Origin of the sequence: Bacillus sp. NPDC057893 (assembly GCF_042796455.1) — a bacterium.
Lineage (GTDB): Bacteria > Bacillota > Bacilli > Bacillales > Bacillaceae_G > Bacillus_A.
Genome location: NZ_JBHVNG010000002.1, coordinates 598,784 through 656,182 on the forward strand (window position 1 = coordinate 598,784; position 57,399 = coordinate 656,182).

The 57,399-nt window shown below is 36.1% G+C and carries 64 protein-coding genes, 3 riboswitches and 3 other annotated features (1 of these 70 running past the window's edge); of the genes, 50 read left to right on the plus strand and 14 right to left on the minus strand.

The annotated features are described in order from the left end of the window. The first annotated feature begins 663 nt into the window (after positions 1–663). The gene (locus ACFVQC_RS11755; RefSeq protein WP_377898402.1) at positions 664–2,007 is read left to right on the plus strand and encodes a TrkH family potassium uptake protein; all 1,344 of its coding nucleotides are present in this window, start codon (positions 664–666) and stop codon (positions 2,005–2,007) included. Between the two features lie 34 nt (positions 2,008–2,041). Here ACFVQC_RS11755 and ACFVQC_RS11760 read toward each other — a convergent pair whose 3' ends face one another. Continuing rightward, complete coding sequence (locus ACFVQC_RS11760; protein ID WP_002149534.1) at positions 2,042–2,407, minus strand: hypothetical protein; 366 nt, start codon at positions 2,405–2,407, stop codon at positions 2,042–2,044. 190 nt (positions 2,408–2,597) lie between these two features. On the opposite strand from ACFVQC_RS11760, the gene ytfJ reads away from it, so the two are divergent. Next, entirely contained in the window at positions 2,598–2,999 is a 402-nt protein-coding gene (ytfJ, locus tag ACFVQC_RS11765; RefSeq protein ID WP_002149533.1) for a GerW family sporulation protein, read from the plus strand. 114 nt (positions 3,000–3,113) lie between these two features. Next, positions 3,114–3,203 (plus strand): hypothetical protein, encoded by a 90-nt coding sequence (locus ACFVQC_RS11770; protein WP_033717991.1) that lies wholly within the window; start codon positions 3,114–3,116, stop codon positions 3,201–3,203. 422 nt (positions 3,204–3,625) lie between these two features. On the opposite strand, the gene ACFVQC_RS11775 is transcribed toward ACFVQC_RS11770, so the two are convergent. Then, on the minus strand, positions 3,626–3,865 hold the full coding sequence (locus ACFVQC_RS11775; protein WP_002158681.1) for a YkuS family protein: 240 nt from the start codon (positions 3,863–3,865) through the stop codon (positions 3,626–3,628). 86 nt (positions 3,866–3,951) lie between these two features. After that, a complete protein-coding gene (locus tag ACFVQC_RS11780) occupies positions 3,952–4,191 on the minus strand; it encodes a DUF3911 family protein (RefSeq protein ID WP_377898403.1) in 240 nt (79 codons plus the stop codon). Between the two features lie 416 nt (positions 4,192–4,607). Here ACFVQC_RS11780 and ilvE point away from each other — a divergent pair, with 416 nt between their 5' ends. The 20 genes from ilvE (at position 4,608) to ACFVQC_RS11880 (ending at position 22,846) form a co-directional block, all read left to right on the plus strand. Beyond that, positions 4,608–5,504 carry a branched-chain-amino-acid transaminase gene (gene ilvE, locus ACFVQC_RS11785; RefSeq protein ID WP_002030649.1) on the plus strand — a complete coding sequence of 299 codons (897 nt, stop codon included), beginning with the start codon at positions 4,608–4,610 and terminating at the stop codon, positions 5,502–5,504. A gap of 16 nt (positions 5,505–5,520) precedes the next feature. Then, positions 5,521–5,747, plus strand: a binding site (T-box leader). A 73-nt stretch (positions 5,748–5,820) separates the two neighbouring features. After that, positions 5,821–7,521 carry an acetolactate synthase large subunit gene (gene ilvB, locus ACFVQC_RS11790; RefSeq protein WP_377890520.1) on the plus strand — a complete coding sequence of 567 codons (1,701 nt, stop codon included), beginning with the start codon at positions 5,821–5,823 and terminating at the stop codon, positions 7,519–7,521. Further along, positions 7,518–8,027, plus strand: a complete 510-nt coding sequence (ilvN, locus tag ACFVQC_RS11795; RefSeq protein ID WP_000822949.1) for an acetolactate synthase small subunit — start codon at positions 7,518–7,520, stop codon at positions 8,025–8,027. Before ilvB ends, ilvN begins: the two co-directional genes overlap by 4 nt. 27 nt (positions 8,028–8,054) lie before the next feature. After that, on the plus strand, positions 8,055–9,065 hold the full coding sequence (gene ilvC, locus ACFVQC_RS11800) for a ketol-acid reductoisomerase (protein ID WP_002158678.1): 1,011 nt from the start codon (positions 8,055–8,057) through the stop codon (positions 9,063–9,065). 1 nt (position 9,066) lies between these two features. Further along, the gene (gene leuA, locus ACFVQC_RS11805; protein WP_377898404.1) at positions 9,067–10,587 is read left to right on the plus strand and encodes a 2-isopropylmalate synthase; all 1,521 of its coding nucleotides are present in this window, start codon (positions 9,067–9,069) and stop codon (positions 10,585–10,587) included. 78 nt (positions 10,588–10,665) lie between these two features. Then, positions 10,666–11,730 (plus strand): 3-isopropylmalate dehydrogenase, encoded by a 1,065-nt coding sequence (gene leuB, locus ACFVQC_RS11810; RefSeq protein WP_377898405.1) that lies wholly within the window; start codon positions 10,666–10,668, stop codon positions 11,728–11,730. After that, the gene (leuC, locus tag ACFVQC_RS11815) at positions 11,730–13,124 is read left to right on the plus strand and encodes a 3-isopropylmalate dehydratase large subunit (RefSeq protein ID WP_377898406.1); all 1,395 of its coding nucleotides are present in this window, start codon (positions 11,730–11,732) and stop codon (positions 13,122–13,124) included. Before leuB ends, leuC begins: the two co-directional genes overlap by 1 nt. Then, positions 13,102–13,683, plus strand: a complete 582-nt coding sequence (leuD, locus tag ACFVQC_RS11820; protein WP_002158674.1) for a 3-isopropylmalate dehydratase small subunit — start codon at positions 13,102–13,104, stop codon at positions 13,681–13,683. Before leuC ends, leuD begins: the two co-directional genes overlap by 23 nt. Positions 13,684–13,991: 308 nt before the next feature. After that, the gene (locus ACFVQC_RS11825) at positions 13,992–15,254 is read left to right on the plus strand and encodes an ATP phosphoribosyltransferase regulatory subunit (protein WP_002149516.1); all 1,263 of its coding nucleotides are present in this window, start codon (positions 13,992–13,994) and stop codon (positions 15,252–15,254) included. Continuing rightward, the gene (hisG, locus tag ACFVQC_RS11830; RefSeq protein ID WP_033717989.1) at positions 15,230–15,865 is read left to right on the plus strand and encodes an ATP phosphoribosyltransferase; all 636 of its coding nucleotides are present in this window, start codon (positions 15,230–15,232) and stop codon (positions 15,863–15,865) included. Before ACFVQC_RS11825 ends, hisG begins: the two co-directional genes overlap by 25 nt. A gap of 11 nt (positions 15,866–15,876) precedes the next feature. Next, complete coding sequence (hisD, locus tag ACFVQC_RS11835) at positions 15,877–17,166, plus strand: histidinol dehydrogenase (RefSeq protein WP_002149513.1); 1,290 nt, start codon at positions 15,877–15,879, stop codon at positions 17,164–17,166. Continuing rightward, on the plus strand, positions 17,166–17,750 hold the full coding sequence (gene hisB, locus ACFVQC_RS11840) for an imidazoleglycerol-phosphate dehydratase HisB (RefSeq protein WP_377898407.1): 585 nt from the start codon (positions 17,166–17,168) through the stop codon (positions 17,748–17,750). Before hisD ends, hisB begins: the two co-directional genes overlap by 1 nt. Beyond that, complete coding sequence (hisH, locus tag ACFVQC_RS11845) at positions 17,751–18,380, plus strand: imidazole glycerol phosphate synthase subunit HisH (RefSeq protein ID WP_377898408.1); 630 nt, start codon at positions 17,751–17,753, stop codon at positions 18,378–18,380. Further along, the gene (gene hisA, locus ACFVQC_RS11850) at positions 18,353–19,072 is read left to right on the plus strand and encodes a 1-(5-phosphoribosyl)-5-[(5-phosphoribosylamino)methylideneamino]imidazole-4-carboxamide isomerase (protein WP_377898409.1); all 720 of its coding nucleotides are present in this window, start codon (positions 18,353–18,355) and stop codon (positions 19,070–19,072) included. Before hisH ends, hisA begins: the two co-directional genes overlap by 28 nt. After that, positions 19,066–19,824 carry an imidazoleglycerol phosphate synthase cyclase subunit gene (gene hisF, locus ACFVQC_RS11855; RefSeq protein WP_377898410.1) on the plus strand — a complete coding sequence of 253 codons (759 nt, stop codon included), beginning with the start codon at positions 19,066–19,068 and terminating at the stop codon, positions 19,822–19,824. Before hisA ends, hisF begins: the two co-directional genes overlap by 7 nt. Continuing rightward, a complete protein-coding gene (hisI, locus tag ACFVQC_RS11860) occupies positions 19,821–20,126 on the plus strand; it encodes a phosphoribosyl-AMP cyclohydrolase (protein ID WP_002149506.1) in 306 nt (101 codons plus the stop codon). Before hisF ends, hisI begins: the two co-directional genes overlap by 4 nt. Before the next feature lie 11 nt (positions 20,127–20,137). Beyond that, positions 20,138–20,461 carry a phosphoribosyl-ATP diphosphatase gene (hisE, locus tag ACFVQC_RS11865; protein WP_002149505.1) on the plus strand — a complete coding sequence of 108 codons (324 nt, stop codon included), beginning with the start codon at positions 20,138–20,140 and terminating at the stop codon, positions 20,459–20,461. A gap of 12 nt (positions 20,462–20,473) precedes the next feature. Further along, a complete protein-coding gene (locus ACFVQC_RS11870) occupies positions 20,474–21,493 on the plus strand; it encodes a histidinol phosphate phosphatase domain-containing protein (RefSeq protein WP_002149503.1) in 1,020 nt (339 codons plus the stop codon). A 68-nt stretch (positions 21,494–21,561) separates the two neighbouring features. After that, the gene (locus ACFVQC_RS11875) at positions 21,562–21,726 is read left to right on the plus strand and encodes a YozQ family protein (RefSeq protein WP_002149501.1); all 165 of its coding nucleotides are present in this window, start codon (positions 21,562–21,564) and stop codon (positions 21,724–21,726) included. A gap of 148 nt (positions 21,727–21,874) precedes the next feature. Beyond that, positions 21,875–22,846 carry a 2-hydroxyacid dehydrogenase family protein gene (locus tag ACFVQC_RS11880; protein WP_002149499.1) on the plus strand — a complete coding sequence of 324 codons (972 nt, stop codon included), beginning with the start codon at positions 21,875–21,877 and terminating at the stop codon, positions 22,844–22,846. Between the two features lie 113 nt (positions 22,847–22,959). Here the strand turns inward: ACFVQC_RS11880 and pssA are convergent, their stop codons facing one another. Next, complete coding sequence (gene pssA / locus ACFVQC_RS11885; RefSeq protein ID WP_002149497.1) at positions 22,960–23,661, minus strand: CDP-diacylglycerol--serine O-phosphatidyltransferase; 702 nt, start codon at positions 23,659–23,661, stop codon at positions 22,960–22,962. Positions 23,662–23,826: 165 nt separating this feature from the next. Next, positions 23,827–25,713, minus strand: coding sequence for an LTA synthase family protein (locus tag ACFVQC_RS11890; protein WP_002149496.1), 1,887 nt, complete (start codon positions 25,711–25,713; stop codon positions 23,827–23,829). 253 nt (positions 25,714–25,966) lie between these two features. On the opposite strand from ACFVQC_RS11890, the gene ACFVQC_RS11895 reads away from it, so the two are divergent. The 12 genes from ACFVQC_RS11895 (at position 25,967) to ACFVQC_RS11950 (ending at position 36,981) form a co-directional block, all read left to right on the plus strand. Then, positions 25,967–26,362 carry a DUF3888 domain-containing protein gene (locus ACFVQC_RS11895; protein ID WP_033717986.1) on the plus strand — a complete coding sequence of 132 codons (396 nt, stop codon included), beginning with the start codon at positions 25,967–25,969 and terminating at the stop codon, positions 26,360–26,362. 89 nt (positions 26,363–26,451) lie between these two features. After that, a riboswitch (Lysine riboswitch) is annotated at positions 26,452–26,633 on the plus strand. A 180-nt stretch (positions 26,634–26,813) separates the two neighbouring features. Then, on the plus strand, positions 26,814–28,130 hold the full coding sequence (gene lysA, locus ACFVQC_RS11900) for a diaminopimelate decarboxylase (RefSeq protein ID WP_377898411.1): 1,317 nt from the start codon (positions 26,814–26,816) through the stop codon (positions 28,128–28,130). A 121-nt stretch (positions 28,131–28,251) separates the two neighbouring features. Beyond that, positions 28,252–28,360: riboswitch (SAM riboswitch) on the plus strand. Positions 28,361–28,432: 72 nt separating this feature from the next. After that, positions 28,433–28,576 (plus strand): YezD family protein, encoded by a 144-nt coding sequence (locus tag ACFVQC_RS11905; RefSeq protein WP_002149491.1) that lies wholly within the window; start codon positions 28,433–28,435, stop codon positions 28,574–28,576. An 87-nt stretch (positions 28,577–28,663) separates the two neighbouring features. Beyond that, entirely contained in the window at positions 28,664–29,368 is a 705-nt protein-coding gene (locus tag ACFVQC_RS11910) for a phosphoadenylyl-sulfate reductase (protein WP_002149489.1), read from the plus strand. A gap of 39 nt (positions 29,369–29,407) precedes the next feature. Further along, a complete protein-coding gene (gene sat / locus ACFVQC_RS11915; RefSeq protein ID WP_377898412.1) occupies positions 29,408–30,544 on the plus strand; it encodes a sulfate adenylyltransferase in 1,137 nt (378 codons plus the stop codon). Positions 30,545–30,556: 12 nt separating this feature from the next. Further along, positions 30,557–31,150, plus strand: a complete 594-nt coding sequence (gene cysC / locus ACFVQC_RS11920; RefSeq protein WP_377898413.1) for an adenylyl-sulfate kinase — start codon at positions 30,557–30,559, stop codon at positions 31,148–31,150. Between the two features lie 12 nt (positions 31,151–31,162). Then, positions 31,163–32,785, plus strand: a complete 1,623-nt coding sequence (locus tag ACFVQC_RS11925) for a nitrite/sulfite reductase (RefSeq protein WP_377898414.1) — start codon at positions 31,163–31,165, stop codon at positions 32,783–32,785. Between the two features lie 10 nt (positions 32,786–32,795). Next, positions 32,796–32,996 (plus strand): DUF3906 family protein, encoded by a 201-nt coding sequence (locus ACFVQC_RS11930; RefSeq protein ID WP_002149479.1) that lies wholly within the window; start codon positions 32,796–32,798, stop codon positions 32,994–32,996. Positions 32,997–33,082: 86 nt separating this feature from the next. Then, positions 33,083–33,859: a uroporphyrinogen-III C-methyltransferase gene (gene cobA / locus ACFVQC_RS11935; protein ID WP_377898415.1), complete on the plus strand. Its 777-nt coding sequence runs from the start codon at positions 33,083–33,085 to the stop codon at positions 33,857–33,859. A 1-nt stretch (position 33,860) separates the two neighbouring features. Next, positions 33,861–34,613, plus strand: coding sequence for a sirohydrochlorin chelatase (locus ACFVQC_RS11940; protein ID WP_377898416.1), 753 nt, complete (start codon positions 33,861–33,863; stop codon positions 34,611–34,613). After that, entirely contained in the window at positions 34,588–35,205 is a 618-nt protein-coding gene (locus tag ACFVQC_RS11945; protein ID WP_002168810.1) for an NAD(P)-binding protein, read from the plus strand. Before ACFVQC_RS11940 ends, ACFVQC_RS11945 begins: the two co-directional genes overlap by 26 nt. A gap of 61 nt (positions 35,206–35,266) precedes the next feature. Further along, positions 35,267–35,514 (plus strand) — a binding site (T-box leader). 111 nt (positions 35,515–35,625) lie between these two features. Further along, a complete protein-coding gene (locus ACFVQC_RS11950) occupies positions 35,626–36,981 on the plus strand; it encodes a sodium-dependent transporter (protein ID WP_002168809.1) in 1,356 nt (451 codons plus the stop codon). A gap of 30 nt (positions 36,982–37,011) precedes the next feature. Here ACFVQC_RS11950 and ACFVQC_RS11955 read toward each other — a convergent pair whose 3' ends face one another. Next, positions 37,012–37,182, minus strand: a complete 171-nt coding sequence (locus ACFVQC_RS11955) for a hypothetical protein (RefSeq protein ID WP_377898672.1) — start codon at positions 37,180–37,182, stop codon at positions 37,012–37,014. A gap of 92 nt (positions 37,183–37,274) precedes the next feature. Further along, on the minus strand, positions 37,275–38,549 hold the full coding sequence (locus ACFVQC_RS11960; RefSeq protein WP_377898417.1) for a murein hydrolase activator EnvC family protein: 1,275 nt from the start codon (positions 38,547–38,549) through the stop codon (positions 37,275–37,277). A gap of 494 nt (positions 38,550–39,043) precedes the next feature. On the opposite strand from ACFVQC_RS11960, the gene gltP reads away from it, so the two are divergent. The 3 genes from gltP to ACFVQC_RS11975 all read left to right on the plus strand — a co-directional run bounded on the left by gltP (position 39,044) and on the right by ACFVQC_RS11975 (position 42,542). Then, the gene (gltP, locus tag ACFVQC_RS11965; RefSeq protein ID WP_002149471.1) at positions 39,044–40,318 is read left to right on the plus strand and encodes a glutamate/aspartate:proton symporter GltP; all 1,275 of its coding nucleotides are present in this window, start codon (positions 39,044–39,046) and stop codon (positions 40,316–40,318) included. A gap of 68 nt (positions 40,319–40,386) precedes the next feature. Continuing rightward, positions 40,387–40,905: a ribonuclease FAU-1 family protein gene (locus ACFVQC_RS11970; RefSeq protein WP_377898418.1), complete on the plus strand. Its 519-nt coding sequence runs from the start codon at positions 40,387–40,389 to the stop codon at positions 40,903–40,905. A 120-nt stretch (positions 40,906–41,025) separates the two neighbouring features. Next, positions 41,026–41,131: riboswitch (SAM riboswitch) on the plus strand. A 94-nt stretch (positions 41,132–41,225) separates the two neighbouring features. Beyond that, positions 41,226–42,542, plus strand: a complete 1,317-nt coding sequence (locus ACFVQC_RS11975) for a Na+/H+ antiporter NhaC family protein (RefSeq protein ID WP_377898419.1) — start codon at positions 41,226–41,228, stop codon at positions 42,540–42,542. Positions 42,543–42,610: 68 nt separating this feature from the next. Here the strand turns inward: ACFVQC_RS11975 and ACFVQC_RS11980 are convergent, their stop codons facing one another. Next, positions 42,611–43,033 carry a GNAT family N-acetyltransferase gene (locus ACFVQC_RS11980; protein ID WP_002149464.1) on the minus strand — a complete coding sequence of 141 codons (423 nt, stop codon included), beginning with the start codon at positions 43,031–43,033 and terminating at the stop codon, positions 42,611–42,613. Positions 43,034–43,342: 309 nt separating this feature from the next. Between ACFVQC_RS11980 and ACFVQC_RS11985 the strand changes: the two genes are divergently transcribed. The 6 genes from ACFVQC_RS11985 (at position 43,343) to ACFVQC_RS12010 (ending at position 47,325) form a co-directional block, all read left to right on the plus strand. Continuing rightward, positions 43,343–43,699 (plus strand): lmo0954 family membrane protein, encoded by a 357-nt coding sequence (locus tag ACFVQC_RS11985; RefSeq protein WP_070141475.1) that lies wholly within the window; start codon positions 43,343–43,345, stop codon positions 43,697–43,699. Positions 43,700–43,763: 64 nt separating this feature from the next. Beyond that, positions 43,764–44,426 carry a PspA/IM30 family protein gene (locus tag ACFVQC_RS11990; RefSeq protein WP_377893309.1) on the plus strand — a complete coding sequence of 221 codons (663 nt, stop codon included), beginning with the start codon at positions 43,764–43,766 and terminating at the stop codon, positions 44,424–44,426. A 107-nt stretch (positions 44,427–44,533) separates the two neighbouring features. Then, the gene (gene liaF / locus ACFVQC_RS11995; protein ID WP_377898420.1) at positions 44,534–45,274 is read left to right on the plus strand and encodes a cell wall-active antibiotics response protein LiaF; all 741 of its coding nucleotides are present in this window, start codon (positions 44,534–44,536) and stop codon (positions 45,272–45,274) included. Further along, the gene (locus ACFVQC_RS12000; protein WP_377898421.1) at positions 45,274–46,329 is read left to right on the plus strand and encodes a sensor histidine kinase; all 1,056 of its coding nucleotides are present in this window, start codon (positions 45,274–45,276) and stop codon (positions 46,327–46,329) included. Before liaF ends, ACFVQC_RS12000 begins: the two co-directional genes overlap by 1 nt. Continuing rightward, a complete protein-coding gene (locus ACFVQC_RS12005) occupies positions 46,326–46,958 on the plus strand; it encodes a response regulator (RefSeq protein ID WP_377898422.1) in 633 nt (210 codons plus the stop codon). Before ACFVQC_RS12000 ends, ACFVQC_RS12005 begins: the two co-directional genes overlap by 4 nt. Positions 46,959–46,968: 10 nt before the next feature. Next, positions 46,969–47,325 (plus strand): DUF3992 domain-containing protein, encoded by a 357-nt coding sequence (locus ACFVQC_RS12010; RefSeq protein WP_377898423.1) that lies wholly within the window; start codon positions 46,969–46,971, stop codon positions 47,323–47,325. Between the two features lie 24 nt (positions 47,326–47,349). On the opposite strand, the gene brnQ3 is transcribed toward ACFVQC_RS12010, so the two are convergent. Then, entirely contained in the window at positions 47,350–48,705 is a 1,356-nt protein-coding gene (gene brnQ3 / locus ACFVQC_RS12015; protein WP_377898424.1) for a branched-chain amino acid transport system II carrier protein BrnQ3, read from the minus strand. Positions 48,706–48,765: 60 nt separating this feature from the next. Next, positions 48,766–49,024, minus strand: a binding site (T-box leader). Positions 49,025–49,286: 262 nt separating this feature from the next. On the opposite strand from brnQ3, the gene ACFVQC_RS12020 reads away from it, so the two are divergent. Then, entirely contained in the window at positions 49,287–49,496 is a 210-nt protein-coding gene (locus tag ACFVQC_RS12020; protein ID WP_000880630.1) for a hypothetical protein, read from the plus strand. Between the two features lie 39 nt (positions 49,497–49,535). Here the strand turns inward: ACFVQC_RS12020 and ACFVQC_RS12025 are convergent, their stop codons facing one another. Then, positions 49,536–50,312, minus strand: a complete 777-nt coding sequence (locus ACFVQC_RS12025; RefSeq protein ID WP_377898425.1) for a class I SAM-dependent methyltransferase — start codon at positions 50,310–50,312, stop codon at positions 49,536–49,538. Between the two features lie 107 nt (positions 50,313–50,419). On the opposite strand from ACFVQC_RS12025, the gene ACFVQC_RS12030 reads away from it, so the two are divergent. Further along, positions 50,420–51,271, plus strand: a complete 852-nt coding sequence (locus ACFVQC_RS12030) for a YhfM domain-containing protein (protein WP_377898426.1) — start codon at positions 50,420–50,422, stop codon at positions 51,269–51,271. A 184-nt stretch (positions 51,272–51,455) separates the two neighbouring features. Here the strand turns inward: ACFVQC_RS12030 and ACFVQC_RS12035 are convergent, their stop codons facing one another. Then, entirely contained in the window at positions 51,456–51,653 is a 198-nt protein-coding gene (locus tag ACFVQC_RS12035; RefSeq protein ID WP_000776287.1) for a hypothetical protein, read from the minus strand. 151 nt (positions 51,654–51,804) lie between these two features. On the opposite strand from ACFVQC_RS12035, the gene ACFVQC_RS12040 reads away from it, so the two are divergent. The 3 genes from ACFVQC_RS12040 (at position 51,805) to hmpA (ending at position 54,960) form a co-directional block, all read left to right on the plus strand. Continuing rightward, the gene (locus tag ACFVQC_RS12040) at positions 51,805–52,902 is read left to right on the plus strand and encodes a site-2 protease family protein (protein WP_002149448.1); all 1,098 of its coding nucleotides are present in this window, start codon (positions 51,805–51,807) and stop codon (positions 52,900–52,902) included. Between the two features lie 114 nt (positions 52,903–53,016). Next, positions 53,017–53,535: a hypothetical protein gene (locus ACFVQC_RS12045; RefSeq protein WP_377898427.1), complete on the plus strand. Its 519-nt coding sequence runs from the start codon at positions 53,017–53,019 to the stop codon at positions 53,533–53,535. A 216-nt stretch (positions 53,536–53,751) separates the two neighbouring features. Further along, the gene (hmpA, locus tag ACFVQC_RS12050; protein WP_377893296.1) at positions 53,752–54,960 is read left to right on the plus strand and encodes an NO-inducible flavohemoprotein; all 1,209 of its coding nucleotides are present in this window, start codon (positions 53,752–53,754) and stop codon (positions 54,958–54,960) included. A gap of 35 nt (positions 54,961–54,995) precedes the next feature. Here hmpA and ACFVQC_RS12055 read toward each other — a convergent pair whose 3' ends face one another. Beyond that, positions 54,996–55,502 carry a Crp/Fnr family transcriptional regulator gene (locus tag ACFVQC_RS12055; protein WP_377893294.1) on the minus strand — a complete coding sequence of 169 codons (507 nt, stop codon included), beginning with the start codon at positions 55,500–55,502 and terminating at the stop codon, positions 54,996–54,998. Between the two features lie 170 nt (positions 55,503–55,672). On the opposite strand from ACFVQC_RS12055, the gene ACFVQC_RS12060 reads away from it, so the two are divergent. After that, entirely contained in the window at positions 55,673–55,900 is a 228-nt protein-coding gene (locus ACFVQC_RS12060) for a hypothetical protein (RefSeq protein WP_000883004.1), read from the plus strand. A gap of 293 nt (positions 55,901–56,193) precedes the next feature. Here the strand turns inward: ACFVQC_RS12060 and ACFVQC_RS12065 are convergent, their stop codons facing one another. Together ACFVQC_RS12065 and ACFVQC_RS12070 are read right to left on the minus strand one after the other, a co-directional pair. Beyond that, positions 56,194–56,994 (minus strand): sulfite exporter TauE/SafE family protein, encoded by an 801-nt coding sequence (locus ACFVQC_RS12065; RefSeq protein ID WP_377893292.1) that lies wholly within the window; start codon positions 56,992–56,994, stop codon positions 56,194–56,196. A gap of 117 nt (positions 56,995–57,111) precedes the next feature. Beyond that, positions 57,112–57,399: the end of an inorganic phosphate transporter gene (locus ACFVQC_RS12070; RefSeq protein ID WP_002149443.1), read on the minus strand. Its footprint extends 711 nt past the window's final position; only the last 288 of its 999 coding nucleotides appear in the window; its start codon lies off the right edge, out of view — the gene reads right to left on this strand; its stop codon occupies positions 57,112–57,114.

Consider the following 57,399-nt stretch of genomic DNA (forward strand, 5'->3'; position numbering starts at 1 on the left):
TCAAATAAAAGATAGAAAGAACAAAAAAATAAGACCATCACATATAGGATGGTCAAGGAAGGGGACAATTTATGTCAATTTAATTAGGGATGGAAGCTATTCAAAGACACTGGGGAATGTCTTATAAATTAGGGAGGAATAGCTCCGATACTTATACTATAAAAGGTGGATGTGACCTAGATGTGAACATGGAGTGAAAGAGCGAGGGAGTTTCAAATAAAAGATAGAAAGAACAAAAAAATAAGACCATCACATATAGGATGGTCAAGGAAGGGGACAATTTATGTCAATTTAATTAGGGATGGAAAGCTGTTCAAGACACTGGGGAATGTCTTATAAATTAGGGAGGAACAGCTCCGATACGTATACTATAAAAGGTAGATGTGACCCTCGTGTGAACTTGGAGTGAAAGATATAGGAATTTGAAAAGGGATAAAATAGTTGTTGTTGTAAGAGTTATAGTATAAGTGGAGATATAATAGAGAATATTCTTTTGTAAAATGATAGGAATCTGAATATAAATAAAAGTTGAAATCTATAAAAAAAAGGATTATGCTCAACTATATTATAAGAATATAAGGTTTATCCCGCTACTTGTAGGCTCTTAAAGAGTCTTTATTTATGAGGGGATAAAAGCTTCACTTGATAAAGGGAGTTAGTGATATGGAAGTAGCAAAAAAACAAGGGTTGTATAATCGCCTTGTACGATTAAATCCACCACAAATTTTAGCATTAGGCTTTTTTTGTTTAATTGTGGTCGGAGGATTGTTATTAAAGTTACCGTTTGCAACGAAAGTACATATTAGTTGGGTAGATGCTTTCTTTACAGCTACGTCGGCAGCGACTGTAACGGGTTTAGGTGTTGTAGATACTGCAAGTACGTTTACGATGTTTGGTGAAATTGTTATTATGTTTTTAATTCAAACGGGTGGTCTCGGCCTTATGACGATTGCCATTTTAATTGTTTGGGTATTAGGTAAAAAGATCGGTTTACGCCACCGATTATTAATTGGAGAAGCATTTAATCAAACAAATATTGGTGGTCTTGTGAAATTAGTGAAACGAGTTTTTATTTTTTCTATTTGTATCGAGCTAATTGGAGTTATCTTTTTATCGATTCGCTTTATTCCAGAGTTTGGTTTTGGAAAAGGTTTATACTATAGTATTTTTCACGTTATTGCGTCATATAATAATGCCGGCTTTGCGCTTTGGCCAGATAATTTAACAAGATATGTAGGAGATCCTATTATTAATATTGGGATTTGTTCTTTAATTGTAATAGGAGGGTTAGGGTTTACTGTATTAATTGATATATGGTATAGCCGTAGTTTCCGAAAATTATCACTGCACTCCAAAATCATGATTGTTGGAACGATAGCACTTAATGTTATTGCGATGATTGTGATTTTTGTATTGGAATATAATAATGTGAAGACTTTGGGACACTTATCTTTAAATGAAAAGTTATGGGCTTCATTCTTCCAAGGAATTACACCTCGTACAGCCGGTTTTAACACGGTAGATTATGGGGGGATGGAAGAGTCATCGATACTATTTACGATGGTATTAATGTTTATTGGTGCGGGAAGTGTATCGACAGGCGGTGGAATTAAGTTAACGACATTCGTTATTTTAATTACATCAGTTCTTTCTTTCTTTAGAAAGAAAGAGGATTTTGTTTTATTTCAGCGTACTATTAAAATGTCGACAGTAACGAGAGCATTAGCAATTGTCGTTGCTAGTCAAATACTTATTTTAACAGCGGTATTTGTATTAATGCTTACAGAAGACTTCAGTTTTATTCAGTTATTATTTGAGACAATTTCAGCGTTTGGCACAGTAGGGTTAACAATGGGGATTACTGCAAAGCTATCGGCGTTTGGAAAATGTATTATTATGTTTGTTATGTTTTGTGGATTAATCGGACCGTTAACACTTGTGTTCTCTTTGGCACGACCAGCGAAACAAAAAATTAAATATCCATCAGAAGATGTATTTACAGGATAAGGTATCCCGCATAAAGCGAGATACCTTTTTCTTTTTAAAAAAGAGAGAACAATAAACCAATAATCGCCGCTCGGAATAATATCGCAATGAGTGCAGCGATACCACCCACAATCGCTGCGGTACCACCAGTTACTGTAGCTCCGCGATTATAAGCGTAAATGCCTAGTAGTACAGAAACAAGACCAAATAGTGTCGGAAATGTAAAGAGTGATAATATTGCTAAAGCAAGAGCAATAAAACCAGCAGTCGATCCAGCTGCAGATGATCTTACATCATCGTTATCTTTATCATCATAATCAATGCGCTGTGGTGCAACTTCAGCTGCGTATTCTTCTTTATAGTCACTATAATCACTATCTATTCGATCTCTTTTTTTATATTCATCAAATTTCTCAGTCAAAGTAAAGACTCCTTTCATAACAAGGTTCAATAGTAGTATGTTTCTCTTTACTGTTTTTATCCGAACGTGTACAGGGAGTAATATCCAATTGGAAAGTGAAAAATATTTTTTCAAAATAGGAAAACTTAGTATGACTTCCTCTATTTTGGAAAGTATAAAAAAGAATAATGAGGAAAGGGTGTAGTACATAATGGAACATCCAATTGAAAATTTAATGAAAACAGCAATGACAAATTTAAAAGAGATGGTAGATGTAAATACGATTGTTGGAAGTCCGGTTTCAACAGCTGACGGAAATGTAGTATTAACAGTGTCTCAAGTGGCTTTTGGTTTTGGAGCTGGTGGAAGTGATTTTAAAGGGGATTTTATTTCTGAAAAACATAATGGCGGACAAGGGCAGCATAAAGAGAACAAGCAAGTGCATCCATTTGGAGGCGGGAGTGGGGCTGGGGTTTCCATTAGTCCGGTGGCTTTTTTAGTTGTAGGTTCTAATGGGGTGCAAGTATTACATTTAAATAGTAGCACCCATTTAATCGAAAAAGCTTTAAATGCTGTACCAAGCACTGTAGATAAATTTGTGAACGGTCGCTAAAGGTGAACTTGCATTTTTTAGGAATTGTGATATATTAGAAAAAGTGCGCTTAAGGACGATTGAAATAATTGAAATGTAAATATATATGATGTGCGAAATAAGGGAGAGGAATTTATGATTAATATCAAAAATTTGGTAGTCGGCTTATTTATGCTAGTAAGCGGATTTGTTGTATATATAATAAAAGAAAAAGCTCCATTTTAAACAGACAAACCGTTAATGTCTGTTTTAAATTTGTGAAAAATGTTGACAAGTTATTGTATTGATGTTAAAATTTTAATTCGTGTCTCGGTTAAAGCTAGTGTAAAGTAAATAAATCTTATGAATATAATACGAAAAGTTTGCGAAAGATCGGGTAGTCTTACCAACAACTTTTGTGAACAAACCCTATAAATTGTATATGTAAGCTTTATATGTATACTAGTGAATCAAGGAGCGGTCAGTGGAACCGTAATGATGAGAGAGAGGTAGGGCTTTCATCCAGTATATGTTACTTTCCCGTTAGGTGAATATAAAAAAGAGGGCTCCTTTTGAAAAGGAGCCCTCTTTCTATAGATAAATTGAAACTATAATCAGTGAGACCATTCCCGTTACATGTTAGCTCACAAATAATGGGATAAAAATGATTAAGTGCGGTTTTCAACTTGTTGACAAATTTCATCTGTTGTTAAACCATGTGCTTTAATTACAGATCCTTTTATCGATGCATCTGCAATACCCATCATATTAGAATCTTGCCCGGTTACAACGCAACAATCACATCCATGTGCATCATTTTCAGAGTTAAGTGAAACGACTTCATGTCCTTGTTGCTGAAGAGCTTGTTGAACATCTGTTAAAGAGTTCTCAACGCCAATTCTAGCCATAATTTTCACCTCCTACCATCTAGTTGCTAGTATGCTCAAGTCCATAGCATATATTTATGAAAAGATGGTAGGAAGAGATTATTTGTTTAGTCGTTATATACACCAGTAAGCATTTGACTAACGAATTGATCATTTAATGTATCTTGTGCTGAACTGTTATTAGATTGAATATCGATTGAAGCTGTATAGTTGTTATGTTTCCTGCCACTTGGTTCTACTTCAACGTAATTATCGAATTTACAAAACCCTTTCGTATCCATTAGATCGAATAGTTGTAGCATTTCTACTACCTCTTGTCTCGTTCCTTTAATTTGTACACACGCCATTTTAATTTCCTCCTTCAATTTGACAAATTGTTTTTTAAAAATAGGATTATGATTACTAAATGAAAAATATGAATGTTATTTTTAGACAGCGTTATTTTTGTTATTTTCCCCCTTTTTCACCAAAAGTCGTTGTATATTCCCGAATTTATAAAATCGGACGTCCGTTTATTGAATACAATAGATTCGTATCAATTGGCGAAAACCCTTCTTTTAAACAAATATTTTTTTAGTAGAATTTAGCGAAAAAAAATTTTTATTTTTTTTGTAAACGTTAACAATGTTGTTAAATCAATATAATCAAAGATGTATGTACGATTAAAAATTAGAAATTTTCTAAAAATTCACTTGATTTATTTGAAAAGGAGAGTAAACTAGGAAACAATAAAAAACTCATAGAACATAGGGGGCGCTTTCAAGTGAACGAGCAGTGGATTTTCTTAAATGGAGAATTTGTTCCAAAAGACGAAGCAAAGGTTTCAGTATATGATCATGGCTATTTATATGGCGATGGAGTGTTCGAAGGAATTAGGGTATATAGCGGTAATGTTTTCCGTTTGAGAGAGCATCTTGTCCGGTTATATGAATCAGCGAAATCCATCATGTTAGAAATTCCATATACGTTAGAAGAAGCAATGAAAATTGTTGTTGAAACGATTCGACAAAACAAACTATCTAATGGATATATCCGCCTCGTTGTATCAAGGGGACCTGGGAATTTGGGATTAGATCCCGATTCTTGTACGAAACCAAATGTAGTAGTAATTGCAGAGCAATTATCTTTATTCCCACAAGAATATTATGAAAAAGGGATTCCGATTATAACAGTTGCAACGCGTCGTAATCGCCCGGATGTTTTATCGCCTCAAGTAAAATCTTTAAATTACTTAAATAATATTTTAGTTCGCATTGAGGCGAAACTAGCTGGAGTACAAGAAGCACTTATGTTAAATGACCAAGGATACGTAGCTGAAGGCTCTGGAGATAACGTATTTATTGTGAAGGGAAATAAATTGATTACACCACCAAGTTCTGCTGGAGCGTTAGAAGGTATTACACGAAACGCGATTTTAGAAATCGGCGAAAAACTTGGATATGACGTAAGAGAAGAATTATTTACAAGGCACGATGTATATGTAGCTGATGAAGTATTTTTAACAGGAACAGCTGCTGAAGTAATTGCTGTTACGACAGTAGATGGAAGAACGATTGGTTTAGGTAGAACAGGGCCACATACGAATCGTTTATTAGAAGAATTCCGTAAATTAGTTGTAGAAGATGGAGAGAAAATTTACGAAGAAAATAAAGTTGGATAATAGCTCTTTATGACATGATAAAGCGTTGATAGGGAGGAGTAGTTGACTGTGAAGCCTCACAGAGAGTCGGTGGTTGCTGGAAACCGATGGTTCACGTCGACGAACATCACCCTTGAGTGCTAAGCTGAAGCGTTTGTTTAGGCTTAGACGGTAGCTCCGTTATTAGCTAGACTCATCCCGAGTCACTGAGGCAAGAGTATTCTTGCGAAGAAGGGTGGTACCGCGAAATCTTTCGTCCCTTCAGCACATAGCTGGAGTGTGGACGTAGGATTTTTTTATTTTATAAATGGTTTAAAAAAGGGGGCTTATAAGAAAAATGTCTTCAAAAACGGAAGAGAAACTGGCAACTGGTGCACAGCTATTGTTAGAAGCGCTAGAAAAGGAAGAAGTAGAAGTGATTTTCGGGTATCCAGGTGGTGCGGTTTTACCTCTATATGATGCGCTTTATGATTGTGAAATTCCGCATATTTTAACGAGGCATGAGCAAGGTGCAATTCATGCTGCTGAAGGATATGCAAGAATTACAGGAAATCCAGGAGTGGTAATTGCAACAAGTGGACCGGGTGCTACAAATGTTATTACTGGTCTAGCTGACGCGATGATTGATTCATTACCGCTTGTTGTATTTACAGGGCAAGTAGCAACAACGTTAATCGGAAGTGATGCTTTCCAAGAAGCAGATATTATGGGGCTTACGATGCCGGTGACAAAACATAATTATCAAGTGCGAAAGGCATCGGATTTACCCCGAATTATTAAAGAAGCATTTCATATCGCTAGAACAGGAAGACCGGGCCCAGTCGTAATTGACCTTCCGAAAGATATGGTAGTAGAGCAAGGCGAGAGATGTAGCGACGTACAAATGGATTTACCAGGATACCAGCCTAATTATGAACCGAATCTACTACAAATAAACAAATTATTACAAGCGATTGAGGTCTCAAAAAAGCCATTAATTTTAGCTGGAGCAGGTGTATTGCATGCTAAAGCATCGAAAGAATTAACAAGCTTTGCTCGCAAATATCATATTCCAGTTGTTCATACATTACTTGGTCTTGGTGGGTTTCCGCCAGATGATGAACTATTTCTAGGGATGGGAGGAATGCACGGTTCATACACCGCAAATATGGCTTTATATGAATGTGACTTACTTATTAATATAGGCGCGAGATTTGATGATCGTCTTACTGGAAATTTAGCTTATTTTGCTAAAGAAGCGATTGTCGCACATATAGATATTGATCCAGCGGAAATTGGGAAAAATGTGCCGACTGAAATCCCTATTGTTGCGAGTGCGAAGCAAGCATTAGAAGCTATACTCACTTTTAAAGAAGGGGAAGTAGATCACAATGATTGGCTTTCGTTATTGAATAGTAGAAAAGAAAAATACCCTCTTTCTTACAAAGAACATGCAGAGCGTATTAAACCTCAATATGCAATTGATATGCTATACGAAATTACGAAAGGAGAAGCGATTGTAACAACAGATGTTGGGCAACATCAAATGTGGGCAGCTCAATATTATCCATTGAAAAACCCAGATAGATGGGTAACTTCTGGGGGATTGGGAACAATGGGCTTCGGGTTTCCAGCAGCAATAGGTGCACAAATCGCAAAGCCTGAAGAACTAGTTATTGCAATTGTCGGTGATGCTGGATTTCAAATGACCTTGCAAGAACTTAGTGTGTTGAAAGAGCATTCTTTACCGGTTAAAGTTTTTATTTTAAATAATGAAGCTTTAGGGATGGTAAGACAATGGCAAGAGGAATTTTATAATAGGCGATATTCGCACTCCTTACTTTCATGCCAACCAGATTTTGTCGCACTTGCCAATGCATATGGCATAAAAGGTGTTCGTATTGAAGACCCACTTCTTGCAAAGCAACAATTACAGTATGCAATTGAATTAAGAGAGCCAGTCGTAATTGATTGCCGCGTACTTCAATCTGAAAAGGTTATGCCGATGGTTGCACCAGGGAAAGGGGTTCACCAAATGGAGGGGGTGGAGAAAAGGTGAAGAGAATTGTAACAGCGACAGTTCGAAATCAAAGCGGTGTGTTAAATCGAATTACAGGTGTTATGACACGTAGACATTTTAATATTGAAAGTATTTCAGTAGGTCATACGGAATCATCGGATATTTCGAGAATGACGATTGTTGTACACGTTGAAAATGAACAGCAAGTTGAGCAGTTAATTAAACAACTTCATAAGCAAATCGATGTACTGAAAGTATCAGATATTACAGAAGAAGCGATGATCGCTAGAGAACTTGCACTTATTAAAGTAGCAACGTCTGTAGCAAGAGCAGAATTATATAGTTTAATTGAACCATTTCGAGCCACTGTAATAGATGTTGGGAAGGATTCCATAGTGGTGCAAGTAACAGGTACTCAGGAGAAAGTAGAAGCGTTAATTGAATTACTTCGTCCATACGGTTTGAAAGAAATTGCTAGAACAGGTGTAACAGCATTTACACGTAGTATGAAAAAACAAGATAAACAAGTTATGTTAATTCAATAATTATTTAAAAAATAGGGGGAAATGAAAATGGCGAAAGTTTATTATGAAAAAGACGTAACGGTAAATGTATTAAAGGAAAAGAAAGTAGCAATCATCGGATATGGATCGCAAGGCCATGCACATGCACAAAACTTACGTGATAACGGATTTGATGTAGTAGTTGGACTGAGGAAAGGGAAGTCATGGGATAAAGCGAAAGAAGATGGATTTTCCGTATATACAGTAGCGGAAGCAGCAGAAAAAGCGGATGTAGTAATGATTCTACTACCTGATGAACTGCAGCCGGAAGTATATGAAGCTGAAATTGCACCAAACTTACAGGCAGGTAATTCTCTTGTGTTCGCACATGGCTTTAATGTTCACTTTGATCAAGTAAAACCGCCAGCTAATGTAGATGTATTTCTAGTAGCACCGAAAGGTCCAGGACATCTAGTACGTCGTACATTTGCGGAAGGAGGAGCTGTTCCTGCATTATTTGCAGTATATCAAGATGCAACAGGAGTTGCGACTGAAAAGGCACTTTCATATGCAGATGGAATTGGGGCGACGAGAGCAGGTGTATTAGAAACAACGTTTAAAGAAGAAACAGAAACAGATTTATTCGGAGAGCAAGCTGTACTTTGCGGCGGAGTGACTGCACTTGTAAAAGCGGGATTTGAAACGCTAGTTGATGCTGGCTATCAACCTGAACTTGCATATTTTGAATGTTTACATGAACTGAAACTAATTGTTGACCTTATGTATGAAGGTGGACTTGAAAATATGAGATACTCAGTTTCAGATACAGCGCAGTGGGGTGACTTCGTATCAGGACCACGCGTTGTTACTGAAGATACAAAGAAAGCGATGGGGGAAGTATTAGCAGAAATTCAAGACGGTACATTTGCAAGAGGCTGGATTGCAGAGCATAAAGCAGGAAGACCAAATTTCCAGGCGACAAATGAGAAAGAAAATGAACATGAAATCGAAGTAGTTGGACGTAAATTACGTGAAATGATGCCTTTTGTACAGCCCCGAGTAAAGGTAGGGATTAAATAATATGAAGCAGATTTTGTTCATGGATACGACGCTTCGTGATGGCGAACAATCACCAGGAGTTAATTTAAATGAACAAGAGAAATTACAAATTGCGAGGCAACTAGAGAGACTTGGTATTAATGTAATGGAAGCTGGATTCGCAGCGGCTTCTGAAGGTGATTTTCAATCGGTAAAACGTATCGCAAATACCATTCAAAATGCAACGGTTATGAGTTTAGCTAGAGCAAAGGAAAGCGATATTCGAAGAGCATATGACGCAGTGAAAGGTGCTGTATCTCCTCGTTTACACGTATTTTTAGCTACGAGTGACATTCATATGAAATATAAGCTTTGTATGTCGAAAGAAGATGTATTAGATAGCATTCAGCGCTCGGTTACACTCGGAAAATCATTATTTCCAACAGTACAATTTTCAGCAGAAGATGCGACAAGAACATCGAGAGCATTTTTAGCTGAAGCAGTAGAAGTAGCGATTCGTGCAGGAGCGAATGTAATCAATATTCCTGATACAGTTGGATATACGAATCCAGAAGAATATTATTCTCTTTTTAAATACTTAAAAGAATCCGTTCCTTCGTATGAAAAAGCAATTTTCTCTTGTCATTGTCACGATGATCTTGGGATGGCAGTAGCGAACTCGTTAGCTGCAGTTGAAGGCGGAGCGTTACAAGTAGAAGGAACGATTAATGGAATTGGAGAAAGAGCAGGAAATGCAGCCTTAGAAGAAGTCGCAGTTGCTCTTCATATTAGAAAAGATTTCTATGAAGCAGAGTCCTCTATGACGTTAAAAGAAATTAAAGCGACAAGTACATTAGTAAGTCGTTTAACAGGTATGGTTGTACCAAAAAATAAAGCGATTGTTGGAGCAAATGCGTTCGCTCATGAATCAGGTATTCATCAAGATGGTGTTTTAAAAGAAGTGACGACATATGAAATTATTGAACCGGCGCTTATAGGTGAATCTCAAAATCTATTTGTACTTGGAAAACATTCTGGACGTCACGCATTTACGGAAAAAATGAAAGAATTAGGCTACGAATTTACAAACGAAGAACGAGATGTGATGTTTGCAGCATTTAAAAAATTAGCTGATCGAAAAAAGGAAATTACAGAAGAAGATTTACGTGCGCTTATGCTTGGTGAAGCAGCATTTTCGGCGCAACAATATAGCATTACGCAATTGCAAGTACACTTCGTATCAAATAGTACACAGTGTGCAACGGTTGTACTAAAAGATGAGGAAGGAAATATGTACGAAGATGCAGCAACTGGTTCTGGAAGTATTGAAGCGATCTATAATGCAATTCAAAGAATTTTAGGATTAGAATGTGACTTAGCGGATTATCGCATACAATCTATAACGCAAGGTCAAGATGCACTTGCACATGTTCATGTTGAATTAAAAGAAGGAACTCATCAAGTATCAGGTTTTGGTGTTGCGCAAGACGTATTAGAAGCATCGGCGAGAGCGTATGTTCATGCGGCAGGAAAATTAAAATCTTTTATTACTCTTGTGAAGTAACTGTTTGATAAGTGAGGGGATCGTCCCTTACTTATCAAAAAGCATTTCTGAAAATTCAGATAAAAAGGAGTGTTTTAATTGGAAAAACGTATCGTTTGTTTAGCGGGTGATGGTGTTGGTCCGGAAATTATGGAAAGCGCGAAGGAAGTATTGCATATGGTAGAGAGGTTATATGGACATCATTTTCATTTACAAGATGAGTACTTTGGCGGAGCTGCTATCGATTTAACTGGGCAACCATTACCACAGCGAACACTTGCCGCTTGTTTAGCGAGTGATGCGGTTTTACTTGGAGCGGTTGGTGGACCACGGTGGGATGATGCGAAAGAAAGGCCAGAGAAAGGATTATTAGCCTTAAGAAAAGGACTTGGTGTATTTGCGAATGTTCGCCCTGTAACAGTAGAAAGCGCAACTGCACATTTATCGCCATTAAAAAACGCAGATGAAATTGACTTCGTTGTCGTTCGTGAACTAACAGGCGGTATTTATTTCTCTTATCCAAAAGAAAGAACGGAAGAATCGGCAACTGATACACTTACGTACCATCGTCATGAAATTGAACGTATCGTGTCGTATGCTTTTCAATTAGCGAGTAAGAGAGAGAAAAAAGTAACGTCTATTGATAAAGCGAATGTTTTAGAATCTAGTAAATTGTGGAGAGCTGTTACGGAAGAAGTAGCTCTTCGTTATCCTGATGTTGAATTAGAGCACATTTTAGTAGATGCAGCTGCTATGGAGTTAATTCGGAATCCAGGACGTTTTGATGTAATTGTAACCGAAAATTTATTCGGGGACATTTTAAGTGACGAGGCTTCTGTATTGGCAGGGTCATTAGGAATGCTTCCATCAGCGAGTCATGCGGAAAACGGGCCGTCTTTATATGAGCCTATTCATGGATCAGCACCAGATATTGCAGGGAAAAATAAAGCGAATCCAATTGCGATGATGCGTTCAGTTGCGATGATGCTCGGACAATCATTTGGATTAACGAGAGAAGGGTATGCAATTGAATCCGCAATTTCTGCAGTTCTTAAATCTGGAAAAGGTACAGCTGATATTGGGGGAGATGCGACGACAACTTCATTTACGAAAGCGGTTATTCAAGAAATGGAAGAGCAAGCGCTAGTAGGGAGAGGACGATAATGGGCAAAAGATTACTAGATAAGCTTTGGGAAAGACATGTAGTTGCAACGAATGAAAATGGATTGGATTTATTATATATCGATCTTCATCTCGTTCATGAAGTAACGTCACCGCAAGCCTTTGAAGGCTTGCGGCTGGCAAATCGAACTGTCCGCAGACCGGAATTAACGTTTGCAACTATGGATCATAATATTCCAACGAAAGATGTTTGGAATATTACCGATCGTATTGCGAAGCAGCAATTGGATACACTTCGTGAGAACTGTAAAGAATTTCAGGTGCCGTTAGCGGATATTGGTGATGAAGAGCAAGGAATCGTTCACGTTATAGGACCAGAACTTGGACTCACGCAGCCAGGGAAAACGATTGTTTGTGGTGATAGTCATACAGCGACCCACGGTGCTTTCGGAGCGTTAGCATTTGGTATTGGTACGAGTGAAGTAGAACATGTATTAGCAACGCAAACGTTGTGGCAACGAAAGCCGAAAGCGATGGGAATTGAATTAAAAGGAAAGTTACCAAAAGGCGTTTATGCAAAGGATATTATTTTGCATCTCCTTTCAAAGTACGGTGTAGCAGTTGGAACGGGATATGTAATGGAATTTTACGGTGAGACGATTCATGCTATGGAAATGGAAGAGAGGATGACACTTTGCAATATGGCAATTGAAGGGGGAGCGAAAGCTGGCATCATTGCACCAGATGAGAAAACATTTTCTTATGTAAAAGGGCGTGAATATGCACCGAAAGACTATGAAACGTTTACAGGGAAATGGTCGGAGCTTTATACAGATTCAGATGCAATTTATGATTTACATATTTCGGTAAATGTTACGGATTTAGCACCGTATGTCACTTGGGGAACAAATCCTAGTATGGGTGTTCGAATTGATGAAAAATTACCAGAAAAACATGATAAAAATGATGAAAGAGCATATTCGTATATGGGATTGAGTCCTGGACAAAGTACTTTTGAAATTCCAGTTCAGCATGTCTTTATTGGGTCTTGTACAAATTCTCGATTATCTGATTTAGAAATTGCAGCATCTGTTGTAAAAGGGAAAAAAGTGAAAGACGGTGTGCGAGCCCTCGTTGTGCCTGGTTCTAAAAGGATAAGAGAAGCAGCGATGCAAAAAGGATTACATCACATATTTGAAGAAGCGGGATTTGAATGGAGAGAGCCTGGATGCTCAATGTGTCTTGGAATGAATCCAGATCAAGTGCCTGAAGGAGAACATTGTGCATCTACTTCAAATCGTAATTTTGAAGGAAGGCAAGGGAAAGGAGCACGAACACATTTAGTAAGCCCAGCTATGGCAGCAGCGGCTGCGTTATATGGTCATTTTGTTGATATTAGAAAGGAGAATTATGATGGAGCCATTTCGTATTCATAAAGGTACTGCCGCAGTACTTATGAATGATAATATTGATACAGATCAAATTATTCCGAAGCAATATTTAAAGAGAATTGAAAGGACGGGATTTGGAAAATATTTATTTGATGAGTGGCGTTACGATAATGAGCGCCATGAAAATCCTAATTTCCCTCTTAATGCGCAAGAACGAAAAGGAGCAAGTATATTAATTACGGGTGATAATTTTGGGTGCGGTTCTTCAAGAGAACATGCTCCGTGGGCGCTTGCTGATTATGGTTTCCGCGTTATTATCGCCGGGGGATTTGCAGATATTTTTTATATGAATTGCATGAAAAATGGTATGTTACCGATTGTAATGGATAAAGAAATGCGTGAACAACTTGCGAAAACGGATGCGAGAGAACAAATAGAAGTAGATTTAGAGAATGAGGTAATTACAACGAATACGCATAGGTTTCATTTTACAATCGAGAAAATGTGGAAAGAGAAATTATTAAATGGTCTAGATGAAATTAGCATTACGATGCAATACGAACGAGAAATTGGAGAGTATGAAAGAGAGATAGCCTTATATTAAGAAAAAACGGAATATTAAAAATCTATTTACATTCAGAATTAACTGTTATATACTATGTGAAAATCAGAGGAGAAAGGGAGTAAGTATTATGAATATCGTGCAATCTATTAAAATGCTTACACAACTACATCATCATACATGAAACCCTTGAACCTAACGTGAAAACGTGTAGGCACAAGGGTTATTCCCGTTGTACCTACACTCTACTAAAGAGCCTTGTAGGTATTTTTTCTACAAGGCTCTTTTTATTTTCGGTTTAGGTGAATGGAATGAGCATACATTAGAGAGGGAAAGGTGTGTGAAATGAGATGGCAAAGTGGAAGCGTGCAAATCCGAATGGAACGAGGGATTACTTATTCGAAGAATGTACGTTAATTGAAGAAGTGGAACAAAAATTAAGACGGACCTTTTTAGGTAGAGGTTATGAAGAAATAAGGACACCTACAATTGAATTTTACGATGTTTTTGCATTTCAAAATAGGCCGATAGATGAAGAAAAGATGTATAAATTTTTTGATGAAAAAGGGCGGATTATCGTTTTACGTCCAGATATGACAATTCCTTTAGCGAGAGTAATTGGAACGCAGAGATGGGACACTCCTCTTAAAGTGACATATAGTGGAAATGTATTTCGGGCGAACGAGTCCCTTTCTGGAAAATATAATGAAATGGTACAAAGTGGTATTGAAATTATCGGGATTGATAATGTAAGAGCGGAAATTGAGTGTGTCATAAGCGTAATTCAAGCACTTCAAAAATTGAAGGTACAATCTTTTACAATTGAGATTGGGCAAGTGCAGTTATATAAATGTATTGCAAAAAAACTCTCCATTCATGATGAAGAAGAGAAGTTACTTAGAACATATATTGAGAGTAAAAATTATGCCGGTCTCTCAAATTTTATCGAAGAAAAAAAATTAGATCGGTGTGATGAAACAGTAAGATTACTTGAGAAACTACCAAGGTTATTCGGGAGTTTAGATGTTATTGAGGAAGCAGAAAAACTCGCCTCAAGTAATGAAATGAAAATGGCCATTGCAAGAGTGAAAGAAATATATGAAACAATTGAACAGTTAGGATATGGCTCTTACATATCAATTGATTTAGGTATGGTTCAACATTTGGATTATTATACGGGTGTTATTTTCAAAGGGTATATATATGAAATTGGAGAAGAGATTGTTAGTGGCGGAAGATATGATGAGTTAATTGGAAATTTTGGAGAGATGATGCCAGCTGTTGGGCTCGCGGTGCAAGTAAATCAAATAGTTAAGGCACTTCAAGAGCAGCAAGAACCATATAAACGAAAGAGAATAGATATTATGATTCATTATGAGTTAAATAGATTAGCAGAAGCGGAAAGGTTACGAAATTTACTTCAAAAGGACGGGAAGAATGCCCAGTTATCTTTATTCTCTAATTTAAACGATACTTTTCAATTTGCAAACAAGAATAAAATAATGACAGTCGTTGAGGCGAAGAGTGAGTCACTAGTGGAATATGTATGGAGAGAGAAATGGATCATCCAGAAAGAAGGGGAGGCTTCATGCGTAACATTCAAATTGCGTTAACGAAAGGAAGATTAGAAAAGCATGTTATTCCACTGTTTGAAAAAATTGGAATTGATTGTTCAGAGCTCAAAGACAAGGGAAGAAAACTTGTGTTTAAAAGTAAAAACACAAACATTTCATTTATTTTAGTGAAAGCGGTAGATGTTGCTACTTATGTAGAACATGGCGTAGCTGATATTGGAGTCGTTGGAAAAGATATATTAATGGAATGTGAGAAAGATATATATGAGATGGTGGATTTAGGAGTAGGCGTGTGTAAATTTTGTGTAGCTTCTATTCCTACGTATAATCCGAAGAGTTACCGAAAGAAACGAATTGCTACGAAATACCCGCACATTACTTCTACGTATTTTCATGATAAAGGGGAGGATGTAGAAATTATTAAAATAGAAGGATCCGTAGAGATTGCTCCACTTCTAGGTTTGGCAGATGCAATTGTTGATATTGTTGAAACAGGAAAAACATTACAAGAAAACGGGTTAATTGTATTTGAGGAAATGTGCTCGATATCAGCTCGGATGATTGTAAATAAGGCAGCTTTAAAAACTAAAAAAGACGAAATATTCGGTGTTATAAATATGATGGAACAAGAAATTTTGTCAGGGAAATAGGGGGACTTTAAATGGAGATAGTTTGTGAAGATTTCCAAGAGGCTTTATCGAAAATAAAATTGCTACGAGAAAGCGCTAATATAATAGAAGAAACTGTTCAAAGAAGTGTAAGCGAAATTGTTCAAAACGTAAGGGAGAGTAAAGATGAAGCTGTATCGTTCTATACAAAAAAGTTTGATGGTGTAGAGATGAAAAATTTTCGTGTAAGTGCAGAAGAAATAAAACAAGCAAGTAAGTTTGTAGAGCAAGCTTTTTTAGAAGCGTTAGAAGAGGCAAAGAAAAACATTGTCTCGTATCACGAAAAGCAAAAAAGACAATCTATGTTTGATTGCGTGAGTGAAGGGGTAATTAGAGGACAGCTCATTCGGCCGTTAGAAAATGTAGGTGTATATGTGCCAGGTGGGACTGCTTCGTATCCTTCATCAGTATTAATGAATGTATTGCCAGCAAAACTCGCAGGAGTGAAAAAAATTGTAATGGTAACACCGCCGAGGCAAGGAGGAATTGATCCGCATATTTTAGCTGCTGCAAGTCTTGCAGGTGTAGATGAAATTTATATGGTCGGTGGTGCTCAATCAATTGCTGCTCTAGCATATGGAACGGAATCGATTCCTAAAGTAGATAAAATAGTTGGACCCGGAAATTTGTATGTTGCTCTAGCGAAGCGAGAAGTATATGGGATAGTCAATATCGATATGATTGCTGGACCATCAGAAATTGTAGTTATCGCAGATGAAACAGGAAATGCCGAATATATTGCTGCTGATTTATTATCACAAGCAGAGCATGACGTGAGAGCGACTGCTATTTGTATTACAACGAATGTACAGCTTGCTAAAGAAGTAGAAAGAGAAATAAAAAGACAGCTAGAGACGTTACCAAGAAGTGAAATAGCTCGTGAGTCAATAAAAAGAAATGGATCAATTTTTATTGTCTCTTCTTTAGAAGATGCGTTTCATTTATCAAATGAAATCGCTCCAGAACATTTAGAGTTACACATAAAAGAGCCAATGAATGCTCTAGCTTATGTAAAGCATGCTGGATCAATTTTTCTTGGTCCATATGCACCTGAACCGCTTGGAGATTATTTGGCGGGGCCGAATCACGTATTACCGACAAGTGGAACGGCAAGGTTTTTCTCTCCGTTATCCGTCGATGATTTCGTTAAAAAATCAAGCTTCGTTTCTTATACGGAAGAAGCGTTAAGAAGTGTACAGCATCATATTGTAGAACTTGCAAATAAAGAAGGTTTACATGCACACGCAAGAGCGATCCAAATTAGGTTTAAGGAGGAAGAATAATGCGTCAATATAGTCAAGCACGTGAGACGACGGAAACAAAAATTAAATTAAGTTTGCAACTTGATGAAAGTACGAATGTTTCTGTGCAAACAGGAGTTGGATTTTTTGATCATATGCTAACTTTATTTGCTAGGCATGGAAGATTCGGTTTGCAAGTTGAAGCTGAAGGTGATGTATTCATTGATGCTCATCATACGGTTGAAGATGTTGGAATTGTACTCGGAACTTGCTTGAAAGAATCATTGCAAAATAAAGAGGGGATTAACCGTTACGGCTCAGCGTATGTACCGATGGATGAATCTTTAGGATTTGTCGCGATTGATATAAGCGGGCGCTCATATATTGTATTTCAAGGTGAATTAACAAATCCGAAGCTAGGGGATTTTGACACAGAATTAACGGAAGAATTTTTTAGAGCGGTTGCCCATGCTGCCAATATTACGTTACATGCTCGCATTCTATACGGAAGCAATACACATCACAAAATTGAAGCTCTATTTAAAGCGTTCGGTCGAGCGCTTAGAGAGGCAGTCGATAAAAATGCCAACATTACTGGTGTAAATTCAACGAAAGGGATGTTGTAATTGATTGCAATTATAGATTATGGAATGGGAAATATTCGTAGTGTGGAACAAGCATTAAAATATATTGGAACAGAGTACATCATAACGGATGATAAAAAAGAAATATTGAGAAGTGATGGAGTTATTTTACCAGGAGTAGGCACATTTCCAAAAGCGATGGGCGTTTTAGAAGAAAAAGATTTAGTATGTGTGCTAAAAGAAGTTGGGAGCTTAGGAAAACCGCTTCTGGGTATTTGCTTAGGAATGCAACTTTTATTTGAAAAAAGTGAGGAACTACAAAATTGTAATGGATTAAATTTATTGCCAGGTGTTATTCGAAAGTTAAAAGTTCCTTATAAAATTCCACATATGGGGTGGAATGAATTAAAAAAAGAAGGAGAAATATCGCTTTGGAATGGAGTAGAGGACGGTTCTTTCGTATATTATGTCCACTCTTATTATGCAGATTGTCCGAATGAAATTGTGTATGGGGCAAGTGAATATGGAGTGAAAGTACCTGGTTTTGTAGCGCAAGGAAATATATTCGGCGCACAGTTTCATCCTGAAAAAAGTGGCGAAATTGGCATGCAAATATTAAAAAATTTTAAAGGAGTGGTAGAAGCATGGAGATCTTCCCAGCTATCGATGTAAAAGAAGGGCGATGCGTAAGGCTGTATCAAGGAGAGTTTAGTAAAGAAACGGTGATGAATGAAGATCCGGTTGCGCAAGCGATCATATTTGAAAAGCTAGGAGCGAAAATACTACACATTGTTGATTTAGACGGTGCAATTGCTGGAGAGTCATTAAATTTGCCCGTCATTGAAAGAATATGTAGGTCGGTACGTATTCCCGTGCAAGTTGGAGGAGGGATTCGATCACTTGCAGCGGTAGAGAAGTTATTATTAGTCGGTGTAGAAAAAGTGATTTTAGGAACAGCTGCCCTTTATGATAAGTCATTTTTAGAAGAAGCAGTTCGTCTATATAAAGAGAAAATCATTGTTGGAATTGACGCGAAAAATGGTTTCGTAGCAACGAGGGGCTGGTTAGATATATCTGAAATTTCTTACATTGATTTAGCAAAGCAAATGGAAAGTTTAGGTGTTCAAACGATTGTGTTTACAGATATCTCAAAAGATGGGACGCTTGCAGGTCCGAACTTTGAACAATTAGAGCTACTGCAAAAAAGCGTGGGCATTCGTGTGATTGCTTCTGGAGGAGTGGCATCTATTCAAGATGTGAAAAGATTAAATGATATGAATATATACGGAGTCATAATTGGTAAGGCTCTTTACGAGAAAACGATTGATTTAGAAGAAGTGTTACAGGTTACAAAGCTATGTTAGCGAAACGAATTATACCATGTCTAGATGTAAAAGAAGGGCGGGTAGTAAAGGGAGTAAATTTTATAGGATTACAAGACGTCGGTGATCCTGTTGAAATAGCTGCTTTATACAATGATGCGGGAGCAGATGAAATCGTATTTTTAGATATTACTGCAACACATGAAGGGCGAAAAACGATTATAGATGTTGTAGAAAAAACTGCTTCAAAAGTATTCATACCCCTCACAGTTGGCGGGGGGATTTCAAGTGTTAAAGATATGTACAATTTACTAAGAGCTGGAGCAGATAAAGTTTCAATAAACTCAGCGGCAGTGAGAAATCCGAAGTTAATCCAGGAAGGTGCGGAACATTTTGGCTCACAATGTATTGTCGTAGCAATCGATGCTAGAAAAGTAGCAGAGGATAAATGGAATGTATATGTAAATGGCGGAAGACTTAATACTGGAATGGATGCAATCGAATGGGCGAAGCACGTTGTTAAGCTCGGAGCAGGAGAAATTTTACTGACGAGTATGGATGCAGATGGAACGAAAAATGGATATGATCTTCGTTTAACAGAAACAATTTCAAACAGCGTTTCCGTCCCAGTGATCGCGTCAGGAGGATGTGGCCATGCGGATCACATTATAGAAGTATTTCAAAAAACAACAGTTGATGCAGCATTAGCAGCATCAATCTTTCATTATGGTGAAGCGACTGTACAGGATGTGAAGAGGAAATTAAGAGAAGCAAACGTTGAGGTGAGGTTATGAAACCTAACTTTTCAAAAGGATTGATACCAGCTGTTGTTGTCGAGGAAGATACGAAAGAAGTTTTAATGCTAGCTTATATGAATGAAGAAGCGTATGAAAAGACGCTGGAAACGAAAAGAACATGGTTTTATTCCCGTTCGAGACAATCGTTATGGAATAAAGGAGGAACGTCGGGAAATGTCCAATATGTTCAATCCCTATATTTAGATTGTGATCAAGATTCAATTGTTGTTGTTGTAAAGCAAGTAGGGCCTGCTTGCCATACGGGAGAAAAAACGTGTTTTCACTATAAAATTATATAGGGGGATTAAATATGGACAGCGTACTTAAGTCGTTATTTGAAACAGTCAAAGAGCGAAAGCAACACCCGCTTCCTGAATCATATACAAATTATTTATTTTCAAAAGGTGAAGATAAAATTTTAAAGAAAATTGGTGAGGAGTGCACCGAAGTAATTATCGCGTCTAAAAATAATGATAAAGAAGAACTAGTAAAAGAAATGGTTGATGTGTTTTATCACTGTTTTGTTCTATTAGCTGAAAAAAATATTTCATTAGAAGATGTCTTGCAAGAAGTGAAAGAAAGAAATGGAAAGCTTTCGAGAGTAGGGGACCGAAGAGAAATAGATACATTATGAGGGGGAATATGGATGAAAGTAGATTATCATCTTCATTTAGAGGAAGGACCATATTCAATAGGCTGGCTTGCTAAAATAAATGATGCACTACAATATTATGAACCGCTTAAAGAAGATAAACATTCAATGGGATGGCTTATGAAAACACAAGAACGCCTGCAAAAACGTGTGAAGGAAGGTCCATTTACAGCGAAGTGGATTGATTTATATTTAGAAGAGGCTTTGCGAAAAGGTATAAAAGAAGTTGGTATTGTCGATCATTTATATCGTTTTCATGAAGCGAAAGGATATTATGAAAAGTATGTAGATATTAGTGATTCTAAGCTTGGTCGTTTACAAAAAGAATGGTTAAATCAAGTAAGAGTAACGTCTCTTTATGATTTTACAAAGGCGATTGAAGAAGCAAAAGAGCGATGGAGTAAACGAGGGGTAACGCTCAAACTTGGAATTGAAGCGGATTATTTTATCGGGGGTGAACAAGAGTTAAAAGGCTTACTAGCATTAGGAGACTTTGATTATGTAATCGGTTCGGTCCATTTTATAGATGGCTGGGGATTTGATAATCCAGATACGAAAGAGTATTTTGATACGCATGAGTTACATACTTTATATCATACGTTTTTCGCTACAGTTGAAAGTGCTGTTCGTTCTGAGCTCTTTGATATAATAGCTCATCTTGATAACATAAAAGTATTTAATTACCGGTTAGATGAGAATGAACAGCTTTCTTATTATAAGGAAATTGCGCGTGCGTTAGTAGAAACGAATACCGCGACAGAGGTAAATGCGGGATTGTACTATCGCTATCCTGTGCGCGAAATGTGCCCAAGTCCGCTTTATTTACAAGTATTAGCTAAGTATGGAGTTCCGATTACTCTATCCTCAGATGCTCATTATCCGAATGATTTAGGAAAGTATGTGGAAGAGAATATAAAGACATTACGCAATCATGATATTTCTCACATAGCTACATTTACGAAACGAGTAAGAACGATGAGATTGCTTGAGGAAGAAGTGGAAATTTCAAAATGAAGCACGATTTTTTGATGAAAACGACCCTTTTTGTTCAAAATAAGAAAGAGTGAAAAGGAGGGTGGAAAATGGCGAAACAACAAAATAAACAAAAGGTACAAGCGGCAGATCAGGCTTATACTTCTGAAACGAATAATACAGCTAACTCAGTTATCGAGGAACAAATTAGCGATACAGTTGCAGAAGGAACAATCGATGCAAAGCTTGGGCAAGAATCGCAAGAGAAAGCGTAAGAAGAGGGGAGAGATGAATCTCCTCTTTTCTTATGGGTAAAAAAGTGTCGATTTTCAAAACTATAATCAAATTCCTTGGTTTTTACATGTGGATTTCTTACAATGAAATATAAGAGATATCTTATTTTGTATAGAAGAGGTGTTAGTAGTGGCGAAAATATTAGTTGCAGGGAAAATTCCAGAAATCGGATTAGAACTATTAAAGGATCATGACGTAGAAATGTACGATAAAGAAGAGTTAATTTCTTTAGATGAATTAACAGAGCGTGTAAAAGATAAAGATGCATTGTTAAGTTTACTTTCTACAAAGGTGACGAAAGAAGTTATTGATGCGGCACCTCATTTAAAGATTGTTGCAAACTATGGTGCTGGTTACGACAATATTGATTTTACGTATGCAGGAGAAAAAGGAATTGCAGTATCGAATACACCAAAAGTATCAACTGAAGCGACAGCAGAATTAACATTTGCACTTCTTTTAGCAGCGGCACGTAGAATTCCTGAAGGGGATACGTTATGTCGTACAACTGGATTTAACGGCTGGGCACCATTATTTTTCTTGGGCCGCGAAGTGCACGGTAAGACAATTGGAATTATTGGCCTTGGAGAAATCGGGAAGGCAGTTGCAAAGCGTGCGAAAGCATTTGGAATGGATATTTTATATACAGGGCCAAATCGTAAGCCTGAAGCTGAAAGTGAACTGGGAGCAACATATGTAACATTGGAAGAATTATTACAAACAGCGGACTTTATTACAATTAACTGTGCTTATAATCCGAAATTACATCATATGATTGATGAAGAACAGTTTAAAATGATGAAGAAAACAGCATATATTATAAATGCTTCACGTGGACCGATTATGCATGAATTTGCACTTGCTCATGCACTAAAAACGAATGAAATTGAAGGTGCAGCTCTTGATGTATTTGAATTTGAACCGAAAATTACAGAAGAGCTAAAAGGATTAAAGAATGTGGTACTTGCGCCTCACGTAGGGAATGCAACATTCGAAACGCGTGATGCGATGGCTGAAATGGCAGTAAGAAATATTTTAGCTGTATTAAACGGTGAAGAACCTGTAACACCTGTAAATCAAAAAGTATTGGTTACAAAATAAAGTGAAACTTTAATGAGTGGAGGGGCATCCTCTACTGATTAGTAGCCCTCGCCAACCGGGCTACGCGTAAATAGCGAGATAAAAAGAAACCTTCCAATTTCGGAAGGTTTCTTTTATTTTTCTTTATTTGCTTTTTTAGAAGGTCTTTGTCTAAGGAATTGAGATAGCATATACAAAATATATAGTGGAATGGCAATGAATAAGAAAACAGAAAAATTACCAAAACCTGTTTGGTACATTGTGATAATACTTCCAACTAAAAATAGTGTAATAATTATGCTATATCGTGGAATTGGTACATCTTTTAAACTTGGGATACGAACACGGCTCACCATTAAAAATGCGAACGTTACAAATACGGTAATGAGAACGATTTTTGGAATGGTATGTGAAAATAATGTTAAGAAAGCGACAAGCCCTCCTGCTGCTGTAATCGGAACTCCAGTGAAATATTTCATAGAAGTAGAAGATGGTGTTACATTAAATCGTGCTAAGCGATATGCTCCGAACAGAGGGAATAGTCCCGCTATGTATAGTCCAATGATTCCGTAGTTGGAAAAAGATGTGTAATACATTAAAACAGCAGGTGCTGCGCCAAATGTTACAACATCCGCGAGTGAATCAAGCTCTTTTCCCATTTGTGAATCAACGCGTAATAAACGAGCGACACGACCATCAAGACTGTCTAACATCATCCCGATCAGTACTAAAATAGCAGCTGATTTATAATATCCTAAAGATGCATAGCCGATTGATAAAAATCCGCTGTATAAATTTCCGAGCGTAAATAAGTTTGGAATAGCTGCTCTATACAAAATCTGATCCCTTGCTTTCTGTTATAAATTCTTAATTAGTGTATGAAAGTTTACTTATTTTATCATACCATAAATTTCTTTCTCATACGAAAAAAATTCCCAATTTGTGAAAGATTTGAAGTGTAAGTAAAAAAGAAGCAACTTTTCATAAAGTTGCTTCTTTCATTATTCAAATTTCGTTGTCATCGTTCCAGTTTTATATCGATTGTTAGGATCGAATCGTAATAAATCTCCATAAATCAGTTTGTCGGAGAGTTTTAAATCTGTTTTTGCTTTTTCAATATATGGCTGGCATAGTGCTACATCTGCCTCTTCACCTGAGCTTCTTTTGTAGCACATATTTTTTGTATAAACATAATCCTCTGTTACAAAACTACCATCGCGCATTACCATAAGAGGATCTTTTTCTTTTATAAATAAGTCAGTTCCAAATTCAACTGATTGATTCGTTTTAATACCAAGTAAATGAAGTAGTGTTGGTTTAATATCAATTTGTCCTGATACTTTAGAGACAACTTTTCCTTCTTGACCAGGTACATGAATAATGAGGGGGACGCGCTGTAATTGCATAGAATCAAATGGTGTAATAGCGTCTTTCCCAAGGAACTGAGCCATAGCTGCATTATGGTTTTCGGAAATGCCGTAGTGATCCCCATAAATGACAATAACGGAATTGTCGTATAGTCCTTCTTCTTTTAATTGGTTAATGAATAATTTGAGAGCTTCATCTGTGTAGCGAACCGTTGGGAAATAGCGGTTTAGAACACCGCTTTCCGAATTAAACTCATCAACATATTGATCTTCTGGATTTAGAAGAAATGGAAAATGGTTTGTTAAAGTAATAAATTTCGTATAGAACGGTTGCGGTAAAGATTTTAATTTTGGAATAGATTGTTCAAAGAACTCTTTATCTTTTAATCCCCAACCGACAGACATTTGTTCAGTGCCTACGTAATCATTTAAATTAAAATAACGATCATATCCAAGTGCAGGATACATTACATCACGATTCCAAAATGTTTTATCGTTTGAATGGAAGACAGCGGAAGAATATCCGTATTTCTTTAACTGTTCTGGTGTGGCAGTATATTCATTTGTTGCATGAGTAAAGAATACAGAACCACGGTCTAACGGATAAAGTGAGTTTTCAACGATAAATTCAGCATCGGAAGTTTTACCTTGTCCCGTTTGATGATAGAAGTTATCGAAGTAAAAACTATCTTTTATAAACTGATTTAAAAATGGAGTAATCTCTTTTCCATTTATTTTTTTATTAATAACAAAACTTTGTGTGGATTCCATTGAAATTAAAATTACATTTTTACCTTTTGCAGATCCGAATAAGTTTTTATCAACTTGCTTATCTTTTGCGTCAGTATAATTTTTAATTTCGGAGAATCCGTCGCCACTTGCAAATACACGTTCAGCCGAAGATTTAGATTGAAGTGTAATATCGAATAGATGATAGGTGTATAAACCTAAATTTTTCACGACAGTTTGACGATCAAATGAGCGTGAGAACATTTGTGGTTTATAAATAACTGAAACAGCAATTTGCAGTGCCAATAGCGCTGTTACACCACTAAAGAAAGTCCGTTTCTCAGAACGAGAAAGTGGCGTTGTATCACAAAATGATGGGAATTTACGTGAAATAAACATTAAAATAATTGCATCTGCAAATAAAAGTAATGTCTTGTACGTAAAGAGCTCTTTAATGCTCGTTCCTAAGTCAGCCATATTATTTGTTTGGAATAAAACAGGGAAAGTAACAAAATCGTTATAGAACCCGTAAAACATTGCATTTCCAAATAAAATAAATGACAGTATAAAACTAATTCCAATAATAATTCGGTTTCGGTACTTAGATGCAAATAAAGCGAAACCAAAAAATAAAAGTAACGAAGCTAGTGGGTTAATAAAAAGCATAAATTCTTCAAAGAAATTATCAATTCTAATATCAAATGCTAGCTTGTACACAATATATGTTTTTATCCATAATAAAACGACTGCAACTAGTGCAAATCGCAGTTTTGGAAACAGATTTTGTAGCATAATATACTCCTCTCCTAAAAGCAGGACAGTTCTTGTGAGCCGGTTTGATTAGCGCCTCATTTTATATATACGAACAGTCCTTCGTTATTATGTTTATTATACTATGAGTATCATTATACGAAAATAAAAGAGAGTTGTGGGCTTTTTTATAATAATTGAGTAGAAAAAGGGCAGTGGGAGACAATAAAACGGAGTTTCTATGTATGATAATTATCGTGCGCAGAAAGAATCGAGTAATAAAACGGAGGTTATAATGCGAAAATTATTATATTTTATAGTATGCAGTAGTGTTATACTTTTTTCCTCACCGAGTATGTCAGTAGCGCAATATGATGCACCCCTTATGGAAGATGCACTTTATTCTGTTTTATTTCCAAAAATAAATAAGGCAATTGAAAAACAATATGGGAATTTGAAACCTTATCAATGTCCTAAAATCATCCGTTTAAAAAAAGTGTATAGTGGCACATATTTATTTCAAGCGGTTATTGAAGTGACGAAGTATGAACAGGTTGGTGGGAAAATTGTTCCACCATTCGAAAAAGTAACAATTACTTTTAATAACGAAGAAGGCGAATGGGAAGTGACAAATATAGCAGTAAAGCGCTTACCAAATGATACGAAATTAAACTGTAAAAAAACAATATAAAAAATTGTTTGACAAATAAAATGGTCCTTTGGTATTGTTAATAGCAACAATTAGATGTTTGAAAATTAAATAGACTTACCTCATCTACTCTCAAAGGTAGAGGCCGCGATAGGAAAGAGTAAGCTATGGGAGATTTAATGGAATCTGTGATCATAGGTTGAAAGGGACTATTGCCGAAATATAAGAATAATCACCTTATTCATATATTGGGACTGCATTGAATAAATGTAGTACTGTCATAAAATTTATTTTATGGAGAGCTATTTGGAGATGTTGATGCGGTTTCTTATTTTGAGAAGATAACAACTCGTTTATTTTTTCAATATATATTTTTCCTAATAAGAAACGCGTGTGAACATTGTTCCGCGCGTTTTTTGTCTATCTAAAAGCGTGCTGCAATGAATAGAAGATTGGGGTTATGAGTTTTAGAGGAAATAAGGGAGGAATTTAAATGTATTTACACGGCACAAGCCGAATCAATGGGCAAGGACACTTAGAAATTGGAGGGTGCGATACGACGCAGCTAGCAAAACAATACGGAACACCACTTTATGTATACGATGAAGAGTCTATTCGAGGAAAGTGCCGAGCATTTCATCGTGCTTTTAAAGAAAGTGGTTTCTCTTATCAAGTAGCATATGCTAGCAAGGCGTTCTTGTGCATGGAGATGTGCCGAGTAGCTCGTGAAGAAAATATGTCTTTAGACGTTGTCTCTGGAGGAGAATTATATACTGCACTCCAAGCAGGATTTCCGGCATCGCGCATTCATTTTCACGGAAATAATAAAACAGAAGAAGAAGTGATTATGGCTCTTCAGGCGAATATCGGTTGTTTTGTAGTAGATAATTTCTTAGAATTAGAAATTTTACATGATTTAGCAGTGCAACATGGGAAATTTGTGAACATATTAATCCGTGTAACGCCTGGAGTAGAGGCACATACACACGAATATATAACAACAGGTCAAGAGGATTCGAAATTTGGATTTGGTGTTTCAAATGGTCAAGCCATGCAAGCAATTGAGCTAGCTCTGCAAAAATCAAATTATAATGTGCTAGGAATTCACTCGCACATCGGATCACAAATATTTGAAACGGCTGGTTTTGTTCGAGCAATTGAAGTTCTTCGCCAATTTTTAGAAGAAGTGAGAGAGCAAATGAATTATGTAGTAAAAGTGTTAAATGTGGGCGGAGGATTCGGAATACGCTACACAGAGTCAGATACGCCATTAACTCTTGAGACATATGTGCGAGCTGTAACAAGTGCAGTGAGAGAACAATTTACAGTATGTGAATATCCGCTGCCAGAAATATGGGTTGAACCAGGTCGTAGCATTGTAGGTGATACTGGAACGACAATTTATACAGTCGGATCTGTGAAAGACATTCCTGGTATTCGGAAATATGTATCAGTGGATGGCGGAATGACAGATAATTTAAGACCTGCCTTATATAGCGCGCGTTATGAAGCGATGCTAGCGAATCGAGGGAATGATGCGAATGAGGAACTCGTTTCGATTGCTGGGAAATGCTGTGAAAGTGGAGATATGCTTATTTGGGATATTAATCTACCGAAAGTTGCTTCTTCCGATTTACTAGCAGTTTCTTGTACGGGGGCATATGGGTACTCGATGGCCAATAATTATAATCGTATTCGAAGACCGGCCGTCGTCTTTGCGAAAGGCGGAACATCGCAAATTGTTGTAGAGCGTGAAACATATGAAAATATTATTGGGAACGATCGCATACGTATTAAAGAGCTTATTTAAATAGGGAAAAGGAGTTGTTCGGATGGGCAATTCCTTTTTTATAAAGTGAAATAAAATAATTAAAATATATCGGAAAACTAGGATTGAAAAAAATCAGAATTGTGATAAAATACAAATACAAAGCTTATCAAGAGAAGCTGAGGGAACTGGCCCTACGAAGCTCGGCAACCTGCTTATAGAAAGCAAGGTGCTAAATCCAGCAAAATGGAATCCATTTTGAAAGATAAGGTAAAATATATTACCGAACAGTCTTTTCGAAATGGAAAAGATTTTTTTTATGAATAAAAAGGGGGGCTGTTTGCGTGAGCGTACGGGAACATTTTGATGAAGTGTCCGAAAAAATTCAAACGATGCTTGCTGATATGAAATATGGTTCAATTACAATTGTTGTGCAAGATGGAAAAGTGATTCAATTAGAGAAAAGTGAAAAGGTCCGTTTAAAGTAAAAAGCGCTGACTAGAAAAACTAGAGGCGGTTTTAATCTATTTTTAATAGGTTAAAGCCGTCTTTTTGCTTTTACAGGGGGAAAAAACATGTTGACGTACGAAACGTGGAAAGAAAATAGTGTTTCATTTTCTGAAGAAGATGAAACGAAGGGTGCGTTATCGGTATTAAGTTGGGCTTATAGAGAGTATAAAGATGAAATTGTATATGCATGTAGCTTTGGGGTGGAGGGAATGGTTTTATTGCATCTTATAAACCAAGTAAATCCATCTGCTAAAGTTGTATTTTTAGATACAAATGTTCATTTTCAAGAAACGTACGAATTAATTAAGAAGGTACGCGAGAGATTTCCTTCATTAAAGATTATAGAAAAACAGCCAGAACTTACACTTGATGAACAAGCGAAGCTTCATGGAGAGAAGTTATGGGAAAGTAATCCGAATCTTTGCTGTAGTATTAGAAAAATTTTACCGTTAGAAAAATCATTAGCAGCCGAAAAAGCGTGGATATCAGGCCTTAGAAGGGAACAATCAGAAACGCGTAAGCATACACAGTTTATAAATCAAGATCGTCGTTTTCAATCTATTAAGGTTTGTCCGCTGATTCATTGGACTTGGAAAGAAGTTTGGCGATATGTATACAAACATAGTTTGCCGTATAACCCATTGCATGATGTTGGCTATCCGAGTATTGGGTGTGAGAAATGTACATTACCTGTAGGTGATGGTGGCGACTCAAGAGATGGAAGATGGGCTGGGAAAATGAAGACGGAATGTGGTCTTCACTTTCAATGAGATAGATTTTGAAATAAAGCTAAGAAGGGATATAAGAAGATGAGTACAACAAATGAATTAGTAAACCGCATTGATGAAACATATGACATATCGAACATTGTAAAGGAAATTGAGCTAGACAAAATTGCGCTTAGTGATTTAGAACTTTTGGCGACAGGAGGATATAGCCCTCTTACAGGATTTTTAGGGAAGAGAGATTATGATTCAGTAGTAGAAACGCTGCGTTTAGCAAATGGTAGCGTATGGAGTATACCGATTACATTGCCGGTAACAGAAGAAGTAGCAGAGAAACTACAGGTTGGAGAGGAAGTAAAACTTGTCAACGCCGGAAATGTATATGGTGTCATTCAAATAGAAGATATTTTTGTGCCAGATAAAGAAAAAGAAGCGTTACTTGTATATAAAACGCCGGATGAGGCTCATCCAGGAGTGAAAAAATTATATGAACGATCAAATGTTTACGTTGGAGGAGCGATTACTCTGATAAAACGCTTTGAAAATAATCTATTTCCTTCTTATCATTTAGATCCAATTGAAACGAGAGAAGGATTTAAAAAACGGGGTTGGAAAACAGTAGTCGGATTTCAAACGAGAAACCCGGTACATCGTGCCCATGAGTATATTCAAAAGTCGGCACTTGAAATTGTAGATGGTCTCTTTTTAAACCCGCTCGTTGGTGAAACAAAATCAGATGACATTCCTGCTGATGTAAGGATGGAAAGTTATGAAGTATTACTACAGAATTACTATCCAAAAGATCGTGTTTTTTTAGGGGTATTTCCTGCAGCGATGCGATATGCAGGTCCAAGGGAAGCGATATTTCATGCATTGGTAAGAAAGAATTTTGGGTGTACCCACTTTATTGTAGGGCGTGATCATGCTGGGGTAGGAGACTATTACGGAACATACGAAGCACAGGAAATCTTTACGAATTTTACAGTAGAAGAGTTAGGGATTACGCCGCTATTCTTTGAACATAGTTTTTACTGTACGAGATGTGAAGCGATGGCTTCAACGAAAACGTGTCCGCACGGAAAAGAGGACCGTGTCATTTTATCAGGTACAAAAGTAAGAGAAATGTTAAGAAATGGTGAGATTCCGCCAAGTACATTTAGTCGTAAAGAAGTAGTGGAAGTGCTAATTAAAGGTTTGAAAAAAGAAGTAGTAACAGAATAGGGAGAGAACGAGATGGATACGAATATTACTTGGCATACAGCTTCTGTTTCAAAAGATGAGAGAAGAGTGAAGAATGGGCATCATAGTTTTGTAATTTGGTTTACTGGTTTATCAGCTTCGGGTAAATCTACAGTAGCGAATGCGGTTGCTCGTAAACTATTTGAAAAGAATATCGGAAATTATGTGCTTGATGGGGATAATATTCGCCAAGGTTTAAATAAAGATTTAGGTTTTTCTGAAAGTGATCGCATGGAAAATATAAGACGTATTGGCGAAGTGGCGAAGTTATTTGTAGATCAAGGAACTGTTGTCCTTACAGCGTTTATTTCACCATTTCGAGTAGACAGAAAACAAGTTAGAGATCTATTAGCGGCAGATGAGTTTATTGAAGTCTTTGTGAATTGTCCGATTGAAGAGTGTGAGAAACGTGATCCGAAAGGACTTTATAAAAAGGCGAGAAAAGGTGATATTAAAGAGTTTACGGGAATTGATTCACCGTATGAGGAACCAGAACAAGCAGAATTAATTGTAGAAACGCACAAGTATTCTATTGAAGAATGTGCAGAACAAATAGTGAAATACTTACAAGAGCGTAGTTTTATATAGGGGGATTTAAAAATGAGCTATGAAAAAGTATGGGCTAATAATGAAAAATTAAATCAGACTGAGAAAAATAAATTAGAAAAAGATGGTTTGGAAATTTTTAATGATATTCCATACTACGCAGAAAATGGATTCGAATCTATTCCGAAAGAAGAGTGGGACGCATTTAAGTGGGCAGGATTGTATTTGCAAAGACCGAAAGAAGCTGGCTATTTTATGATGCGTGTAAATATTCCTTCAGGGATTATTACAAACGCGCAGGCAGAAGTGCTTGCTTCTATCGCTGAGGATTATGGACGCGATGTAATAGATATTACGACAAGACAGGCGATTCAGTTTCACTGGTTAGAAATTCAGCAAATTCCAGATATTTTTAAAAGATTAGCAAGAGTTGGATTATCTTCAGCAGGGGCGTGTGGTGATATAACACGTAATATTACAGGTAATCCACTTGCTGGAATTGATGCGAATGAACTGTTTGATACAACGCATATTGTGAAAGAGGTATATGACTATTTCCAACATAATGAAGAGTTTTCTAATCTACCACGTAAATTTAAAATGTCTATTAGTTCTAACATTTATAATTCAGCAAATGCAGAGATTAACTGTGTTGCATTTACACCTGCTACGAAAGAAATAGATGGTGAGAAAAAAGTTGGGTTTCATATAAAAGTAGGCGGAGGCTTATCAGCTCGTCCGTACTTAGCGGAAGAATTAGATGTATTCATTTTACCAGAAGAAGTGAAGGCAGTATCGATTGCAATTGCTACTATATTCCGTGATTTTGGATATCGTGAAAAACGCCACTTAGCACGTTTGAAATTTCTTATCGCTGACTGGGGCGCTGAGAAATTTAAAGAGAAACTAGTAGAATACACAGGCCCATTGCAAAGTAAAGGGGAAAGTGCTCTCAAAGGCTGGAATGCAGGATACTTTTATGGTGTTCAAGATCAAAAACAAGAAGGATTAAAGTATGTCGGCTTTAATGTACCGGTAGGGCGTTTACATGCAGAGGAAATGTTTGAGATTGCAAGAATTGCAAAGAAATATGGAAACGGGCAAATTCGAACTTGTAACTCTCAAAACTTCATTGTTCCGAATATTCCGCCAGGAAATGTTGCTGGATTATTAAGTGAACCGTTGTTTGAAGCGATTTCTGCAAATCCGAAATCATTTATTGGTCATGCGGTTTCATGTACTGGTATTGAGTATTGCAATCTTGCGTTAGTAGAAACGAAAGAAAGATTACGCAAAATCGCAGAGTACTTAGATACACAAATTGCACTCGATGTTCCAGTTCGAATTCATATGGTAGGATGCCCGAATTCCTGTGGTCAACGTCAAATTGCTGATATTGGTTTGCAAGGAGTGAAACTGAAAACAAAGGAAAAGGGAATCGTTGAGGCGTTTGAAATATATGTGGGCGGAACGCTATTAGACGGAGGAGCATATAACGAAAAATTAAAAGGGAAAATAGATGGAGAAGATTTGCCGGATGTTCTCGTGTCCTTTTTAAGTTATTTCCAAAAGAATAAATTACTAGCCGAAACGTTTTATGATTTCGTCGGACGTGTTGGAGTGGAAGAATTACAAATTGTACTAAATCGTGTAGTAGAAGAAGTAATAGCGTCTTAGGAGGGACAATATGGATTTATATCGATTTGAAGCTGTATTAGCGAATAGTGTTGTTCCGATAGTCGTTGTTGCTCAAAGTGAAGAACACGCATTTAAGCTTGCGGAGATTGAGCTTGAAAAGCATTTTTTACCGTTGCCAGAAGTAAAGGAGATTTCTTTGTTTGAAAAAAAGAAGATTCGAAAAGGTGCGGCATTTGTTGTTCATGAGTAAATAACATTGTAATACGAAAGTATTCTAACTTCCATTCATATAAAAGGATGGAAGTTTCACTTTAATAGTAGAAATGAGGAGAGATGATGGGGAAGGTTTATATCGTTGGAGCGGGTCCTGGCGATCCGGATTTAATTACTGTTAAAGGGTTGAGATGCATCGAGAAGGCCGATGTTATTTTGTACGACCGTCTCGTAAATAAAGAATTGCTCTCTTATGCAAAGCCTGAAGCGGATTTAATTTATTGCGGGAAACTCCCAAATTATCACACGATGAAGCAAGAGACAATTAACACATTTCTTATTAAATATGCGAAAAAAGGAAAAGTTGTAACGAGGCTTAAGGGCGGAGATCCATTTGTATTTGGAAGAGGTGGAGAAGAAGCTGAAGCGTTAGCGAAGCAAAGTATCCCATTTGAAATTATTCCTGGTATTTCAGCTGGGATAGCTGCTCCTGCTTACGCTGGAATTCCAGTAACGCACCGCGATGCAAGTGCAAGTTTTGCTATTGTGACAGGACATAGAAAAGAGGATGCTGAAGAGGAAGTGAAGTGGGGAAATTTAGCGAAAGGTGTAGATACATTAGCTGTCTATATGGGGGTTAGTAATTTACCTTACATATGTGAACAACTAATAAAACACGGAAAAGATCAAAGTACACCTGCCGCTATCATTGAGTGGGGGACGACATCTATGCAGCGTACTGTTACAGCGACGTTAGGAACAATTGTAGATGTTGCCAAAAAAGAACGAATTCAAAATCCGAGTATGATTGTTATTGGAGAAGTTGTCCGTTTTAGAGAAAAGATACATTGGTTTGAGAAACAAACGGAAAATGCATATCAAGTAAGTGGAGTATTGTAAAATGAAGGCTGTTATGTATATATGTCATGGAAGCCGTTTGAAAGCAGCAAAAGAAGAAGCGGTTGCATTTATTACATCATGTATGAACCGTGTAGAGGCAAATATTCAAGAAATTTGTTTTTTAGAGCTAGCGAGTCCTTCTATTGAAGAAGGATTTCGTGCATGCGTGAAGCGTGGTGCTACAGAGATTGTCGCTATTCCTGTTTTTTTATTAGCAGCAGGACATGTAAAGAAAGATATTCCGCTTGAATTACGAAAGTTAAACGAAGAATATCCGGATATCAAAATAGTGTATGGTAATCCATTTGGTGTATCAGAAGTGCTTGTAAAAGCGGTATATAACGGAAGTGGCATTAAAGACTATGAAGAAGAAGTAACACTTTTGCTTGTTGCAAGAGGGAGTAGTGATCCGGAAACTTTACAAGACATAAAGTGGATTTCTTCTTTATTTCAAAAAGAAGAGAACATTAAAGAGGTGGAAGTTTGTTATTTAGCAGCCGCGGAGCCGAAGTTTGATGAGAAGTTGAAAGAAATTGTAGAACAAAAAGAACGGAACATTGTTGTGTTACCTTACTTATTATTTACAGGTTTACTCATGAAACATGTTGAGAAAGAAGTGCGTCAATATGAGTCGGAAGAGATAAAAATAAGTCCATATTTAGGAAAGAATGTAGCGTTTCGAGAGATGTTAATTCAGAAAACAGAGAAAATATTGAAGGGGGATCAATATGTATCCACTTACAGTGCGAGTTGATAAGAAACGTGTTGTTGTCATTGGTGGAGGGAAAGTAGCAGGGTTTAAAATTATTCCTTTACTAAAACAAGGTGCGGATATAGTTGTGGTAAGTACAGAATTAGATGCGAATTTAGTGAAACTTGTAGAAGAAAAGCAAATTCGTTGGTATCAAAGAGAGTATGAGAAAAGTGATATTAAAGATGCTTTTTTAGTAGTTGCAGCGACTAGCGATTCGATACTAAATGAACAAATTGCTGAAGATGTCTCGGTAAATCAATTGGTAAATGTTATTACGAATCCGGAAAGTGGAAATGTTCATTTTCCGGCGGCGTTTCATCGTGGTTTGCTTAATGTAGCTGTTTCTACAGGAGGAGCAAGCCCGAAATTGGCGAAAAAAATTCGTGACGATATCGCAAATAAATATGATGAGACATATGAAGCGTATCTTAATTTTTTATATGAAGTAAGAATAAAAGTGAAAGAATTACAAGTAGATAAGCGGCAGAGAAATATATTATTACAAGAAGTATTAAAGTCAGTATATGTTCTAAATGGAGAAAAAAGAGAATTGTTTTTACAAGAATTAGAGAGAAAGGTTCATATAGGATAATGAATAAATTGTGCTTTACAACTATAAGAATATAATTTATAATCACAAGTAACTTCAATAGATGAAATCGATGAGCAAGAAGAGTACGTATATTTGATGCGTTCAGAGAGCTGGGGTAAGGTGTGAGCCCGGTACGATAAAATATACAGAATGGGCTTGCGAGAGGTATGCTGAACATTGCAGTAGGCAACCCGGGTTCCGCCGTTAAAAGGATAGAGTATCGGAATTTTCCTGTACTTGAACAAGTGGGATTTATCAATCCAATTGAGGTGGTACCACGGTATTTATATTACATATATCGTCCTCTACATGCATATTTGCGTGTAGGGGACTTTTTTATTTTCTAAAGGAGGTGTGCGAGTATGAAATGAAAGTGTATAATTGTTAAAAGTTTAAATATTCAGAAAAGGAGAAATTATAATGAAAGAAACACAGCAATGGACGTCGAAAATAGGCTTTGTACTCGCAGCAGCGGGAGCCGCAGTAGGTCTTGGGGCAATATGGAAGTTTCCATATGTTGCAGGTAATGGAGGGGGAGGCGCGTTCTTCCTTGTATTCTTACTATTAACTTTATTTATTGGTATGCCTCTTCTTGTAGCTGAATTTGTTATTGGCCGTAGTACTCAAAAAGAGGCAGTTACAGCTTATAAAGTATTAGTACCAAATAGCAAGTTATATCCTTGGATTGGTCGTATGGGGGTTGTTACTTGTTTTAGCGTACTATCTTTTTATAGTGTTGTAGGTGGATGGATTTTACTTTATTTATACTATAGTGTCACAGGTAGTTTCTGGAACGGAGTAGTCGATTATGGGCAATTGTTTGCTGAAACAATTGCAAATCCAGTAAGTGCGATTGGGGCGCAATTCATTTTTATGCTTTGTACCATTTTTGTTGTTAGTAAAGGTGTGGAAAAAGGCATAGAAAAGGCAAGTAAGTACATGATGCCGCTATTATTCATTTTATTTATTGCTATCATTATTCGTGCGTTAACACTTGATGGTGCTATGGCTGGGGTAGAGTTCTTCTTAAAACCAGATTTTTCAAAGCTTACAGCAGATACGATTTTATATGCGATGGGACAATCTTTCTTCTCACTAACGGTAGGTGCCTCGGTAATGGTAACGTATAGTTCGTATTTAAAGAAAGAAGAGCATTTAGCTAAATCAGCAACATCTATTGTAAGTTTAACTGTATTTGTTACAGTACTTGCAGGATTAGCGATTTTTCCGGCGATTTTCGCATTAGGAGTTAAACCGACAGAAGGACCAGGGCTACTGTTTATCGTTCTTCCTGCTGTCTTTGCGAAAATTCCATTTGGACAATTTTTCTTCATTATGTTTTTAGTTTTATTCTTCTTTGCGACTTTAACATCTGCGATTTCAATGCTTGAAATTGTAGTAGCATCTGTTGCGAAAGATAATGAGAAGAAGCGTCCGTCAGCTTCGTTATTAATTGGTATTCTTATTTTTGCAGTTGGAATTCCATCAGCGTTATCGTTTGGAATTATGAGTGATGTGAAAATATTTGGTAAGACATTCTTTGATTTCGTCGATTTTTCGGTAAGTAATGTGTTACTGCCACTCGGAGTATTAGCCATTTCGCTATTCGTACCAAATAAAATGAGTAAAGAGTTATTAATGAAAGAATTAGAAGTTACGGAAACGAAAGGGAAAACATTATTTAACATTTGGTTCTTCTTACTTCGTTATGTTATTCCGGTAACTGTAATTATCGTATTTTTAAATGCGGTAGGCGTATTTAAAATGTTTGCATAATAAAAAGACGGAGATTTCTCCGTCTTTTTATTATGTTGTAGAAGTATTTAATAAGCGATTATATGCTTTATAAGCTGTGACAACTGCGATAAATGATCCAATTAAAAATAACGCTGAGCCGCCGAATGTAAATAATCGGCCGATGTATGTTTCTCTAGCTTCTTCTATTTCTTCTTGTAATTGTGTATTTATATTAATCACCCCGCAAAATATAGGCATTTAGTTGTAGTTTATGTAAAATGCCTACAAAGTGTGAAATGGTAGTAAAAAAACTCGGTATGCACCGAGTTTTTTTATAATCCGATATAAGGAGACGGATCAACTGCGTTTGTCTTACCAACATTCCATTCTCCAATATGAAGTTCGAAGTGTAAATGTTGTCCGTAAGATTGACCGGTATTTCCCATAAAGCCAAGTTGGTCGCCTTGTTTTACAGTTTGTCCATTGGATACAGAGCGGCTACTCATATGTGCATACACTGTCGTATATGTTTTTCCGTTAATACGGTGAGATAAGTAAACAACGTTTCCGTAACTAGAGGATAATTCTGAACGGATAACAACGCCATCTGCAGCGGCAATAATTGGAACTGTTCCCGGAGCTGCGATATCGATTCCTTTATGGTTATCTAAAGAACGTGTGCCGAATCCAGAAGTTTTTGATCCAGCCGCTGGTTTAATAAATCCACCTTTGTTCGTATCTTGCGGTGTTGGTGCGGATTGTGTGCTTTCTTTAGCAGAAGCGGCGGCTTGTTTTTTTGCTTCCTCAGCCTTGCGTGCCTCTTCCGCTTTCCGAGCTTCTTCCGCACGTTTTTCTTCTTCAATTGCTTTTTGAACAGCTTGACGCTGGTTTTCTAAAATACCTTGTGACTCTTCTAATCCTTCAATCTCGGAATCTACTTTTGATACTTTCGTATGTAGATCTTTAATAAGAGTTTGTTGCTGTTGCTGGTTATTTTGTAACTCTTGTTGTTTTTGCTCTAATTTTTGTTCAGATTCTTTCAGTTGTTGTTCTTTTTTCTCAACAGCCTCTTTTTCTGTCGTTACAGCATGTTGATCATCTGTTTGCTTTTTCACAATATCGGTATCGTTATTTAAAATTAAACTTACAGAATATATATTATCAACAAGATCAGCGATATTTGCAGAACTTGTTAATACCTCTGTAATGATATTTGTACGAGGTTTTTCTTGCATAGATTGTAGTCGTTGTTTAATAACTTCCTGACGTGTATCTATGTTTGTTTGTAATTGCTCTATATGTTTCTTTTTTTCAGCAATTGTTTGCTGTGTTTTGCTAATTTCTTTTTTCGTATCGTTTAATTCAGCTTCGTTTTTAGTAATAGAAGTAGTTAATTCGTCGATTTTTTTTTGAAATTCCTGGATTTCTTTTTCTATTTGTTCTTTCTCAGCTGATTTATTTTGTAAGTCATTTTGTTTGCCTTCTAATTCGGATTGAATATTAGATAATTTATTTTCATTCGTTTCAGCGTATACGGGTGAAAGTAACGGGGAAACGAAAATCGTTCCAGCTGCTAAAACACTAAATGCTGCAAATTTCTTTTTCATTGTTGTCTTGCTCCTTTCCCTATGAATGTATATATCATAAGAAGAAGAAGGGTGTCTATCGTTGTAATCATAATGTAAAGAAAACTTTATAAATTTGCTAAGTTTTGTCGGAATTTAGTATCTTTTCGTAGTGTTTGTCATAAAGTGAAATTTTAGCATGCATACAAAAATGCACCATTTTCTATTTTGTTCTAAAAAAAACATGGAAAATGATGGAGTTTTCGATGGTGAAACATTACTTTAAAAACCTTTAAATCACTAGTGAGGGATCGTTCTCATGTTAGGTTTTCTCACATGGGTTTTATTTTTGTCAAGAAAATTATTTGTATTCGGGCAAACTTATTATGTTGTCAGATTTTAAATTTTGATTTATGATTTTTAACAGGGACAAAATGTAGTGAATTGTCGAATAATATGTAATACTCTTAATTTCAAGTTTTATAGAGATAGAATGAGAGATAGAGTGACACATCGAAGAGGGGGTTACCACAAGTATGAAAAGAATAGGACTTGCATGGCAAATTTTAATAGGACTTGCGCTTGGTATTGCAGTTGGGGCGATTTTCTTTGGCAATCCGGCAGTGGTTGATTATTTAAAACCAATTGGTGATATTTTCATTCGATTAATTAAGATGATCGTTGTACCAATTGTTGTAGCAAGTATCGTTGTTGGTGTTGCTGGTGTTGGCGATGTTAAGAAGTTAGGCCGACTAGGCGGAAAAACAATTCTTTACTTTGAAATTATTACAACGATTGCAATTGCTGTTGGTCTATTAATAGCGAACATTTTCCAACCTGGAAAAGGCGTTGATATGGATAAATTAACAAAGACTGATATTTCTAAATATGCAGAAACAACAGCTCAAGTACAAAGTCATTCGTTCGCGGATACGTTTGTAAATATTGTTCCGACGAACATTATGAAATCATTGGCTGAAGGTGATATGCTTGCTATTATCTTCTTCTCAGTATTATTTGGTTTAGGTGTAGCAGCGATTGGTGAGCGTGGTAAACCAGTTCTACAATTTTTCCAAGGTGTAGCTGACGCAATGTTTTATGTAACGAACCAAGTTATGAAATTTGCACCATTTGGTGTATTCGCATTAATTGGTGTTACAGTTTCTACATTCGGATTAGCTTCATTAATTCCATTGGGGAAATTACTCATTGTAGTATATGGGGCAATGATATTCTTCGTTGTGGTCGTATTAGGGCTTACAGCGAAAATCTTTGGAATAAACATTTTCGAATTCTTTAAGATTTTAAAAGACGAGCTGATCTTAGCGTATTCTACAGCAAGTTCAGAAACGGTTTTACCGAAAATTATGGAGAAAATGGAGAAATTCGGTTGTCCGAAAGCAATTACATCTTTCGTTATTCCAACAGGTTATTCATTTAACTTAGATGGATCAACGTTATATCAAGCAATTGCGGCAATTTTCTTAGCGCAAATGTACGGTATTGAATTATCCATTACACAACAAATTACGTTATTACTTGTTTTAATGGTTACATCAAAAGGTATCGCGGGTGTACCGGGCGTATCATTCGTTGTATTATTAGCAACACTTGGTACAGTAGGTATTCCAGCTGAAGGTTTAGCGTTTATTGCAGGTATTGACCGTATTCTTGATATGGCTCGTACAGCAGTTAACGTTGTAGGTAACTCTTTAGCGGCTGTAGTTATGTCTAAGTGGGAAGGTCAATATGACGCTGAAAAAGGACAAGCCTATTTAAAAGAGATATCTGAAAAGGGTCAAGCAGCTTAATTATAATATGAACAAGCTCTCACATAATATGTGGGGGCTTTTCTATATATAGAAGAGGAGCGGACGTAATGAAACGTAAATATGGTGACGGTTCTTCGTGGAAGCGACTAATAGAGAAGGATTATAGGGTTAAGCAAGTAGAGGATGGAATGTTAGGAATACTGGACATGAAAAAGGTGAGAGAACATAGTCATAAAGAATACAACGGTAAAAATCTTTGCATTGCAGGTGATGGGTATACATGGATGCAATATTTTATAAACGGCAAAAACTTTGCAATTACAGCTATGTTAGATGATCAGCAAAAATTAGTGCAATATTATATCGATGTGACGAAAGAATATAAAATAGACGAGCGTGGTTTACCTTATTTTGATGATTTATATTTAGATGTCGTATTGTTACCAAACGGTGAGATTTATGTATTAGATGAAGATGAGTTAGAGGATGCTTATAGAATGGACGATGTTAAGAAGGAAGAATATGAATTAGCTTGGCATACAACGAAGTGGATTATATCAGCGATAAAAAATGGAGAATTTTATTGGATCTCAGTATTGGATGAAGAAATTGAAAAGTTAAAATGATTGATGTATTCATATTTTTGTATAATTACCAAAAAAATCTATACAAAAAATAATTGACTTTTGTTTTGTAAGCGAGTAAAGTTAGGAAAGAAATTATTATTAAAAAATAAATATGAAACCTTCTTATAAAGAGAGGCGGAGGGACTGGCCCTACGATGCCTCGGCAGCGGACTCGATTTCAGAGTGCTGTGCCAAATCCAGCAAGCATGTGCTTGAAAGATGAGAAGAGTGTTTCTTATAGATGTATAAGACCTCTTCTCATCGGAAGAGGTCTTTTGTTATTCACTAGAAAAGGTTGAAAACTAGGGAGAGATGATACTTTGAAAGAAACGAGAGGAAATGGTTTAGCGTTATTACCACTTGGAATATTTTTGGCGCTATTTATTGGTTCTGGAATTATTACAGGTGATTTCTATAAATTGCCGATACTTGTAGCAATTTCAATTGCTGTAGGAATTGCTTTAGTGATGAATCGTAAAGAAAGCTTTAATGTGAAAGTAGAACGATTTGCTAAAGGTGCAGGAAATCCGGATATTATGATTATGGTATTAATTTTTGTACTTGCAGGGGCGTTTTCTGAAACAGCAAAAGGAATGGGCGGAGTTGATTCAACTGTTAATTTAGCGCTATCTATTTTGCCACCAGGATTTATCGTTGCTGGAATTTTTGTTATAGGGGCATTTATTTCATTAGCGATGGGAACTTCAATGGGAACAATTGCAGCACTAGCACCAATTGCTGTAGGTATTAGTGGGCAAACTGATATCTCAATTGCACTTGCGATGGCTACTGTTGTGGGCGGAGCGATGTTTGGTGATAATTTATCATTTATTTCAGATACAACAATTGCTGCTGTTCGTTCACAAGGAACAGAAATGAAAGATAAGTTTAAAACGAACTTTTTAATTGTATTACCAGCTGCTATTATTACAATTATACTATTAGTAATAATTACTTTAGGAAGTGATACACAAGTTAAAGCCCATAGTTTTGACTGGATAAAGATTTTACCGTATGCAGGAGTACTTATTACCGCGCTACTTGGCTGGAATGTACTTATTGTGTTAACTGGTGGAACTGTATTATCTGGCGCTATCGGTCTTATAGATGGAAGTTACACGTTGGAGAGTTTCTTTAAAAGTGTAACGACTGGAATGGGCGGTATGATGGAGTTAGTATTACTTGCCATTTTAATCGGTGGTATGGTTGAACTGATCCAATATAATGGTGGTATTCAATATTTAATGAATCTTTTAACGCGTAATATTCGTTCGAAAAAAGGAGCAGAGTTCGGTATTGCTGGCTTAGTGAGTATGACGAATATGTGTACAGCAAACAATACAATCTCTATCATTTTTACAGGTCCGCTTGCGAAAAATATTGCAGATCAGTATGAAATTGATCCCCGTAAATCAGCGAGTGTACTGGATCTTTTCTCTTGCTGTGTACAAGGGTTAATCCCATATGGTGCTCAAATGTTAACAGCGGCAGGATTTGCTGCGTTATCTCCGGTCGAATTGTTACCATATGCATTTTATCCAATTTTAGTTGGAGTATGTGGAATCATTTCTATATTAATTGGTTTCCCGAGGTTTTCTAAAGTGGCGGAAAAAAAAGAGTATCATAAAACTGCATAACATAAAGAGACATTTATTATTAGCAGTTGAAAACGCTCGGAGAACATTCTCTGAGCGTTTTTTATTATTTATAAATCCTTTTTCAAATAGTAGTGCTTATAATCTCTTCCTACGTTATCGAGGATACCATACTCTTTATAACCGTATTTTTTATAGAAATCTAATGCTTGAAAGCTTAAAGTGTCAACTTTTATAAAATCACAATTTCTTTCTAAAGCGATTTTTTCTACTTCTAATAACAGTTTAGTTCCATACCCTAATGCACGTATATCTTCATCCATGATAAAAGAGTGAATCTCTAACCAATTCCAACAGACTTCACCTAATATCCCCCCGCGTATTTTACCATTTTCATCTTTAAGAAATAAATGAATCTCTAAGTATCTGTCTCTTAAATCAGATGGAAAGTGCTTTAAATTATATTCATAAAGCTGATTGTTTATATAGTTTTTAGCGGCGGTATTGATTTCTTTCGTAATGTGTAAATTCATGATATATCCCCTTTAATTTAAATATAGCTTTCTGATTTATTTTAACATAATTTTCTTAATATTTTTTTAATGTAATTTAATAAAAGTTTGTACGTATTGCTAATTTTTTGGACGCGCAAGTTGAGATTCTCATCCGTTATTGAATAAGAATTTTTCTGTATCTATACGCATCGCATACATGTTCGTTTTGCAAAAGGCTGAATGCAACTCGGTCTTAAGTCTGAGTCGAAAACAGTTCTTAAGCTCGTTATGGAAATATGAAAAAATAGTTAAGATAAGAGTATCAAATCGAAGGGAGGCAAGCACAAGATGAAACAATTTCTAGCGTTTATCGCAGCCGGTATTTTGGCTTTAATTGCTCTTGGTAGTCTTGCTGGTATTGTAGGATTCGCCATTGGAGCAGGAGTTGTGTACTGGAGCTATAAATCATTTGTGCGAGCTAAATCATTCTTTGGAAAGTTAGCTTGGGGTATTGTTGGTTTAATCGGATTGTCCATTGCACTTTCTCATTCCCCAGCATTAATCGGTATCGCAGCATTAGTAGTTTTATACTACGGTTACCGTGAGTGGAAAAAAGAAAAAAATGTAGTTGTTGATGCTGCTCCAGAAAGTTCTAAACCATATAGCAACTTTGAAGATGAGTGGAACAAGTTAATGAAAAACTAATATAAAATGAATCAAATCAAATCAAATCAAATCAAATTATAAAGTAGAAGAGAGGAAGATTATAATGAAACAATCTTTATTCGGACGTGTACGTGATGCAATTTTAGCTGATTTTCATAATGTGTTAGATGAGAAAGAAAGAAAAAATCCAATTGCTATGTTAAACCAATATTTACGCGACAGTGAGCGTGAAATAACAAAAATTGAGAAGTTAATTCAGCGTCATAAAACATTAAAATCTAACTTTGCTCGTGAGCTTGAGCAAGCACGTTATTTCGTTAGTAAAAGATCAAAGCAAGCTATCATCGCACAAGAAGCAGGCGAATTACAATTGCATGAACGCGCATTAGAAGAAGTAGCGTATTATGAAGGGCAAGTAACTCGCTTAGAAGAAATGTATGCTGGCGTTGTAGAGCAAATTGATGAGTTAGAGCGTCGTCTTTCAGAAATGAAAAATAAATTAAAAGAAATGAACGCAAAGCGTATGGAATTAATGGCACGTGAAAATATGGCGCATGCAAACCGCCGTATGAATACTGCTATTCATAAAATGGATGAAAATAATCCGTTCTTACGATTCGAAGAAATTGAAGATCACATTCGTGACATAGAGCTGCGTATAAATGAGGAGCATGAGCGTGATACATTTGATATGAAAATTGCAAAACTAGAGCGTGAAATGAAAGAGAAAAATGAAGTATCGTTGACGAAAGAAGTAACAAAATAATTGTAGTATATAATAAAACAGGCTTATGATATAGTGATAGAAGAAAAGGTGTTGGAAAGCAATGCCTTTTCTTCTATGTATATGTGACAAGGAGGGGGGGAGCTGAAATGAAGAAGCAATTTTCAAAAACACAATTAATGGGGATGCTCCTCATCATATTTGGATTCGGTCTTTTTCTTGATATGATACTTGGACATTTTGAACCAGGTGGTCTAATTTTTGCATTTATTATGATTATGTTTGGAAGACATTATCGAAAGAAGAACCGTTATGTAAGAGGGAATGTATTTTTATTTGTCGGTGGTATTGTATTCTTATTCTTCTTATTTTCATCAGCAGCATTCGTACTTGTTGTGTTTGCTTGTTTAGCTTTAATTGGTTATCAACTTATCCAACAAGGACATCAGCAAAAAGCAATGAAAGTTGAAATTAAAGAAAAGGGATATATAGATGAAGAAAAACAAATATATCGTACAGAACCGTATATAAAAAATATGTTTGTAGGTAATGTCCGGATGATGGATCATATTTATGAACTTGAGGATATTAACGTCCAATATGGTGCTTGTGATGTTGAAATTGATTTAACAACTGCGATGATTCCAGAGGGAGAAACGGTAATTGTTATTCGGGGAGTCGTTGGTAATATTCGTTTATATGTGCCGTATGATATTGAATTGTCTTTAAATCATTCTGTTATTGTTGGGCGCGTGCTCTTGCCAGGACACGAAGAAACTGGATTTAACCGTAATGTTACGTTTAGAACAGAACAGTATAAAGAAGCTCCTCGTCGTATTAAAATTATTTCTTCGCTTGTCGTAGGCGATACGGAAGTGAGGAAAGTATAATGAAAAAACAAAGGAATATTTCATGGATGTATATTCGTTATTCTATGTTATCTTCTGTAAGTATCGCACTTATTTGTACGATTGTTTATGTATGGAAAAGTGAGCAACAAGTTTATGATATATTATGGAAAGAATCCATCGCTTCTGTTCCAATTGGCTTGTTTATTATGAGTACCAGTCTCCTTATCGGAGGAATTGTAGGGTATGCAATCGGTTATTATATAGAGCAGCGTATACAAGGATTAAATACTTTTCTGTTCGAAGTAGAACGAGGGAATTTTCCAAGTGATGTTTCATTTACTGCGGACGATGAATTTCATGAAGTGGAACGAAAAGTAATTGGTCTTGCTCGTCGCTTAGAAGAGCAAGCTGGGCTATTTCAAAAAGTAACGAATGAACGAGCCCATTGGAATGAAGAGATGAGACAAGAAGCGATTTCTCAAGAAAGGCATCGATTAGCGAGAGAGCTGCATGATTCTGTAAGTCAGCAGCTTTTTGCAATGTCGATGATGATGTCAGCCATTAATGAACAAGTAGCTGAAATTCCAGACACAACGAAAAAACAGTTGCAGCTTGTTGAGAATATGGTTGTAAATGCACAATCAGAAATGAGAGCATTGCTCCTTCATTTACGCCCAGTGCAGTTAGAAGGTAAGAAACTAACTGAGGGTATAGAAGAATTATTAACAGAACTGTCTAGAAAGCAACATATGAAAATTGAATGGTTAATTGAACCGATTCAATTAAAAAAAGGTGTAGAGGATCATTTATTCCGTATTGTACAAGAGGCGCTGTCTAATACTTTACGGCATGCGAAGGCAAAGAAAACCGAAGTACGCCTTCGTAAAATTGATCAATATGCGATTTTGAAAATTATTGATGATGGTGTTGGTTTTAAAGTTGGAGTTAATAAGGCAGGTTCATACGGCTTAAGGTCAATGCAAGAGCGAGTTCATGAAATTGGTGGTACATTAAAAGTTCTTAGTTTTCCGAATAAAGGTACGCAAATAGAAGTGAAAGTACCGATTATGATTGAGAGAGGGGGAGAATCATGATAAAAGTATTACTAGTTGATGATCATGAAATGGTTCGAATGGGTGTATCAACATATTTATCAACGCAGCCAGATATTGAAGTAGTTGGAGAAGCTGAAAATGGAAGAAAAGGTTCAGAGTTAGCTTTGCAATTAAGACCGGATATTATTTTAATGGACCTTGTTATGGATGAGATGGACGGGGTTGAAGCAACACGTGCTATTATTCAAGAATGGCCAGAAGCGAAAATTGTAGTTGTAACGAGCTTTTTAGATGATGAAAAGTTGTATCCTGTTATTGAGGCGGGAGCGACAAGTTATTTATTAAAAACATCAAGAGCGAGTGATATTGCAGACGCTGTACGAGCTACTTATGCTGGGGAAACGGTATTAGAGCCGAAAGTTACTGGCAAAATGATGTCTCGTATGCGTCAGAAGAAAGAACAACCTTTGCATGAGGAGTTAACAGAAAGAGAGTCTGAAATTTTGTTATTAATTGCAGAGGGGAAAAGTAATCAAGAGATTGCAGATGAGTTGTTTATTGCCCTTAAAACAGTAAAGACACATGTGAGTAATATATTAAATAAGCTAAATGTAAGTGACCGGACACAGGCGGTTATTTATGCGTTTAGACACCAATTGACGAAATAAGAAGGAAGCTTTGACTATATATGGTCAAAGCTTTTTGTTGACGGTCATTTATGTAAGCGTTATCATTAAGGTGTTAACAGTACATACAAAGGGGAGAGAGTGTATGTTAGTTCAAACGATATTTGGAATGGATGAAACGAAAAAATTAGGTAACTATGTGAATGCGTTGCAAGCACTTTGTGGACAATATGATATTGAAACAGATCGTATTGCAATTATTGAGGCAACAGAAGAATATTATTTATTTCTAGTGAAGCAAGAAGATTGCTATGATGTTGTAAAAGTAGAAACAGTGGATACAAATATTGATTACTATACGAAAGCTTATAAAGTAAGTAGCTTTAATCATACTTCTTATCAAATGTAAAAAACTCCCGAAATGGGAGTTTTTTTATGATGCTTTCGATTCAGGTGAATGGTCCGTTAATGGTACTGCTTTTGCACCACTTAATTTTGCGATGGCAAAACCGATAATAGCCCCAACTAATGCTGGTACTAACCAGCCAATTCCTTCATTATATAATGGAATAAACTCGAAATAAGATGTGATAAATGAAACAGGAATATTCCCTTGTTTTAATCCGTCAAAAACGCTAACAACTGCTGTTCCAATTAAAGCACATACATAAACAGATCGATAGCCACCGAAATATTTATGAAGTAATGATAATAACACGAGTACAATTGCAACTGGATATACAACAAGTAAAATAGGAACAGAGATTGCAATAATTTTTGTTAAACCTAAATTGGCAACTAATAATCCTAACAAGCAAATGACGCTTGCTAACGTTTTGTATGAAAATTTTGTCAATAATGTTGAGAAGTATTGACTGCATGCAGATACAAGTCCAACGCATGTTGTTAAGCAAGCGAGTGTAACGATAAGAGATAACAGAATTAGACCATATGGACCGAATAATTGTTGTACGATAACGGTAAGTAGCTGTCCTCCATTGTTTGCGTATCCAAGAGAGACACTAGTTGTACCGAGCCAGCCAAGTGCACCATATACAAGTACGAGGCCGGTAGCGGCAATAAGTCCTGCTTTTGTTGTTGCGATGGCAATTGATTTACGGTCATTCACACCTTTTGAGCGAATTGCATTTACAACGATAATCCCAAATGCAAGTGCTGAAATGGTATCCATCGTTAAGTATCCTTCCATAAAACCTTTGAAAATTGGAGAAGTTTGATACTCTTGCATGGCTGGTCCAGATTGCCCGAGGGGTGTAAATACACTCTTAACGAATAATAAGAAAATAGAGAGTAATAAAATAGGTGTTAATACACTTCCGATACGATCGACGAGCTTAGAAGGGTTTAAACTAAGCCAAAATACGATAGCAAAGAAGATGACTGTGTATAAAAATAGGGCTAGGCTGCTAGAGCGAATAGATTCTGGTAAGAAAGAACTAACTCCCATTTCATAAGCGACATTAGCAACACGTGGGATGCCCATAGATGGACCGATTGCAATGTATACAACTACTGTAAAGAATATTCCGAATGATGGGTGAACATGACTTGCAAGTTGTTGCATTCCATTTCCTGATAGAGAAATGGCGATAACAGTAAGTAGCGGTAAGCCGACTCCTGTTAGTAAAAAACCAATCATTGCTGGCCAAAAGTTTTCACCAGCATTTTGTCCAAGCATTGGAGGGAAAATTAAATTACCTGCTCCAAAAAATAAAGAAAATAGCATAAGACCTGTGAAAAAAATATGTTTTTTTGATACAGTGTTCATTGTTTTTTTTCCTCCTTTTTTGTAAATTCATTGTAAGAACACAAAAAACTCGTCCCTTAAGAAAGGGACGAGTTATATTTACCCGCGATACCACCCTAATTTATACATATAGAAATATATCTATATGTATACGGCTTTACAACGTACAACATGATACGTGTTCCTTGTAACGGGGGACGACCGGTAAGAACTTACTTCAGCATTCGGTTCTACTTCTCGGAGATGATTTTCGGTTGCGAACTGAGCATTGGCTTTCAGCAAAATACCAACTCTCTGGGGAACAGCTCTATAACATACTCGTTCTCGTCAATGAATTTTTATTCAAGTATTCTGACAACATTTTCACATGTTTTTTTTAGAAAGTCAACATATTTTTTGGGGAATACCCTTTCCTGTAGAAATATAGCTGAGAATATAAGGGTTAATGCTGTTTGTAAAAATGCTGTAAAACATTATAGAGAATTGTAAAGTTTATGGAGAAAATCGATATTTATAGGAGTAAGGGAGGATTTGTTTGAATTTGCAGAGAATAATACAACAATCCACTTGCTGGAAAGAACAAACCAAAAGAGGTGACTGAAATGCTTGCGATGGGAGTATTATTTGGCATTATTGCTATAATTGGTTTTATGTGGTTATATTATTCGCGTTCGTTTAAACAAGCAGAAGTTTTACTCTTTCAAAAAGGTAGTTTGTTGACAAATCAGTCTAGATATTTAGTATGTCCGAAGTGTGGAAGTGCACAGGCCAGGAGTGGAGGATATCAAGAGTGTTGCAAAATTAGATTATGAAAGAAGGAAGCCTCACATTATTTTGTGAGGCTTCCTCCCTTACAATTTCAGGGCGCTCCAAATGGTCCAACGATCTCTTTCGATGATAGGAGAGACGTTTTGTAATGCCGTTTGGATATGATGTAGAAGTTGAGAAAGTTCATGATCTGTTAATTCATATAGAATGGATCGTCCGGTTCGAGGAGATAAATCTTGCAGCAATGCTTCTACAGAATCATGTGTTTTTCGTACTTCCCATTGTGTTTGTATGGGGAACACTTGAAGAGAATATTTTTGTAATTCTTGCTGTATAGTAGTGGTTTTTGGTCTTCTTTTTGATTCTATTTCAATGAGTTTTGGAAATACAGAGAAAAAGTATCCACGAATGTGTTCAGGACTTCCTGGAATTGTACAATCTTCAATAGTTCGGTCTTGTAAAATAAGTATACCGTCTTTTTTTAATATACGAGAAGCCTCTCGTATAAATGTAGGAATATCTTGTAAATGATGGATGACTGCGCGAGAAATGACAAGGTCGAAAGATTCGTTAGGATATGGAATGTTATGCGCATCACCGTGAATGAATGAAATGTTTGGGAAGGCATTACAATTTTCTTTTGCAGCTTGTAATATTTCTTTTGAAAAATCAAGCCCAACAACATTTTTGGCTCCCATAAGAGCAAGTTCTTTCGTATAAATGCCTCCACCACAACCTATATCAATTACTTGTTTGTTTTGTACATCTACAATATTGTTTATTGTTTCCTGCCATGAAATATGTGCGTTACGATTTGCATACGTATACTTATTATTTGCATCATGAAAATTAATGGACATTGTAAAATCCTCCCTTCAGTGTATAGTATAGCTCATTCTATATAATGTAACGTTTTTGTTTTATGCATGAGGATTATAAGAATATCTTATTGGAAAGGAGAATCGATTTGAAAGCGAAATATTTAATGTTTTTATGTGTTATTTTACTCGCGTCGTGTGGTCAAGCCGAGCAAAAGAAGGAATCGAAACAAGTAGAGGAGACAGTGAATGAAGTGAAAGAACCATTACAAATAACTGTTATACAAAAAGGTAAAGAAGAAAAAAATTTAAAGAAAATGGATGCGGAGTTGGTGGTGGATATTATAAACAAAGCGGAAAAACAAGAAGTAACGGGTAGTTTTGGTGAACCGGAATATGAAATACAAATTAGTAGAGATGGAAAAAAAGAAACATATTATGCATGGTTAAGAGGAGAAGACCGCCGAGGATGGGTGCAATATAAGAAAGATATGTATATGCTGAACGAAAAAGATACGGAAAAACTTTTGGCTATATTTCCAAAGATTCCAGAACAAAAAGAAGATGAGATGCAAGTAGGGCCTTTAACGGAAATAACGAAAAAAGATTTGCAGATTACCGCGTTTCATATTAAAGCAGGCGATCAAAAAATAAATTATACGGTACGTTATACGATTTCACAATCACTATATAATAAGTTAGCAAAGGAACAAGAATATTATTTGCAATTGATTTTCCCGGAAAAGATTCAAAAATTAATTGGAGCAAAAGAGAGTGAAATGATTTCAGCTGAAAAAGTAAAGGAAGGGTATAAACAGTATGAATTGAATGTTACTGTTCCGATAAAAGATGCTTCAGAATCACAATTAAAAGCACTAGAAACCTATTATGATAATTACGATTTACAAATATTAAATAGTAAGAAAGAAAAAGTAGGAGCATTTCAAAACATTATTCAAATTGTTAAAGAGTATGGTGAAAAAATGAATTTACAAAGATAAAGTGAAACTTTAATCAGTGGGGGGCATCCACCGCTGATTATTAGCACGACTCCCACCTAACTTCTTTGCTCCAGCCGAATTTTGAGGTGGGATTCTTATTGCCTGCAAATAGCGGGCAGTAAGAATCATAAAGTCTATATGGCCTTTCCTAGGAAATGATAATAGAGGGGAAAGATCCCCTCTATTATTTTGCTTTTGCAGATGGCTCATTCATTGATTTTCGTGTAATTAGAAAGGAAATCATAAGAGCAGAAAGAATAATAAGGGCTATAAATAAGTGATTTGGCAACCAATCTAATAATAATACGTAACTGACGGTATAAAAAATAAGAGTTGAAGCTAAAAACGATAGAGCGCCTATCATAAGAGATTGTAATTTCATTTGTATTTACCTCCTTTTATTTTTATTTTTGGCTAAAAATGGATGAAATAAACATTATTTCTAACAATAGAAAAAAATATGTCATAATAGAGAAAAGAATAAGTTTTGATGAGTGTATATGGCTCAGTAAAGCGAGATAAAGGAGAGGAATATGAAAAATAATAAAAAAGGGTTATGGGGAATTATTGTTGCAATAGGGTTATTTTTACTATCCAAGTTAAAATGGGTATTTGCAATTTTTAAGTTAGCAAAATTTTCAACAGTATTTAGTATGTTTTTATCGCTTGGTGCATACGCAGTCATATATGGTTGGAAGTTTGGGGTAGCACTCGTGTATTTATTGTTTGTACATGAGATGGGGCATTTATGGGCAGCGAGAAAGAAAGGTATACCAACATCGCCAGCAATCTTCATACCATTTATGGGAGCTCTTATTGGGATGAAAGAGATGCCGAAAAATGCAAAAGATGAAGCTTACATCGCCTATATGGGACCTCTTTTTGGATTGCTTTCATTTTTACCCGCGATCCCACTGTATATAATAACGAAAGAGCCGTTTTGGGCGCTTATTATTTTACTTGGAAGTATGATTAATTTCTTTAATTTAATTCCAGTTTCACCGCTAGATGGCGGCCGAATCATTTCAGTTGTAAGTACTAAAATTTGGGGAGCCGGGCTTGTTTTACTGCTAGGCTATTCAATTTACTTTAAAAGTATTTTGGGAGGATTTATTGTTATTATCGGCTGTATGGAATTATATAGAGTAATAAAGAGAGATGAGCCGATTAAGGAATTAGGATATAAAATCGATGGAATGAAAGAATATGTTGCTAGGCTTGAAGAGGAATTAAAAGAAACTGGTGCGGTGCATCGAACGATTTATATGATTCACCATGAGATGAATGTATTAAGACAAAGAGAACGTGAAAAAGAATTAAAAACAGGAGAACTTCAAAAGATTGAAGTGCTAGAGTACCTTTTACCAAAATTTGAGCCACTTGATTATGTCCCATATGAAGATGAAAAAGAAATGCATACAATTCATATAAGAGAAGCATTTGAAATGTCAGAAAGAAAATTAAATGAATGGGAAACAGAAAAGGAACAACAAGAAAATTATTATAAAGTCGATACGAAAACGAAATGGACAGTATTTGCTTGTTATATCGGATTAATGGCTATACTCGGTTATACCGCTTATGAAGGTTATATTGTTTTACAAGAGCATTTACCAAGGAGAAGTTTGTAGAAAAATAGTGTCGAAATGAAAAGAAGGATTTAAACAGGAATTACATTTCTACGAGAGAATGTTACAAATGTAACAGTACATTGTAATATTCATAGTAGAAAAGGGGTTCTGTATATGAAGAAATTGTTAAGTGTATTGGTAACTATTACTGTGATGGCAATAGCGAGCTATAGTCTTATGAAAGTACTATTATATTATGCGAATAAGTCTGCTGGAGTAAATACAGTAGTACAAATAGAAGAGGTGCAAGAGAAGAAGAAGACACTCGATTTTGTTCGTACGACACATGAAAGTTATAATAATTTCTTGAATTATGGTAAGGCAGAGAAATATACAGATGGGGATTGGAAACATTTTAAACAATGGTTTCAAGAGCAAGAAGCCTCTTTAAAAAATATACATAAAGAAATAAAAAATGAAAAAATAAAGCGCGATGTGAATAGAAGTTATGAAATTGTAAAAAAAGGTGTGGAGCTTCAGAATATGGAGTATGTAATCTATGCTCATCGCGTATATCATGACTTGGATATACGCATAAATAAATATAAAGGTGAAACGAATATATGGGGGTATACAGAGTTTGGAAACGGGCAGAATATAAAAGTAATTGAACAAGCGATACAAGCAAAGTAGTAAGCTAGCTAGAATTCTAGTTAGCTTATTTTCTTTGAGGACGATTGGTGAGGGAGGGGGTATGGAAGACCTCCGTACATTAAAATTTTACGATATATGTGCATTGTTCATATATTTTTCACAAAAACAACGTGTTAATAGTGATTAAAATCACAATATGTATTATACAATTCAGTTAAACTAAAAACAGTTAAGGAAATAGAGGAGTGGGATACAATGTTAAGTGCAAAAACAATTGAAATAGTAAAGTCAACAGTACCATTATTACAAGAAAAAGGCGTTGAAATTACAACGAGATTTTATCAAATTTTATTTTCTGAACATCCGGAGTTATTGAATATTTTTAACCATACGAATCAGAAAAAGGGAAGACAACAACAAGCGTTAGCAAATGCTGTATATGCAGCTGCAATGTACATTGATAATTTAGAAGCTATTATTCCAGTTGTAAAACAAATCGGTCATAAGCATAGAAGTTTAGGTATTAAAGCAGAGCATTATCCAATAGTAGGTACATGCTTACTACGAGCGATTAAAGAGGTCGCAGGCGCACCTGATGAAGTTTTAAATGCATGGGGAGAAGCGTATGGCGTCATTGCTGATGCATTCATTAGCATTGAAGCGGATATGTATGAAGAAGCTGCACATAAAGAAGGTGGATGGAAAGATTTCCGCAACTTTGTGATTGTTAAAAAAGTGAAGGAAAGCGACGTTATTACATCATTTTATTTAAAACCTGAAGATGGCGGGAAAGTTTCTTCATTCATCCCAGGACAATATGTAACGATTCAAATAAATATTGAAGGTGAAACATATACGCATAATCGTCAATATAGCTTATCTGATGCTCCTGGAAAAGGATATTATCGTATTAGTGTAAAGAAAGAAAAAGGTGTAGATACACCAGATGGTAAAGTATCTAATTACTTACATGATCATGTAGGGGAAGGAGATGTCTTACCAGTAAGTGCACCAGCGGGAGATTTCGTATTAAATATGGAGTCAACATTACCTGTTGTACTAATTAGTGGTGGAGTAGGTATTACACCGATGATGAGTATGTTAAATACGTTAATTGAACAAGAATCAAAGCGTAATGTATGCTTTGTTCATGCGGCGATAAATAGTAATACACATGCGATGAAAGAGCATGTTGAGACAGTAGAAAAAGAGTATGAACAAGTTAAAGCATATACTTGCTATTCTTCACCGACAGAGCAAGATGTGGAAATGAAGAATTTTGATAAAGAAGGATTCATTGAACGTGAATGGTTACAAACTATTATTCCAACGACTGAAGCAGAATTTTATTTCTGCGGTCCAGTACCATTTATGAAACATATAAATGCTGCATTAATTGATTTGGGTGTTAAACAAGAGAACATTCATTATGAATTTTTCGGTCCCGCAGCAAGCTTACAATAGATTAAATTTGCACAAGCGAAAAACGAGGTATTATTTTACCTCGTTTTTGCTTGTTCTCTTAATAATCGATTTACTGTTTCGCGGCGTACACCTATGAGCTGCCCAATTTCAGTTTGTGTTAATATTTCATAAATAGGGATGTCACCTAAATATAAAGTGAACCACTCTTGTAAACGATGAAGGCGCTCTTTAGGAGAGACAGTTGTCAATTGATCGATACGCTGTTGCATCATTCGTAACTTCGATTGTAATTGCATCGCGATATTTGCATATGATGCAGGATTTGCTTGAAGTTGATCGTACCATTCATTACTAATTATAGGCTCAACTTCTGTTTTCATTAAAGCGATAGCTGTACCGTGATATTCCTTCGGTGAAATTAAAGAATGGTGAGGTATCGTTTCACCAGGAACGATAATATTAAATAAAAATGGTGTTCCGTTTTCTTCTAATCGAATAACTTTTAATAAACCTGTTTTTATAAAGTATAAAGGACCGTCCTCACCTTGACGGAATAATATATCTCCCTTATGTAGAATCAATGTTAGCCCCCCATTAAAATATTTCTATTTCTTATATTTTAGCGTATATGTATAAAGATAATATGCTTTTTAAACAGTAATTTCATTGACGAAATGTATGCTATTACAGTAGTATACTATTTAGTGTGTAATAGTACTAGCAATGAATACGCTGTAGGGGGTTTAGTATATTGTTAGATGCGATGAAGATGACGGATATGAGAATTCCGGCGAATGCTATCATTCATGTAGAAGAGATGAAAGGTGGAGTCGTTTTATCCGTTGAAATAGACGGCCAAATTATTTATACGATGGCTTATGATGAAGAAACAGATAGTTATGCTGAATTATATGATCGAAACGATAAGAGGGCGTGCCAAGTACATGAAGACTTTATGGGATGGTCACTTCTTCACTAAAAAGATGTCAATATGACATCTTTTTTTATTGAATCGATAGATTATACAAAGAAATGAAATATAAGGATAAAATTTGTAATAAATGATTTTGCATTGTTAGCACTTTGTAACTGTAAGATAACTGTTTTTTCGCTATCATAAGGATAACAGTCATAGCTATAGGAGTGATCAACTTGAAGAAAGTACATATTTCAAATTTTATGCTATTAAGTGTTTGTTTAGTTTTATTTGTTTTCCTAGGAGCCTTTTTATATTCATGTGTATAAGAAAAAACGCATTCTAGAAAGAACGCGTTATAAAAATGAAGTAATGATTAATCTAGTTCCAAGAATAATTAATGTGATACGTAATAAATTAATTACTGCATTACCGCTTAATTTCGTGTTAATATAAGCCCCGATTTTTCCGCCAATCCATGCACCAGGAATAAGAATTAATGCATAAGCCCAGCTGACATTTCCTAGAGAGATGTGAGTTAAAGAACTTACAATTGCTGAGAGAAATACGATAAACATTGAAGTTGCTACAGCAATGTGTGCTGGGAACGCAAAAAGAAGCATCATCGCTGGCACAAGTAAGGCGCCACCACCGATTCCGAATAATCCGGATATAAATCCAACTATAAAGGCAATAAAGATAGCGAGAAATGGTGGGAATTGATAGTCTATAGTATTTCCTTCGTTATCTGTAAAAGATCGCTTAATTACAGTCATATTTGATAGGGAAAGAGGTTTCAATTTGTCTCGTAGTATAAGAAGAATGGAGACGAATATAAGAAAAATCCCAAAGTATAAAGAAAATGTATCTTGGTTTAAAAATTTGTTTGCCCATGATCCGATAATACCACCAGGGCCACTCCCGATAAATAAAATAAGTCCACTTTTATAATCTACTCGTTTATGTTTCATATAAGTAAGGGTAGAAGACAGCCCTGTAAAAACGACTGTTACCATTGAAGTTCCTACTGCGAGTTGTGGTGATAAACTGTGTAATCCAATTAATAACGGAACGATAATAATTCCGCCTCCAAGCCCGACTAGGCTCCCGACTGTCCCAGCGATTAATCCGATGAAAAGTAACATGATGTATTCCAAAATTGCCAACTCCTCTATATAACTTATCCATCAATCATTATACACGCTTTTTAATAAAAAATAGGTTTGTTCACAAAAAAGTCGTCTTCCTTGAAAAATAAGGAAGACGACTTTTGATTAAAAGATTAAGTGTAATAAGTAGTAAAATAATGCAGCTAAAGAAGCTGAAATAGGAAGTGTAATAACCCATGTAATTAACATGCGTTTTGCAGTTCCCCATTTTACACCTTTCACACGATGTGAAGCACCAACCCCTAAAATAGAAGAAGAGATAACGTGCGTTGTACTAACCGGTAAGTGAATGAATGTTGCACCGAAAATAACAAGTGATGATGATAAATCGGCAGCTACACCATTTACAGGACGAATTTTCATAATTTGTCCACCGACAGTTTTAATAATTTT

Bases quoted from the DNA above. Each gene is read 5' to 3' on its own strand.
- ACFVQC_RS11945 (WP_002168810.1), top strand. From the start codon at position 34,588: ATGTATCCACTTACAGTGCGAGTTGATAAGAAACGTGTTGTTGTCATT.
- cysC (WP_377898413.1), top strand. From the start codon at position 30,557: ATGGATACGAATATTACTTGGCATACAGCTTCTGTTTCAAAAGATGAG.
- hmpA (WP_377893296.1), top strand. From the start codon at position 53,752: ATGTTAAGTGCAAAAACAATTGAAATAGTAAAGTCAACAGTACCATTA.
- ACFVQC_RS11755 (WP_377898402.1), top strand. From the start codon at position 664: ATGGAAGTAGCAAAAAAACAAGGGTTGTATAATCGCCTTGTACGATTA.
- ACFVQC_RS11960 (WP_377898417.1), bottom strand. From the start codon at position 38,549: ATGAAAAAGAAATTTGCAGCATTTAGTGTTTTAGCAGCTGGAACGATT.
- ACFVQC_RS11825 (WP_002149516.1), top strand. From the start codon at position 13,992: ATGGCAAAGTGGAAGCGTGCAAATCCGAATGGAACGAGGGATTACTTA.
- ACFVQC_RS11985 (WP_070141475.1), top strand. From the start codon at position 43,343: ATGAAACAATTTCTAGCGTTTATCGCAGCCGGTATTTTGGCTTTAATT.
- ACFVQC_RS12035 (WP_000776287.1), bottom strand. From the start codon at position 51,653: ATGAAATTACAATCTCTTATGATAGGCGCTCTATCGTTTTTAGCTTCA.
- ACFVQC_RS11925 (WP_377898414.1), top strand. From the start codon at position 31,163: ATGAGCTATGAAAAAGTATGGGCTAATAATGAAAAATTAAATCAGACT.
- hisD (WP_002149513.1), top strand. From the start codon at position 15,877: ATGGAGATAGTTTGTGAAGATTTCCAAGAGGCTTTATCGAAAATAAAA.
- ACFVQC_RS11910 (WP_002149489.1), top strand. From the start codon at position 28,664: ATGTTGACGTACGAAACGTGGAAAGAAAATAGTGTTTCATTTTCTGAA.
- leuD (WP_002158674.1), top strand. From the start codon at position 13,102: ATGGAGCCATTTCGTATTCATAAAGGTACTGCCGCAGTACTTATGAAT.
- ACFVQC_RS12005 (WP_377898422.1), top strand. From the start codon at position 46,326: ATGATAAAAGTATTACTAGTTGATGATCATGAAATGGTTCGAATGGGT.
- cobA (WP_377898415.1), top strand. From the start codon at position 33,083: ATGGGGAAGGTTTATATCGTTGGAGCGGGTCCTGGCGATCCGGATTTA.
- sat (WP_377898412.1), top strand. From the start codon at position 29,408: ATGAGTACAACAAATGAATTAGTAAACCGCATTGATGAAACATATGAC.
- ACFVQC_RS11770 (WP_033717991.1), top strand. From the start codon at position 3,114: ATGATTAATATCAAAAATTTGGTAGTCGGCTTATTTATGCTAGTAAGC.
- brnQ3 (WP_377898424.1), bottom strand. From the start codon at position 48,705: ATGAACACTGTATCAAAAAAACATATTTTTTTCACAGGTCTTATGCTA.
- ACFVQC_RS11895 (WP_033717986.1), top strand. From the start codon at position 25,967: ATGCGAAAATTATTATATTTTATAGTATGCAGTAGTGTTATACTTTTT.
- ilvC (WP_002158678.1), top strand. From the start codon at position 8,055: ATGGCGAAAGTTTATTATGAAAAAGACGTAACGGTAAATGTATTAAAG.
- hisA (WP_377898409.1), top strand. From the start codon at position 18,353: ATGGAGATCTTCCCAGCTATCGATGTAAAAGAAGGGCGATGCGTAAGG.
- hisF (WP_377898410.1), top strand. From the start codon at position 19,066: ATGTTAGCGAAACGAATTATACCATGTCTAGATGTAAAAGAAGGGCGG.
- liaF (WP_377898420.1), top strand. From the start codon at position 44,534: ATGAAGAAGCAATTTTCAAAAACACAATTAATGGGGATGCTCCTCATC.
- ilvB (WP_377890520.1), top strand. From the start codon at position 5,821: ATGTCTTCAAAAACGGAAGAGAAACTGGCAACTGGTGCACAGCTATTG.
- ACFVQC_RS11930 (WP_002149479.1), top strand. From the start codon at position 32,796: ATGGATTTATATCGATTTGAAGCTGTATTAGCGAATAGTGTTGTTCCG.
- ACFVQC_RS11870 (WP_002149503.1), top strand. From the start codon at position 20,474: ATGAAAGTAGATTATCATCTTCATTTAGAGGAAGGACCATATTCAATA.
- ACFVQC_RS11970 (WP_377898418.1), top strand. From the start codon at position 40,387: ATGAAACGTAAATATGGTGACGGTTCTTCGTGGAAGCGACTAATAGAG.
- hisI (WP_002149506.1), top strand. From the start codon at position 19,821: ATGAAACCTAACTTTTCAAAAGGATTGATACCAGCTGTTGTTGTCGAG.
- ACFVQC_RS12025 (WP_377898425.1), bottom strand. From the start codon at position 50,312: ATGTCCATTAATTTTCATGATGCAAATAATAAGTATACGTATGCAAAT.
- ACFVQC_RS12020 (WP_000880630.1), top strand. From the start codon at position 49,287: ATGCTTGCGATGGGAGTATTATTTGGCATTATTGCTATAATTGGTTTT.
- lysA (WP_377898411.1), top strand. From the start codon at position 26,814: ATGTATTTACACGGCACAAGCCGAATCAATGGGCAAGGACACTTAGAA.
- ACFVQC_RS12040 (WP_002149448.1), top strand. From the start codon at position 51,805: ATGAAAAATAATAAAAAAGGGTTATGGGGAATTATTGTTGCAATAGGG.
- ACFVQC_RS11775 (WP_002158681.1), bottom strand. From the start codon at position 3,865: ATGGCTAGAATTGGCGTTGAGAACTCTTTAACAGATGTTCAACAAGCT.
- hisB (WP_377898407.1), top strand. From the start codon at position 17,166: ATGCGTCAATATAGTCAAGCACGTGAGACGACGGAAACAAAAATTAAA.
- ACFVQC_RS11940 (WP_377898416.1), top strand. From the start codon at position 33,861: ATGAAGGCTGTTATGTATATATGTCATGGAAGCCGTTTGAAAGCAGCA.
- ACFVQC_RS11950 (WP_002168809.1), top strand. From the start codon at position 35,626: ATGAAAGAAACACAGCAATGGACGTCGAAAATAGGCTTTGTACTCGCA.
- gltP (WP_002149471.1), top strand. From the start codon at position 39,044: ATGAAAAGAATAGGACTTGCATGGCAAATTTTAATAGGACTTGCGCTT.
- ACFVQC_RS11875 (WP_002149501.1), top strand. From the start codon at position 21,562: ATGGCGAAACAACAAAATAAACAAAAGGTACAAGCGGCAGATCAGGCT.
- ACFVQC_RS12045 (WP_377898427.1), top strand. From the start codon at position 53,017: ATGAAGAAATTGTTAAGTGTATTGGTAACTATTACTGTGATGGCAATA.
- leuC (WP_377898406.1), top strand. From the start codon at position 11,730: ATGGGCAAAAGATTACTAGATAAGCTTTGGGAAAGACATGTAGTTGCA.
- ytfJ (WP_002149533.1), top strand. From the start codon at position 2,598: ATGGAACATCCAATTGAAAATTTAATGAAAACAGCAATGACAAATTTA.
- leuA (WP_377898404.1), top strand. From the start codon at position 9,067: ATGAAGCAGATTTTGTTCATGGATACGACGCTTCGTGATGGCGAACAA.
- ACFVQC_RS11780 (WP_377898403.1), bottom strand. From the start codon at position 4,191: ATGGCGTGTGTACAAATTAAAGGAACGAGACAAGAGGTAGTAGAAATG.
- ACFVQC_RS12000 (WP_377898421.1), top strand. From the start codon at position 45,274: ATGAAAAAACAAAGGAATATTTCATGGATGTATATTCGTTATTCTATG.
- hisE (WP_002149505.1), top strand. From the start codon at position 20,138: ATGGACAGCGTACTTAAGTCGTTATTTGAAACAGTCAAAGAGCGAAAG.
- ACFVQC_RS11990 (WP_377893309.1), top strand. From the start codon at position 43,764: ATGAAACAATCTTTATTCGGACGTGTACGTGATGCAATTTTAGCTGAT.
- ACFVQC_RS11890 (WP_002149496.1), bottom strand. From the start codon at position 25,713: ATGCTACAAAATCTGTTTCCAAAACTGCGATTTGCACTAGTTGCAGTC.
- hisG (WP_033717989.1), top strand. From the start codon at position 15,230: ATGCGTAACATTCAAATTGCGTTAACGAAAGGAAGATTAGAAAAGCAT.
- ACFVQC_RS11980 (WP_002149464.1), bottom strand. From the start codon at position 43,033: ATGAATTTACACATTACGAAAGAAATCAATACCGCCGCTAAAAACTAT.